The sequence below is a fragment of the Alloprevotella tannerae ATCC 51259 genome, assembly GCF_000159995.1.
Classification (GTDB): domain Bacteria; phylum Bacteroidota; class Bacteroidia; order Bacteroidales; family Bacteroidaceae; genus Alloprevotella; species Alloprevotella tannerae.
The window spans coordinates 383,041-438,031 of record NZ_GG700642.1 but is presented as its reverse complement, the minus strand read 5'-3'; the positions used below and the strand labels follow the sequence as shown (position 1 = coordinate 438,031).

Here is a 54,991-nt window from a genome sequence, read left to right as displayed (position 1 = left end):
CTATGTGGATTTCTACAGCCTCTTTAATCATCCCGAAAAAGATTGGGAAGCATGCCTGAAAGAAGCGGCCGAAAGCCCTCAAATGCCTTCGCTTTTTGATTAGGGGGGGCTTGGAATGCCAAAAAGAGAACCTCAACCGCATTGTTTCAGCGATTGAGGCGGTCTTTCCTACTCTTTTTGACGTTTATCGGACAGCAATAATAGTAAATAAGAGGTTGTAAACAAGAAGTTTGTGTTGTTAAAGTTGAAATGAAATTCTTGAAAGAAAAAGAGTAAAGCTTAAGATTGAGCCTTACTCTTTTCATCTTCCTGCTCTTGGAGCTCTACGTCTTTTACTTTACGGAAGAGATCAGAGGCAAAAATAAAACTATTTAGTTTCTCATTCTTAGCGTTGATAACTTCATCTTTAGTTCCTTCCCATTCGGGATGTCCGTGGTAGATGTATAGAATGTGTTCTCCAATACCCATAACCGAGTTCATATCATGTGTATTAATGATCGTTGTGATTTTAAATTCCTCTGTAATCCCGTGGATCAAGGCGTCAATTACGAGAGAGGTCTTTGGATCAAGTCCGGAATTTGGCTCATCACAAAACAGATATTTCGGATTCAAAGCAATTGCTCTCGCAATGGCTACGCGCTTTTGCATACCGCCGGATATCTCTCCTGGAAATTTGGCGGTAGCTTCAAGAAGTTTTACTCGGTCCAAGCATTCTTCAGCTCGTTTCTTCCTTCTTAAATACGTATCTTCAGAAAACATATCTAATGGAAACATGACATTTTCTAAAACACTCATAGAGTCGAAAAGGGCAGCATTCTGGAAAATCATGCCCATTTCTCGTCGTAATAATTTGCGCTCTTTTGTTTTCATCCCAACTAAATCTCTCCCGTCGTAGAGAATTTCTCCACTTGTCGGATCCAATAAACCGACAAGACACTTCATAAAAACAGTCTTTCCCGAGCCGCTCTGACCGATGATAAGATTCGTTTTTCCCTCCTCAAAAGTAGTTGTGATATTTTTAAGTACTTCTTTGTCTCCAAAAGCCTTAAAGAGTTGCTTTACTTCTATCATGATAGGATATTTGTCAAGAATAGGTCTGAAAAAAGAATAAGCATTGAGCAAGAAACAACAGCATTGGTCGATGCCTTGCCGACTTCAATCGATCCACCTTCAACGGTATATCCATAAAAAGATGAAACACTTGCTATAATAAAGGCGAAAAAGAGCGATTTGATTGTGCCCATCCAAAAGAACCAAGGCGCAAAATCGTGTTGCATACCTGCCGTTAGGTCTGTTGCTGTAATAATATGCCCGATATAAGCTGTTGCATATGCGCCAACAATTCCGCTGGCTGTGCTAAAAATGACAAGAAGAGGAATCATAGTGACTAAACCAAGAATCTTAGGTAAAATGAGAAAACTTGCAGAGTTTACACCCATTATTTCCAAAGCATCTATTTGCTGTGTTGTACGCATTGTTCCTAATTCTGAAGCTATGTTAGAGCCAACCTTACCAGAGAGAATTAAACACATAATAGAAGAGGAAAATTCCAATAGCATAATTTCACGAGTGACGTAACCAGAAACCCATGTAGGCATCCAAGCACTCTGTATGTTAAGCTTAATCTGAATACAGATGACTGCACCAATAAAGAATGAGATCAGCAGGACAATACCTATGGAGTCGACACCTAATTGCGCCATTTCCTTCAAGTATTGCTTGCCAAACATTCTCCAACGTTCGGGGCGCTGAAAGGTGCGCCCAAGCAATTCGATGTAGCGTCCAAATGAATTCAAAAAATTGAGTATAAACATAGTTGTCTATCCGTTATTATTTATAAAATCCCAAATGCAGACAGTGCTTTATTGTCGTCAATTGAGCTCTTGCATACAAATGTACGCAAAAACATAATGATGAAAGGGCAAAAAGTGCGTTTTTTCTAAAGGGACCTTTTGAGGAACTTCTTTTTGTATCTGCTTTTTGCTTTGAATTTGGATTATTATGAAGCATTACTGGATAAGGTTAGATTCACGGAGTTGGATTGAAACTCATAGATTTGTGTGTAATGTTCTACAATAAAAGAATGTATTGCACGTTTTTATGTGTATGAACAAGATTATCTTCTGCTTAATAGCTTTATTGGCTGTAGCTGCTTGTATGAAAGATGATGCTTATATCGTTTCCTCTACAGCAGAGCTAACTTTTTCCACAGATACGGTTGCTTTGGATACAGTAATAGCCGGGCAAGGTTCAAATACCTATACTTTTGAGGTTTATAATAAGCAGAATAAAGCGATTCGCATAACGCGCGTCTGGTTAGAAAATGGAGCTGCCTCTGATTTCAAAGTGAATGTTGATGGTTCAGCTTTAACTTCGGGGGAGACAAATGATTTGGAAATAGCCGCAAAAGATAGTATGCGTGTTTTCCTTTTCGTAAAAACAAAAGATTTAAATGCAGATACGCCACAGCGAACCTCCGATAAACTTTATTTTCAGACAGAAGGTGGCTTTATTGGTGTTGTTATATTGAATGCTTTTGGACAGAGTGTGACAACATTTAAAGGGAAAGTTATTGAAAGAGATACAATTCTTTCTTCGAGACGCCCTTATCAAATATATGATAGCTTGGTAATAGCAAAGGATGCAACGTTAAGCGTGAGTCCTGGTGTACGCTTTTACTTTCATCCTGGCGCTCAATTGATAGTACATGGCAAACTCTTGGCACGAGGTACGTTGAGTAGTCCTATCATTATGCGTGGCGACCGTTTGGGGAATATGTTTTCACAACAAGCTTATGATAATATACCAGGACAATGGGGTGGAGTAGTATTTACGCAAGAGAGTTTTAATAATGAGATGGATTATGTGGATATCCATAGCGGGAACTTCGGTATTCGTTGTGATAGTTCAGCAGTTAGTCAACTCAAGTTAAAGCTCACAAATAGCATTGTGCATAATACGAAAGGAGATGGAATATTTGCTAAGGTATGTAATTTGAAAATCAATAATTGTCAGTTGACAAATGCCGGCGGAAATTGCTTAACGCTATTAGGTGGTTCGTATGATTTCGTTCATTGTACAATCGGAAACTTTTATATGTTTGCCGGTGGACGAGGTGTAGCCCTTTCTTTCACAAATGCTGAAGGAGATGTGCGTCTTCCATTAGAGCGTTTGGACTTTATCAATTGTATTTTGACAGGCTATGGTGCGGATGAGATTCTTGGGAGTAAGGGTAAACGATATGATAATGATCCATTTAACTTCTCTTTCCGTAACTGCCTTATAGATATGCCGAAACCTGTTGAGCAAGAAGATTTAGCTCACTTCATCAATTGCTTTTGGGATAACAGTGAGGATGGTAAGGTTTCTAGAGAAGACAACTTCTCTCCCAAATTTGATTTGAAGAAGTTGACCTTTTCTTTTCAATTAGATAGTCTATCACAAGCTGTGGGCAATGCAGATATAGAACAGGCACGCTTGCTTTCACCTGTTGATAGATTAGGGCGTTCACGTCTGCATGGACGAGGAGCTGATATTGGATGTTATCAGCGACAATAACTTGTATGTTAGTTAGGATGGTGTAGTACTTCTGTATGTAGAAAGAGGCTATCTGGGTACTTTATATTTACTAAAAAGAGTGCTTCGCCTGGTACTGATTCAGCTGCTGCACATCTATTCTTCTGCTGAATAACTTTGCTGAATTCTTCTATACTCATACGCCCTCTTCCAACTTCAATTAAAGTTCCAACAATTGCACGAACCATATTTCGTAAGAATCTATCTGCAGTAATTTCAAAACGCCATAGATCTTCTTTCTCTTGTATCCATTCTGCTTTTGTGACGTGGCAAATCTTTGTTCGAGTATCTGTATGTAGTTTGCTAAAACTGGTAAAGTCTTCTACTTGTAAGAGCAGTTTAGCTGCTTGGTTCATAGCGGTATAATCTAATTCCGCTAGATATCGAGTGGCATAATGGCGTTTAAAGGGATCTTTTTTCTTATATATATAATAATGGTATGTTCTAGATAACGCGTCAAAACGAGCATGTGCATCTTTGTTGACTTGTTTTATATCTAATACTGCAATATCAGGAGGCAAAAGTCGATTTAGTCGAAAGGTAAACTTGTCAGGTAATGTGCAACAAAAATCAAAATGTGCCACCATTCGTTTTGCATTTACACTTGTATCTGTTCTGCCGGCTCCAACTAGGCTGATTGCTGATTGAAGTAGAGTAGAAATGGCCTTGTTTAGAACTTCTTGCACACTTATAGCATTAGGTTGTTGTTGCCATCCGTGATAATTTCCTCCATCGTAAGAGAAATAAAGAAAGTAACGCATATAACTAAAAACTTCTTTTTGTTAGATATATAAAAATGCCCTGCCAAAAAGGCAGGGCTGACCGTATCGTATTGGGAAATATTCGTGTTGTTATGCTTCTGCGTCAGCTGATTCTACGGTATTATCAGCTTCCTTTTCAGCTACTGGTTCTACTGCAGTCAAAGCCTTCTCTTCTTTTTCTGCAGCTACACCGCCTTCTGCAATAACAGAAAATGGAATTTCAGCAGAAACGTCTTTATGAAGTCTTACGATTGCCGTATACTCACCAACTTGCTTTACATCTTTAAGGACAATAGCTTTACGTTCAATTTCAAAGCCTTGTTCTTTAAGTGCATCTGCAATATGAATGTTGTTAACTGAACCATAGATTACACCATTACCACTTACTTTTACTTCAATAGTGATGGGCTTAATCTTACTCAATTTGTCTGCTAACTCTTGCGCTTCAGCTTTAATCTTTTCAAGCTTGTGTGCACGTTGCTTTAAATCCTCTTCAAGAGAGCGAAGGGCAGACTTGCTTGCGATGACAGCTTTGCCAGTAGGAATAAGAAAATTGCGACCGTATCCGTCACGAACGTTTACAACGTCATCCTTAAAACCAAGGCCATAGACGTTTTCTTTAAGAATAATCTTCATAATCTAATTCCTCCTATTATTTCATCAAATCGGTTACAAAAGGCAGAAGAGCCAATTGACGTGCACGCTTCACAGCTTGTGCAACACGGCGTTGGTATTTCAAAGAAGTACCAGTTAAGCGGCGCGGTAAAATCTTGCCTTGTTCGTTCAAGAACTTCTTCAAGAACTCAGGATCTTTATAATCGATGTATTTGATGCCGCTTTTCTTAAACCGGCAGTACTTTTTACGCTTAACATCAATAGTTGGAGCGGTCAAGTAGCGAATTTCTGATTGCTGTGCCATAATTAAGCCTCCTTTTGATTTTTCCGGTTACGACGCTTTTCTGCATATTGGATAGCGTATTTATCCAATTTTGTCGTAAGATCACGAATAACACGCTCATCACGGCGATAAGCAACTTCCAATTTTTTGATAACCGTTGGCTCTGCTTTAAATTCAATTAAAACATAGAAGCCGGTTGATTTCTTCTGAATGGGATAAGCTAAATGCTTCAAGCCCCATTCTTCTTCATTGATGATCTCTGCGCCTTCAGCGGTAAGAACATCTTTGAACTTTTCGACCGTCTCCTTCATCTGCTGGTCAGATAAAACGGGAGTTAGGATGAAGACGGTCTCGTACTGATTCATCATACGTTTGTCTGTTAATGATTAAATAATTTTGCTCATAAAGCGGTGCAAAATTACGATAAACTCCTTGATTGTCCAAGTAATACACCAATTTTTCAGCCTTATTTTCTGATGAAATCAGTGTATACCGATCATTTTGTGTGTTTGAAGCGAAAGTCGCCAGCGCGGATTTTCCTTTACATAGGAGATGCAAGACGCTAAAATACGATTATTTTTGATAGAATTACCCATATCACATGGTTGAATGAAGTAATGGGCCGCTTTGATTTCATCGTGAGGATTAAAAGTGTCGTCTGTAAAAACAACTTTTAGCTCATTGCAAGTCTTAAGTATTGTTTGTGCCGTTTTGGGCGACAAAGTCACCCAATCAATTCCTTCAGGTAGTGCGTGTAAGCCATTTGTTTCTATACAAACATATTTCCCCGCAGCGTGAAGGCCATCTATCAGTTCTTTTGTGACAAATAATGATGGTTCCCCACCAGTTAATACTACATGTTTAGCAGGAAAACGAGTCACCTGATCCAAAATTTGTTCTTGCGTCATAAGTTCTCCCGTTTCATGTTGGGTATCACAAAAACTACAAGATAAGTTACAACCGGAGAAGCGTATAAAAATAGAAGCTATACCACTATAAAAACCCTCTCCTTGTAACGAATAGAAGATCTCATTTATCTTAAAGCGCGTCATCGTCTTCTTTAATATATACTGCAATGTTACCTTCTGACTCTTGAAAGGATACTTTATAGCAATGAGGCACTTGATCACAGATCCATTTTGCTAAGTTCTCAGCAGTTGTATTGAAATTCACGACATCATTAGCAAAGCGGTGATCTAATTTGCCTTGCACTATATCTTTTACCTTTTTAAAATCGACGACCATTCCGTTATGGTCTAATTCTTTCGCTTTGCAATAAACGGTGACAACCGCATTATGTCCGTGCAGATGCGTGCATTTACTTTCGTAGTCTAATTTCAGTTGATGTGCGTAAGCGATTTCTATCCTTTTGGAAACGTAAAACATTTCTGATATACTTCTTTGTGAATGGTTCTAACAATAGTATGATAATTCTCTTCTAAAAAAACAGAGTTTGTAGCCATTAATTGCAGAGGTATGCTTTTACCATGTTCTTGATAAGGCGGCTGTAGGTAAGGGCGATTAGAGAGTTTGAGTCCATGGCGTATATAAAAGTCAATCCTTCTATTAGCCATAGGATTACTTCCTTTTGGCTCCACTTCAATAATAAGCGGTTTGTTTAAAACCTTAATAATGCCTTCTAGGGCCTGGCCACCAATGTTTTTTCTTCTCAATAGAGGATCTATAGCAAAGTGTTCGCCATAAACGAAATTATGAAAATCCCAGAAAGTAAAGAATCCAGCAAACGACTCCTTATATAATATTGTGTAGGTTGTCATATGAGGAAGCTTACAAACCATCTTTTGCCATAACGTTGTCTCGCGCCTTTCTTCTTCTGGGAAAGATGTTACGTAAAGCATCGTAGCCTGGTCTAAATCTTCTTGAGGCGCAAATTTTCTTATCATTTTAAGAATTTGATCGTGTAAATCGCACTTAGCTTTTTCCTTAACTCTGCTATTTTCCCTGATCGTATATTTACTTTTAATTTTACGCTTTGATCTGCGTATGTCTGTGATACGATCTTGCCCCCCAAATCACGTGCTATACGCATCGCCCGATCTATTTCTGGATAAGGCGATTCGAATACAAGCGAGTCCATAATGACTATTTCTTTGATTTGTGCCTTTGTTAGAGCATCTGCAGCTGCTGTTTTATATGCACGTCCTAAATTGGCTGCCCCTAATTCAGTGCCACCAAAATACCTAACGACAATTAAAAGGATGTTAGTCAAATTTTGGCTACGCAATTGTCCTAATATTGGACGACCTGCTGTGCCGGATGGTTCGCGATCATCACTTGAGCGACTTGTTTCACCATCATTACCCAAAATATAAGCATAACAGACGTGACGTGCATCAAAATACTTTTTCTGATAAGTCTTAAGTTCGCACTGTACATCTTCTATCGTATTTACAGGAATAGCGAAGCTAATAAATTTGCTCCGCTTTTCCGTATAAAGTCCTTCAGCAACTTTTTCTATAGTCAAAAAGGAATCTTCCAATGTTGATGTGGTTGCTTACTTTTAGTTGAAATAATAAAGGAAAGTCGCAACACCGCTCAATGCAGGTTTGCGTTCATTCTCTATTTCTATTTTAAAATCTACTTGCGCTTTGCATATTCCTCTGATATCCTCAATATCTTGAAGCTTTGCACGCAAGCGAATGCGTCGGCCTGAAAGGACTGCTTGCCCGAATCTCATTTTTTCCAGCCCGTAGTTCACCATCATCTTCAAGTTGTTCACTTCTATGATTTGTTGCCATAGATGAGGTAAAAGCGAAAGCGTCAGATAGCCGTGTGCAATCGTTTGTCCGAAAGTACTTTCTTTGGCTGCTCTCTCTTTATCAACGTGTATCCACTGATGATCTAACGTCGCATCAGCAAATAGGTCAATGCGTTCTTGTGTAACTTCCAACCAATCGCTTACGCCAATTTCTTGTCCTTTGAGCGCTGCAAAGGATTGAAAAGAATCAATAATAGTCTTATTCATGATCATTACTGTTTTTTCTCTGAGATTTGCTTCATTGTGAGCGCACTCAAGACAAAATTTGAATTGATCTCTGCATGTGCTTTGTAGGAGCCAAAAGTTTTACCTGGATTATCTCTTTCAATATATTGATCTACAGAGAAGTCAACGGAGTATATCGTACCATTATTTGAGGCTTTCTTGGTTATGTTTATTCCGCTACCGACATTGAACCGACAATCTTCTATATGTTCATTAAACATGTCTGCAATAGTGGACATAACGACAGCTTTAGTAGCATTTTTCTTACCTAAGAATACTGTCATAACAGGGGTTATGTTCGCAGCAATCTCACTTTGGTTGTTATCACTAAAAGCACTAAAGAACTGGTTGAGTACTTCTGAAACTTGACTCCGTTCATCAGGCGTAACGGCCAATGCTTCTGCAGTGTTTTGTGCAGCTTGTGCTTCAGCAGTGTAACGACCCTCTGGGTGCTTCAGCAAATAATTGGCAAAAGCTGCTGGTGTACCCGTAGTTTGTGCCTTAGAAAAATCTAAGGAGTCAATCTTATTATCTGCCAATTTCGCATAGAAATCGTCATTATATTTTGACTTGAAATTTGCAAAATCATCCGGGTTACTTGAATTGACAATAGTATTCCACGCGCCTTCTAACTCCAACAACTTAGTCATGCGTTCGCGTACATCTGCTGCAAATTTACTATTGGGAAACTGATCTAAAAAGGCCTGATAATCCTTACTGCTATGACTCTCGCTGAGTGCTGTGTATGCAGTGACTTCATCCACCTGCTTATTTTCTGAGTTTGCGATAATATAACCTCCCACAGCAATAGCTAAAATCAGGAATGCTGCTGCAATACCTATCCAAAGCGCAGTGTTCTTCTTTTTAGGCTCTATCGGTGGTTGCCCGTTATTATATGAGGACTGAACACTGTTATACTGAGGCTGACCATTACTATATTGTGGCTGCCCGTTGTTGTATTGAGGTTGACTATTGTTATATTGCGGTTGCCCGTTGTTATACTGGGGCTGTCCATTGTTGTATTGTGGTTGACCGTTGTTATACTGGGGCTGTCCATTGTTGTATTGTGGTTGCCCGTTGTTATATTGAGTCTGTCCGTTGCTGTACTGTGGTTGCCCGTTGTTATACTGTCGCTGACCATTATTGTATTGCTGTTGAGGTTGAGACTGCGGAGTCTCATTTGGCATTTGTGAAGGTTGGTTATTCGTTTCCATTTGTAATGCATTTGTAATTTATATGCAAAAGTAAACTAAACTCTATGATAAGCAAAATAGAAGCAATCTTTTTTCTTTGAAATCTTATTGCCTGTACTGTACGTTAAAGTATTACCGACTGTCTATCTCTTCTTATTTCCGGTTATAACAAGACGTAATTAGCTGCGGCAAGGACTATCATAGGAACGATTAAGACTAAAAAGTAGGAAATACCATTGTGAACGTACAACTGTCCTATCACGGGGGTAGGTTTGTTCTACCACGATGGTAAAAGTTTTTTTCAAGAAAGGATAGTCGCGACGTGAGACTTGAAGTAAAAAAACAATATCAGATGGTTGTAATACTAAGTTTTTGTTGCTGATGATTTGGCTCTTACAGTCTAGTATACAGATAGAAGTGTCTCCTTATATCAGAGGAAAGCAAACAAGAAATAGAGTCGTAAGTGAGAAATTGCGGATATGGGCGGAAAAAATGATAAAACTTTCGTACTTTTGTAGCTCAAAAATCAAAAGTTTAAACTTACGATGGAGACAATTCAAGTAAGAGACAAGAAATTTGTGGTATCTATACCCAAAGAAGAGATCAAAGCGCGCGTAGCAGAAGTGGCCGCTAAGATTAGCGAGGAGTTGAAAGGCGAAAAGCCCTTGTTCCTTTCCGTCTTAAATGGCGCGTTTATCTTTGCCGCAGACTTGCTGCGTGGTATCACTATTCCTTGTGAAATTACTTTTGTGCGTTTGGCTTCTTATAGTGGCGTCGCATCTACGGGTAAAGTCACGCAAATCTTAGGGTTGGATACATCTCTTGAAGGGCGTACTGTTGTCATCGTGGAAGATATTATTGACAGCGGTCTGACAATGCAAAAGTTGCTGGCGTCGCTTGAAACTTACAAGCCTGCAAAGGTAATCATCGCGGCATTGTTAGTTAAGCCTGAAAAATTGAAAGTGGCGCTGAATATTCACCATTGTTGTTTTAAAATCCCCAATGATTTTATTCTTGGCTATGGATTGGATTATGATGGTGAAGGACGTAACTTACCGAACATTTATACTGTAACAGAATAAAACCTATCCTTATGAAAAATATTGTAATCTTTGGTGCGCCGGGTTCAGGAAAAGGAACACAAAGCGACTTACTAGTAAAGAAGTATGGCTTCAAACATATCTCTACAGGCGACGTCTTACGTGCAGAAATTAAAAACGGGACATCGCTGGGACAGACTGCGAAGAGCTATATTGATAAAGGCCAACTTATTCCTGATGAATTGATGATAGATATTCTTGCCAATGTCTATGATTCGCTCTGTCCTTGTGATGGTGTTATCTTCGATGGTTTCCCGCGCACGATACCTCAAGCCGAAGCTCTAAAACGCATGTTAAAGGAGCGTAAGGGCGAGGTTGATGTTATGATAGAGTTGAGTGTGCCGGATGAAATGCTCATGGAGCGTTTAATCAATCGTGGCAAGACGTCCGGACGTGCAGACGATAACGAAGAAACGATTCGGAAGCGTTTAGATGTATATAAGAACCAGACAGCTCCGCTTATTGAGTGGTATAAAACTGATGGTAAGCATCGTGCCGTTAAAGGTCATGGCGCTTTAGAAGAAATCACTGACGCGTTGAGTGAAGTGATTGACAATTTATAATACTGATCTTAAACCAAATTATATTATAATTAAAGGTAAACAGCGATAACACGACAACTTTATAGCTTATGGCGGAAACAAACTTTGTCGACTATGTGAAGATTTATTGTCGTTCCGGTAAGGGAGGGCGAGGATCTATTCACCTGCATCGTGCTAAGTATATGCCTAATGGAGGTCCTGACGGTGGAGATGGCGGCAGAGGCGGCAATATCTATTTGCGTGGAAACCATAACTATTGGACGCTTCTGCATTTGCGCTATGATCGTCACGTTTTTGCAGAACATGGAGGTAATGGTGGGAAATCTCTCTCGCATGGTTCGGATGGCGCTGATAAATATATAGATGTGCCTTGCGGCACTGTGGCTTATGATGCTGAGACGGGCAAATATATCTGTGACGTCACCGAGGATGGGCAGGTTGTAATGCTACTAAAAGGTGGGCGCGGTGGAAAAGGAAACTGGCATTTTCGTTCTGCCACAAATCAAACGCCACGCTATGCACAACCTGGAGAGCCAATGCAGGAGATGATGGTTATTTTAGAGCTGAAATTGCTTGCAGACGTAGGCTTAGTGGGCTTCCCAAATGCCGGAAAATCAACGCTACTTTCTACCTTGTCGTCTGCGCGACCTAAAATTGCCAACTATCCTTTTACCACACTTGAGCCAAGTCTAGGGATCGTAGCATATCGCGACGCTAAATCGTTTGTGATGGCAGATATTCCTGGCATTATCGAGGGAGCCAGTGGTGGTAAAGGATTAGGTTTAAGATTTTTGCGCCATATTGAGCGAAATTCTCTCTTGCTCTTTATGGTTCCCGGTGACACAGACAATATAAAGCGAGAATATGAGATCCTTTTGGGAGAATTGCAGAAGTTTAATCCCGCAATGCTTGATAAACATCGCGTCTTAGCAGTCACAAAAAGTGATCTTTTGGATGATGAGCTAATTGAAATGCTGAAAGAGGAATTGCCAACCGACTTACCGGTTATCTTTATTTCATCAGTGGCTCAGATTGGTTTGCAGGAGTTGAAAGACACTTTATGGAAAGAACTCAATAGCGAATCCAACAAGCTGGAAGCTGTGGCAGAAGGCGGTACTTTAGTTCATAGAGATCGTGAAGTCAGTGTAATCAATGCAGATTTTATTGATTGGGAGCCTGATTTTGAAGATGAAGACGGCGCTGAAGGCGATGTCTATGATTTGGAAGATTTAGAAGATGTATAATATAGAAGATGTATGTTGAATATTAGGTGAGAGCAGCAAGAGGAGCTGCTTCTCACTTTTATTTTTCACCATGAAAACCTTTGTTGTATTATTGTTTACTTGGGTTTGTATATTACCGGTTTTCGCCCAGACATCTATTGCTTGGGAAGATTTTCTGCAGAATTATTTTACGACAGAGAATTTAGAGCCGGACCTTTTACAAGAATTAGAAGACTTGCACAATCATCCGATGAATTTAAACATGGTTTCATCGGAAGAGTTGCAACAATTGCCCTTTCTTTCTGAATCAAAGGCAGACTCTATCATTGCGTATCGCACGCAGAAAAAGCATTTTAGATTCTTTGGTGAATTGATGTTCATCAAGAATCTAACCTATGATGATCGACTATATATGCAGCTATTTACCTTTGTTGGGGAGGTAGACTACGCGCCTGTGATACTTATTAAACGCCTATTTTCAGGAAAGCATAAATTGATAACCCATTTTGGCGTTCCGCTTTATCGTAGGGCAGGCTTTCGAACTTATTCAGATGAAGAACTGGAAAAACATCCGAATAAGATCTATTTAGGCAATAAACTCAAATCTGTGATTAGTTATCGCTATAAATGGAGAGATAATATAAAATATGGTATAACTCTACGCAAAGATTCAGGCGAACCTTTTGGTTATTATGGTAACAACCCCTTCGATGACATATCTCTTTATTTTGATTATCGAATGAAAGAGGATCGTTTTAGGTTTGTTGTTGGAGATTATAAATTGAAGATGGGGCAGGGTCTTCTCTTGGGAAATTTGTTCTTTAAAGATAAGTCACAACTCTTAAATTATCGAGATCGTTCAGCCTTTCGCTTTGCCGCACATGCTTCCGGCGCTACATTTAACCATTTTCGTGGGGCAATTACTTCTTATCGCTATGGATCGTGGGTTAGTGCTGTTTTTCTTTCTTATAGAAAGCTAGATGCACATATCATGAAAGATACTATCGTATCTATGCCTATGGGAGGTTATCACCGGACGATTTCTGAACTAAATAATAAATCCGCCGCTACTAACTATCTTTTCGGAGGACATATCAGCTATTATAAGTCTGATTTTAACTTGGGCATTAATACCTATTATAGTATATTTGATCACGTTGTTTACCCGCCGATAAGGACAAGCAATCAATATTTTTTTCGCGGAAGAACTGCGTCTGGACTATCTTTAGATTATTACCGGGCAACGAAGCGCTTAACACTTCAGGGCGAATGTGCTTTGGACGGAAAATGGCGGATAGCAACAAGTAATCGGCTGCAATATTCGCTTAATGATGATCTCTCGCTTTATTTTCAACATCGCTACTTATCAAAATGTTTTGCGGCTCCTTTTGCAAAAACAATTCAGACTGGTGGGCGCGTAGCAAATGAGCAGGGCGTTCTATTCGGTGCCACACTAAGTAGCTTTTACAATTGTTCTTTACATTTGTACGTCGATTATTCTCACTTTTCCTTACCCAGATTGGGCGTTTCAAAATCTTCAAATACTTGGGAAGGTTATTTGAAATTGCGCTATATTTTGACCAATAATAGTTCACTGCATCTAATCTATAGATTAAAAGCCAAAGAGGCTTCAATTAAGGGCTTTGAGGATCTATTAGAATACAAAACAACGCAACGACTACGCTTGCAAGCCGCCTATTCGTCGGAAAAAATAACACTTTCGAGTGCTTTGAGCGGCGTAGGGTATAGTCAACAAACAAAAGGCAATTCATTTGGCTGGATGCTATCTTCTCGGCTTTCCTATAAAACTGAGAATAAGTGGTCTTTTTCTTCGTTTGTCAGCTTATTCTTTTCTGAAGATGCAGCAACGGCACTTTATGATTATGTGCCTCACTTGTACTACGCCTCAGAATTTCCCGCTTTTCGCCATCATGGCTTTTGTCTTGTAGGTACCTCATCGTATAAATGGGGCACTCGCTTGATACTTTCGAGCCGGTTGGGATGGATGCACTATTTTAACCAAAATACCATAGGCACAGCTAGCCAACAAATCCGAGGGCATAACAAGATAGATTTGGCTTTTGAACTTACCTACAATTGGTAAAGTACGCTATCAAATCAAAGTAAGAAAGGAGCGCTCAAGAGTGAGAAAGTAGCTTTGACGAAATGTATGTTACCCTTAACAAACTATTTCTAAGTCTTTTAGATAAATCTAGTTTATAGCCTTTATGTGCCGGCTACTGTAATGTCCTAGAATTAGTTGACAACTTTGTTTCTTAATTTCATTCTTCTTTGACAAGTTTATTTGCTAAGTTCAGCAAGGCTTGTCGTGTTCTTTTCTTAACTACATAGTTAGTTGACAGTTGTCTTCTAATTGCAAAATTACTCTTTTATTTTCTTGTTGCGGTTGTTTCTGCCTCCTTCTTTTATTGTTTGACTTAATAATGTGTGCCGAGGAAGTTATGCCGTCAACCTTCCGACTTCTTCCATTGGCGTTCTCATCTGCAGACTCTGATGCGGTCTGAACGTGTTGTACAGGTCGATGGCTTTCTTTGTAAGGCGCCTGACCTGCTGCAGACTTTTGTCTTCTGTACTGAAGAGCCATCCGTTCTTGAGCGTATTGTTCATCCTCTCGGCCAGGGCGTTGTGCAATGGGTCTCCGCTTTGCGTCATACTTATTTGTATTCCAAGAGATTTGAGTTTGTCGACGTACTCATTGCAGCAGTATTGCACGCCGCGGTCGGAGTGGTGTATGAGTTGCGAGAATTCGACATTATACTTTCTGTAGAAATCGATGGCCATAGAGAGGGCTTTCATCGGACCTTGTCTCTCAAGGGTCGGATGCAGGCACCAACCCACGATCAGACGTGAAGCGGCATCGGTTACTAAGGAGAGATAGGCCCAACCTGAAGAGGTTGCCACGTAGGTGATATCCGTAACGCACAGCTCGCCGAAGCGGGCCGGATGTAGCTTGGGCCTTGTGTTGAGAAGGTCTTCATAGATGTGGTAGTGGTGATTGGAATTGGTCGTCCTTGGGCGTTTGCGACGGCGAAGGCACAGACCATTGGAGCGGAAGAGCTCATAGCATTGGTCGCGCCCGATGGTAAACTTATCTGCATATTTGCGACGGCATAGCTCGTAAAGGATGCGTATGCCCGCCTTGGGTAAAGAGGTGCGGAGCTCCTGCGCATAGAATACGATGCTGCTGCGCAGGACTCCCAACTCCAAAGAACGATCCACATGGCGGTAATATCCTTGTCTGCTTATGCCAAGATAACCGCAGAGTAAACTGACAGGATGACTTACTAGTTTCTGTCTTTCTTTTCCCTGCGACAAGGTCTTGATTACTTGGCAGCGGAGTTTTTTCGTATACGGATGTTGTATTTCTTCTCGGCAAGGTCGATCATCGTCTTGTTGGCCAAACCATAAAGTTTTTCAACGGCCAATTCTTTTTCAAGACGTTTGATCTCTTTTTCATGAGCCTTGCGCTCGCGTAATAGCTGCGCTTGGAGTGCTTCGAGTGTATCGGGGATATCTTCTTTTTTCATAAGATATGCTACTGACGAGACGTCGGGTGAGCCATATTCGGTATAAATACGATGGAATGTACTTAAAGGGATACCGTGACGAGAAGAGAACTCATGCAAGGTTAAACCACTTGTTACATACTGATGTAATAACAGTATTTTCTCTGATTCATTGTAATGAGACATAAATTTTTACTCCTTTGTGATTGAGAAAGTGTCAACTTATTCAGTACACTACAGTATTTTGATAGCCTAAGAAATGATTGGTTGTTAAGGTGCGAACTGAAATGTAAAGACAAAAGAAGCGCTTTTAATGTGTACAAACAAGTTTTGTTTAGCGTATGGTGCGCGATGAATGGCTTAAGTTTAGTTTTCAAGTTTCTTACGCGTGTTCATTGGCTTGTTTTGAAAGACCAACCCTAAGGGGTTGTCATTTAGTTGCATTGTTGTGGCAGCGTTGACGCACAGCGTCAACACTGCCCTGCCAAAAGACTAACCTCGATGGGGTTATTTGTGGGCTGATGTGCGGTGTGTTTTGGCGCGATGAGGTTGTATGTGAATGGAGGTGGGGTGTTTTGGTATAAGGGGTTGTTTGTCGGTGGGTATGAGGCGTGTTTAGATTGGTCTGTTATGTTTCTTGTGTATGTTCATTGGTTTGTTTTGAAAGACCAACCCTAAGGGGTTGTTATTTTGTTGCGTTGTTGTGGCAGCATTGACGCTGTGCGTCAACATTGCCCTATCAAAAGACTAAGCCCAATGGGGTTATTTGCGGGTGGGTGCGCTGCGTGTTTTAGCGCAATAGGGGTATTTACGAGCTGAGGTGGTATGCTTTAAGCCCAAATCGGTCGTTTTTTTGGCGGCAAGGCTTTTGGCTATGCTACTTTTACTAAAAGGAAACCTGCCCGACTGAGGGCGAAGAGCCTTTGCGCTTTGGCGCATCAGCTCGTTATGGCAAGGCGTTTATCTCAATTAGGAAGCTTCTTAATGGTTGTGTAGAATGACATCGGTCTGTTGAACTTCTGGAAGTTTCGGCTTGCTCCACTTTCAGGATATCCTGTGAGTGGATGATGCTTATTGCCTTTATCATTAAAGAGGCCTAAGTGATGCGGCTGTATGAAAGCAATTTTCCTCGACAAAGCTCGCTTTGCCGAGGAAAAGATTGCGCCGAAAGCGCGCGTCCTTGTATCGTCGTAGATTAGTGATGGATTATAAACGCCACACTGCGCCGATACGGAACAAGAAACCCGGCTGCTCGACGTTGCCTACATCGTAATAATGTGTGGCAGTCAGGTTGGAGAGATCGGCAAAGACGTCGTAACGTTTGCCTTTCCAGCTGATTTTGCAGTCTAAGACGCCTTGCGTGCCGTAGGGCTGCAAGATGCCTGTACTCTTGGCTTGTCGGTAGACTAAGTATTGTCCGAGTCTGTTCGTCAAGCGGAAGTTCCAATCGGCGGAAAGCGGGCCGAAGATGCGATGCCGGAGCTGTACGATGAATTGATGTCGCAAATATTCCATCGCATAATTCGACTTAAAATAGGCTTGATCATCTTTCCTGTTTTGGTGAATATGGGCATAAGCGATGGAGAATTGCTGCAAGGGCTGTCGAGGACCGAATAGTTCTGCGGCATTGAAGAGCAAGCGACAATTGAAACCGAAGTTGTCCAAGCGGAAGTTGGTGGCGTGAAACTTATCCGTGGCTGAAAACATAACCCAATCGATCATATTCGAGCCGCGGTTATAAAAGGCGCGCAAATCGACTTGAAAGGCGGCCGCCGTGTAACTTCCTCCCAGCCGATAAGCATTGATTTCTTCAGCTTGTAGTCCTAAATTGCCTTCCTGCGTCGGACTTTTGTAGTACAAATCGGTGAACGTCGGCAGGCGGAGCGATTTGTTCCAAGAGGCAAACAGTTGCCAGCCTTCAGCGGGTCGGTAACTGAGATCCAAGCCCGGATAAAGTTTGAATCGTCGGCCTATTCCGCTGTTCCGCTGTGCGAGTAAGCCGGCAGAGAGAGTCCAATGTTTGAAGACCAGACTGTGTTCGGCGAAGAAAGATATGTTCGTTCGGTTGTCGTGTTTCGTATAATATATATTGTCATAGCCGGGTACGGAAAAGAAGCGCAGACTGTCCATCGGCCGCCCCAGATTCGTGCTGAAGAGTTCTTCGTGGCGAAGTTCAGCGCCAAAGGCCGTGCGCCCCAAACGCCATTGTGTCCAGGCGTTGATGCCGACCGTATAAACGTCGCTGCGGTTGAAGTTTTCGTATTTGTGTGTATGGCGGATCAATTGAAAGTGATCGTAATTGCGTAGCCAAGATACGCTTGGCGCAAGGTGCAGCTGCCCTTTCGTACTCATCGTTGCCGAGACGAAATGGCGGCGCGTGGCCTCCCACTGATTGGGAAAAGCGCCGGAATAGAAAGTGTTGGCGCCAAAATCGTTGAACGTCGTGCCGGCTTGTACGTCTGCGCGGACGGCAGCATCCTCGTATCGGCCTTGCCAAAAGAATTTTCCGCCTTTGAAGTCTCCGTTTCTCACGGCTCCGTCTGAACGTTGGAAGCTGCCGCTTAAGCTTGTCGCCCACTTTTCGCCTTGCAGCGCACTCCTCCCTTCGGCGGCCAAATAAGCATACGAGCCGCTGCTCAGCGCGAGTCGCAGTTTGTCGCCGCCTGTGCGCGTGATGATATTGATAGCGCCTGAAAAGGCCTGCGATCCAAACAAGCGCGAAGCGGCGCCCTCGAGTATTTCGATGCGCTCAATATCGGCAAGATTAAGTGGGAAGTCGGCCGCGTTGTGGCCGGTCTGAGGATTGTTAATGGAGATCCCATTAACGAGTAAGGTAATTTGATCAAAGGTGCCTCCGTCGATGCTTATGTCGGTCTGTAAGCCAAAGCCTCCGCGTTGGCGCACATCGATGCCGACGGCCAATTTTAAAACATCGTTGACAGTTGTCACACCGGCCGACTGAAGGTCTTCCTTCGTCAGCGAGATCACTTGGCGGGCTGCCACTTGAGCAGCCATCGGAGCGCGTGAAGCTGATACGAGCGCTTCTTTGAGCGATGCATCGCCGGCTATCAAGCTATCGCACACGGCTGCATCAAAGGTTGCAGGGTGGGAAAGCGCGTGAGCCAGGCAGGGAGTGGCCGTTGTCAGCGTAGCAACTGAAAGTACGCCGATGCGCACTTCTTTTTGCAACGCAGCAAACAAGGCATATCCCTTGCGTGCAAAGCTGTGGAACGTCACAACTTCTTTGCTCCTTACGGGTAAGGATTTCATTTGATTTGAATAAAACGTTTAATATTAGAACGTGCAAAAGTAAGCAAATTCGGGTCTCCCACCTACGTCTAATCATATATTTATGTCGGTTAATTTATCTCAATCTTGCTTTCTGCGCAGTGCTTGTCTCAAACTTGTTGGCTACTTTTGCCCCCGTTGGAGGCGCAAGTCTTCATATTTAGGACGCTTAAAATAAATGTATAATCACAAACTATATCACGAATGAAAAAGTTTTTGTTGTTGGCGGCTTTGATTTGCGGCCTTAGCGCCTCGGCGCAAGATTTTCGTTTCGGCTTGACAGGTGGCTTAAACGTAAGTGGTCCGACTCACCTCGATTCAAAGGTAGGCTTCAACCTCGGCGCTCGCGGAGAAGCACGCTTAAAGAAAGGCTTCAGCCTGACCGGTGCCTTGCTAATATCTGATCAGGGTTGGAAAAAGTCGCTCGAATGGGACGGACGTAATGGTTACAGCTTGGATGCTGAGGCTTTTTATCTCAAAATGCCCCTCCGCGTAATGTACAGATACGCGCTCACGCGGCGTTCAGCCCTTTTCTTTGACTTCGGCCCTTATTTTGCTTTCGGTTTTGCGGGCAAAACGAAGGTGACGCAAGTAAACAAGCGAGGCATAGTCGTAGCCAAGTATAATCGCGACACATTTTCCGACGAGGGCGCCGATAGTTTCGATTGGGGCTTAGGCTTTAATTTCGGCGCCGAGTTTGCACGCCATTACCGCATCTCTCTCGGCAGCGACTGGGGCTTGAAGAAATTTGACGGTGCCAATAAAAACAACGTCTTCGACCTCTCTTTCACTTATATGTTCTAAGAGAGCAGACGACTTAGACAACGCATTGCGCAAGGGGTAAAGCAATTTGCCCTTTGCGCTCTTTTTTTAGGCTAAATGCAGCAATACCGGCGCCGTCGAAAGTCGATTCGCACTTTTCGCCGGCGCTTCTTATTTGTAGGCCGGCCCTATGATTTCTACCGAGCGTGGTAAAAAACTCGAAAAAGTATTGATTTCTTGCGCGTTGCGATTAGTCTAATGCTTGCTGCTGTTGGGCGTTTGTTCGTTTGCTCCCACCAAACCATCGTTTGCTGCCGCCAAACTATCGTTTGCTCCTACCAAACCATCGTTTGCTCCCACCAAACGAAGTGCAAAGCGGTCCGGCATCCGCAGATATGAGCGGCGCCCGCCGGTGATCCAAGAGAGGTCAGCAGTGCGTCTGCTGAAGTAGAATTTGCAGCGAAGGGATGTCTTGGGGCGCAAACGAAAAATAGCGCCAAACCACCCTTGCGGGGAAGTTTGGCGCTATTGTCTTATTAAAAATTAAATCAGCGGGTAGCGGCAGCAGCTTCGATGCCTGCTCGATACCAATCGAAAAGGCGCTGAATGCCTTCGTCGATTTCAATACGATGGTGCCAGCCCAGCGCGTGTAGCTTCTTGACGTCGGTCAACTTGCGTGGTGTGCCATCGGGTTTAGAGTTATCCCAAACGATTTCACCTTCAAAGCCTACGGCAGCTTTGATCTTTTCAGCCAAATCCTTGATCGCAATTTCGCGGCCCGAACCGACGTTGATGTGACAGTTGCGAACCTCTTGCGCAGTTGCGTCATACGTATCTTGAAAGTCGACGTTCAACAATACGTGAACGCTTGCATCGGCCATTTCTTCGCTCCAAAGAAATTCGCGCAGCGGCTTGCCCGTGCCCCAAAGCGTGACTCGGCCGGGCGCAATGCCATATTTGCTCAAAATATTGGTGATTGCTGCCTCGTCAGCTTGCCCGTCTACGCCCTCCACGGGGCGCAGGTTGAGATCATTGCGCACGGCTGACCAGTTTTTCTCACTCAGGAGGCGTGAAAGGTAGATTTTGCGCATCATAGCCGGTAAGACGTGGCTCCGCTCCAAGTGGAAGTTGTCGTTAGGTCCATATAAATTGGTCGGCATAACGGCAATATAATTCGTTCCGTATTGCAGATTAAAACTCTCGCAAAGTTTTAATCCGGCAATTTTGGCAATGGCGTAAGGTTCATTCGTATATTCGAGTGGCGCCGTCAGGAGTTCTTCTTCACGTATAGGTTGCTGTGCGTCGCGCGGATAGATGCAGGTGGAGCCGAGAAAGAGCAGCTTTTTCACACCGTGGCGGAAACTCTCCCCAATGACGTTCTGCTGAATCTGCAGGTTGCGATAGATGAAATCAGCCCGATACGTCAAGTTGGCCATTATGCCGCCGACGTAGGCTGCTGCTAAGACGACGGCCTCGGGCTGTTCTTGGTCGAAAAAATTGCGCACCGCTACGGCGTCAAGCAAGTCCAGCTCCCGGTGTGTACGGCCGATGAGGTTGTGAAAACCGCGCTGTTGCAGGTTATTCCAAATGGCTGAGCCAACTAAGCCTTGATGGCCGGCAACGTAAATCTTAGTGTGTTTATCTAACATGTTTCTTCATCAATTAATCGCTTGCCGAGTGCGGCAGGTTCATGCGTCTTGCAAAAGTTTTTGTAACTCTTCTTGCAAAACTACGGCGTGGTTTCGGATCTTATTCTTGAAAGCGTAGAGTAGCGTTACGCGCTGTGGATTTTCTGCCTTAATCTGCTGAGCCAGCGCCTTTAAGTCGGCCGATGCTTTTAGTTCTTCGCGATAAGCCGCGGCGAAACTTGTCCAGTTGTTTTCCGGATCTTCGTGAAACATCTTGCGCAGATCGGGCGTCGGTGTTACTGCTTTAGCCCAAAGATCACAGGGCACATTTTCCTTTTTCAAACCTCGAGGCCATAGTTTGTCGACCAGGATGCGCATACCGTCGTTTTCCGATACGCCGTCGTAGACGCGCTTAATGCAGACTTCTATCATAAAGCAAAAAATCTGCAATCTTATATTGTAGACTGCAGATATAGAGATTTTTCTGTGAAGGCTTTAGTCCTCTTGGCTGCGCAATTTCTGCACGTAGATGGCATGTTCTTTTGCCAATCTCTTCAGCACTGACGGTTTGTCAAACTGCTGGCGAGCGCGGAGCTGCTTTACAACACCGGTTCTTTCAAACTTTCTTTTGAATTTCTTGAGGGCGCGTTCGATATTTTCGCCTTCCTTCACGGGTACGATGATCATGTTTGATGCTATTTTTATTGTTGTTTTGTATTTCTACTGTTTGCAGTGTGCAAAATTAGGCAATTGTTTTATTCACAACAAATATTCTTCGTTTTTTTTCGTCCTAACGCCCCGAAATTTGGATTCGTTGGCTTGCTTTAAGACATCGGGCGCAATGTTTTTTCCGTCATTTTTTACCAATAAAGAGATGAGCCGGAACCGTTATATATAATAGATGAGTGGATAGACAGTTTTAATCAGTATAAATAGCTTGGGAAGATCTACAACGCAGGCCCTAAGGCAGTGAGAAAAAACGAAAGGGCCTCGAGAGTTGAATAAAAGAAAAAAGAATTTTAACATCGCAGGGTAAAAATGCGAAACTTGACGATGCTTTTTGCGCCGGATTGCGGCTGTTTGTTTGCTTTGTGCGCCTATAAAAAAATCTTAAATGAACGTGGATTTGCTTGGATTCATCGGAATTATTGCTTATTTTTGCCACGCAAAACGTTTCAAAGAGGCGTTTCGCTCAGACAAAGCTGTAAAATCACATTTGCTTTTATCTCAAAAGAACTTACTGACGCCATAATTGGCGCGGTAGAAAATTCCCCACGAAGAAATACATCTTAATATATGGCACTCTATTCCATAGATCAACTGCAACAAAAGAACGAAGAAGACTTGCGAAAAATCGCAGACGAATTGAACACCCCGAACAAAAAGAGCGATGATAAACAGACGCTGATTTACGACATACTTGACGCTCAAGCCGAGCAAACGGCAGAGCAAAAACAAGCTGCCCCAAAACACCGCCAACGCATCCAAAAGAAAGAGGCTGTATATACAGCCAATAGTGAAGGCGAGACGCAACGACTTGAACAAACTTCGACGACGGCTACAAAACGCCGGCGCGGACGGCCGACAAAAGCTGAATCGGAGGCTATGAGGCAGGTTGCACTCAAGAATGAACAAGCGAAAGCGGAGGAACAGACCGTGCCACCGATTCCGACCACAACTCCGGAAGAACCGACTGTAGAGCAAAAGGAAACGAAAGCGGAAGAAGTGCCCGATTTTATCAGTGAGCAGCTCTTCAAGCAGGCAGATATGGCGGCTTTGGCCGATGCGGTTATAGATCTGGATGAAGTAAAGCAGCAATTAGAAGGCAAGAACGATAAGAAGGAGGAAGCAGAGTTGCTTCCGATGACGTCCGAAGCACCGACTGCAGGGCCAACGCAAACTCCGACTGCGGAAGGCGCGCAACAACCTGAGGGTAAGGGGAATATGATAAAAGTGAACGATCACTTTTATATTACGAAAGATATTCCCGTTATTTACAATGATCCGATATATGACGAGCAACCGGAAGTAGCTCCCGTACAACGGCCGAAATTTCGCCGTTTCAAAGACGATCCATTGGTTAATGCTGACGCAGAGGCTGCACAGCAGGCACCAATACAAGAACCGGAACGCCCTAAGCGCACAGCAGCTGCACCGGCACCGGTCTTGGAAGAAGAATTGCTGGATGGACGCGGCGTCTTGGAAGTGATGCCTGACGGATTTGGCTTCTTGCGTTCTTCAGATTATAATTATCTGACTTCTCCGGACGATATTTATGTTGCTGCAAATCAGATCCGTCAATATGGATTGAAGCAAGGCGACGTCATAGAAGGTAAGGTTCGGATTCCGGGGAGCGGCGATAAATTTTTTGCGCTCCATCGTCTCGAACGTATTAACGGCCTTGACCCTGCGGCAGTGCGTGATCGCGTGGCCTTTGAGCACCTTACGCCGCTTTTCCCTGAAGAGAAGTTTAAGCTTTGCACAGGTCGCCACGACTCGCTCTCGTGTCGTATCGTGGATCTCTTTACGCCTATCGGAAAAGGCCAGCGCGCTTTGATCGTAGCACAACCGAAAACGGGTAAGACATGGCTGCTGAAGGATGTGGCCAATGCGATCGCAAAGAATAATCCGGAGGCTTATATGATGATCTTGTTGATCGATGAACGGCCTGAGGAGGTTACGGATATGGCGCGCACGGTGAATGCGGAAGTTATCGCTTCAACTTTTGATGAACCTGCACAGCGACACGTGAAGATTGCAAACATCGTACTTGAAAAGGCTAAGCGTATGGTTGAATGCGGTCACGATGTGGTCATCTTCTTAGATTCTATTACGCGTCTTGCACGCGCTTATAATACGGTTAGTCCGGCAAGTGGCAAGGTTTTGACGGGTGGCGTTGATGCAAACTCGCTCCAACATCCGAAGCGCTTTTTCGGTGCTGCGCGTAATATCGAAGGTGGCGGCTCTCTGACCATCATTGCTACGGCACTTATCGATACGGGTAGCAAGATGGATGAGGTGATCTTTGAAGAGTTTAAGGGAACGGGCAATATGGAGCTTCAACTCGACCGCAACCTCTCGAATAAGCGCATCTTTCCGAGCGTTAATCTTGTGGCTTCAAGTACGCGCCGCGATGATCTGTTGCTTAATGAACAGGCGCAGCGCCGTATGTGGATTCTTCGCAAATACATAGCGGATATGAATCCCGTTGAGGCGATGCAGGAAGTTTCGAAGCGAATGGAACGGACGCAGGATAACGACGAATTTTTGATTTCAATGAATGGTTGATAGGAGGATGGGCGAAATCAGTCTCCGGAATCTGTTTGAGCGCGGCGGCTATTGCGCAAGGGCGCTACAATATTAATATGTGTGAGGGCTGATGTGGGCAAAAATGCGCTTGTCGGTCCTTTCGCTTATTCGAGAGTAGTACACGGGGCAATTCGGATGGCGGCTTTGCACTTTGGAAGTTGCTCGTGTGGGACACTCTTTTGGATCTTTAGCTTTACGCGATGGGCGTTTTTCTTTTTGTGGCGCCTAATTCTATGTTTTAATTAGATATTTTAATGACTACATATCTCGATATTCAACACTTGACAAAGTCTGTCGGCGATCGAATCCTTTTTGCCGACATTTCTTTCTCTGTTGCTGAAGGACGGCGCTTGGGACTCATTGCCAAGAATGGGACGGGCAAGACTACGCTCCTTAATATCATTGCCGGCAAGGATGATTACGACAGTGGAAGTGTGGTTTTTCATAAAGATTTGCGCGTTGGATATCTTTCGCAAGCGCCTCGCTATGCACCGGAGCTGACGGTTTTGGACGCTTGCTTTGCGGAGGCCGGCGAACTTTCGGCTTTGATTAGCCGATACGAAAGGAGTTTGGCAACACCGGGCAATCCCAATCTACACGAACTGATGGATGAGATGGAGCGGCGTGGGGCTTGGGATTTTGAACTGCGTGCCAAGCAAATCCTTACGAAGCTGAACATCATAGATTATAATCAGCCGGTAGCGCAACTCTCGGGCGGCCAACTCAAGCGCGTCGCTTTGGCTAACGTTCTTTTGACTGAGGCCGACCTTCTTATTCTCGATGAGCCTACAAACCATCTTGACTTGGAGATGATTGAATGGCTAGAAGCTTATTTGCGGCGCGAGAGCAAGGCGCTTCTGATGGTGACGCACGACCGCTACTTCCTGGATCGCGTTTGCGATGAAATTGTCGAGTTGGATGATACTACGCTCTATAGTTACAAAGGTAATTATGCCTATTTCTTGGAGAAACGCGACGAGCGTATAGCTGCAGCCAATGCCAACGTGGCGCGAGCGCAGAATCTTTACCGAAAAGAATTAGAATGGATGCGTAGGATGCCTTCAGCACGAGCAACGAAGGCGCGTTATCGCAAAGAGGCTTTCTATGAATTAGAGCAGCAGGCGCGACGACGGCAGGAAGAACAAGCTGCTCGCTTGGAAGTGAAAAGCGGATACATTGGTTCAAAAATATTTGAGGCACAGTACGTCTCAAAAGTCTTTCCCGGAACGACTGAGAAGCCCGAACCATTGACGATCTTAGACAACTTCTATTATAACTTCTCGCGTTTTGAGAAGATGGGTATAGTCGGCAATAACGGGACGGGAAAATCTACTTTTATCAAGCTCCTTTTAGGGATCGTTAAGCCCGACAGTGGACGTTTTGTTGTCGGTGAGACGGTGCGATTTGGCTATTTCTCGCAAGAAGGGATGGCTTTTGATCAGCAAATGAAGGTCATCGACGCCGTACGTCAATATGCCGAGACCATTGATCTTGGCGGCGGCCGCCGACTGACGGCGATGCAATTCCTTACGCATTTTCTCTTTCCGCCCGAACGGCAGCAAGACTATATATATAAGTTGTCCGGCGGTGAGCAGCGCCGATTATACTTATGTACGGTCTTGATGCGCAATCCTAATTTCTTGATCCTCGATGAGCCAACCAACGATTTAGACATTCAAACCTTGCAGATTTTGGAAGCCTATTTGCAGGATTTCCGCGGCTGCGTGATTGTTGTGAGCCACGATCGCTACTTTATGGATAAGGTTGTTGATCATTTGCTCGTCTTTAAGGGAGATGGACGCATCGATGACTTTCCCGGCAATTATTCGCAATACAGGTCGTGGAGCTTGCTGCAAGAAAAGGAGATACCGGCGCATATTTCGGAGAAGCCAAAGGGCGAAAAGCACTTTGAAGGCGAGCAAAAGCGCAAACTTTCTTTTAAGGAGCGTAAAGAAATGGAGGCTCTTGAGGCAGAGATTGGCTTATTAGAAGCCGAAAAAGCTCAATTGCAAGCAGCGCTTTGTAGCGGTCAACTTTCGGTGGAGGCTTTGACGGAAAAATCCAAGCGCTTGCCACAGTTGGAAGAGGAGCTCGATGAAAAGTCGATGCGTTGGCTTGAACTTTCAGAAATAGATTCTTGATAAACCCTAACGAGCAATGAAACCTTTAGCAGAGCGTTTGCGCCCGACGAGCTTAGATGATTATGTAGGCCAGCAGCATTTGGTTGGTCCCGGGGCCGTCTTGCGTAATATGATTGACGCGGGGCGGATCACGTCCTTCATTCTTTGGGGGCCGCCGGGTGTAGGAAAAACAACATTAGCGCGCATCGTTGCTACACAATTTAAAGCGCCTTTCTACACATTGTCTGCAGTTAATTCGGGCGTGAAGGATGTACGCGACGTCATTGAAAAGGCTGCAAAAAATAGATTCTTTTCCGATCAGAGTCCTATTCTTTTTATTGATGAAATTCATCGCTTTTCCAAGTCGCAACAAGACAGTTTGCTAGCCGCTGTGGAAAACGGCACGATTACTTTGATTGGTGCCACAACGGAGAATCCTTCTTTTGAGGTGATCAGGCCTTTGCTTTCGCGCTGTCAAGTGTATGTGCTGAACAGCCTGACAAAAGATGAACTGCTGCAATTGCTCCAACATGCGCTGACCACTGACGAACTATTAAAAGAGCAGCAGATAGAGCTGAAAGAAACAGATGCTTTGCTGCGTTATAGCGGCGGCGATGCGCGGAAGTTGCTAAATATCCTCGATTTGGTCACGCAGGCGGCCTCGGAAGGTCCGATTGTTATCGACAATTCCCTTGTTACGGCTCGCTTGCAGCAGCATCCGGCCCATTACGACAAAGGTGGAGAGATGCATTACGACATTATTTCAGCCTTTATCAAGAGTTTGCGCGGAAGCGATCCCGATGCTGCACTTTACTGGTTGGCGCGGATGATCGAAGGAGGTGAAGATCCGAAATTTATAGCCCGTCGTTTAGTGATTAGCGCTGCCGAAGATATAGGCTTGGCCAATCCTAATGCTCTCCTACTTGCCAATGCCGCTTTTGACGCTGTTGCAAAAATTGGCTGGCCTGAAGCTCGCATCCCCCTTGCTGAAGCTACCGTCTATTTAGCCAATAGTCCGAAGAGCAATAGTGCATATTTAGCTATCGATGCCGCTTTGGAGCGTGTTCGTGAGACGGGCGATCTGCCCGTACCCTTGCACTTGCGAAATGCACCGACAAAGTTGCTCAAAGATTTGGGCTACGCTGATGGCTACTGCTACCCTCATGATTATCCCGGCAACTTTGCCGCGCAGCAGTATCTTCCTGATGTGTTGCAGAATGAAGGCTTTTGGCATCCCTGTGACAATCCTGTCGAAGCCAAGCAGCGCGAACGCTTGAACCGTCTATGGGGTGAGCGCCAGTGGTAATGGATTGAGTGTAGTTTAGCATGAATGTTGTGCTCATATCATAAATATAAAAACGAAAGGAAGCCAACCTTGAGGGGTTGGCTTCCTTATTATATATCGCAATGTCCGAGCTATGTGTAGCTTTGTGCAGACTAAGCGTCTTAATTCTCCTCTTGTGCAGCGGCGAACTCTTCGGTGAGCTTCTTTTGGAGTTCACCCGGCATCAATTCGTAGCTGGCAAATTTCATGATGAAGCCGGCTCTACCTCCCGTCAGCGAACTTAGCGTCGTGGAGTATGTGCTTAGCTCATTCAAAGGTACTTTTGCCTGCAACTTCTCGTAGCCGTTTTCGCTACTCATTCCGACAATCATACCGCGACGGCCTTGTAAATCGCTCATTACGTCGCCCATCTTATCCGCCGGCGTGAATACTTCAACGTCGTAGATAGGTTCGAGCAGTTTGGGGTTCGCATTTTTGAAAGCCATGCTGAAAGCATTGCGTCCTGCGAGCATAAACGACAACTCGTTAGAGTCGACCGGGTGCATCTTACCATCGTAAACGATGACGCGCACGTCGCGAGCATAAGAACCCGTCAGCGGTCCTTGCTCCATACGGCTCATAATACCTTTCAAAATAGCAGGCATAAAGCGCGCATCTATCGCGCCGCCGACAACAGAATTGATAAAAACGAGTTTTCCGCCCCATTCGAGAGGAATTTCCTCCTTATTGCGCACATTAACGCGAATTTCCTGTCCGTCAAACTTGTAAACCGTAGGATCCGGCATCCCATCGCTGTACGGCTCGACAATTAAATGCACTTCGCCAAATTGACCTGCACCGCCACTCTGCTTCTTGTGGCGATAGTCAGCTCGAGCTGCTTTCGTGATCGTCTCGCGATAAGGAATCTTCGGCTCGATAAATTCTACCGCAATCTTATCATTGTTTTCCAAGCGCCATTTTAGCGTGCGCAAGTGGAACTCACCTTGTCCGTGCACCAAGGTTTGGCGCAACTCCTTGCTCTGTTCTATCACCCAAGTTGGGTCTTCCTGTCGCATACGCGTCAGCGCTGCCATCATTTTCTCCGTGTCCGCCTCGTTAACGGCCTTAATTGCCCGCGTGTACTTCGGCTCCGGATACTTAATCCAGTTGAAACGATAATCGCAATCTTTATCATTGAGCGTATTTCCCGTGCGCACATCTTTCAGTTTGACCGTACAGCCAATGTCTCCGGCCACGAGTTCTTCCACCTTTTCGCGGTTTGCGCCCGACGCCACAAAGAGTTGCGCCATACGCTCCTTAGAGCCGCGGTCAGCATTTGAAAGATCATCGCCTTCGCGCACCTTTCCGCTCATCACCTTAAAGTATTGCACCTCTCCGATATGCGGTTCGATGCCCGTTTTGAAGAAATAGAGACTCGTAGGCCCATCAGCGTCTACCGGCACTTCTTCGCCGCGCGTACAATGCACGGGAGGCATTTCATCAACAAAGGGAACGACGTTGCCAAGAAACTCCATCAAGCGGCCAACGCCCATATTCTTTGAAGCACATACGCAGAAGATGGGGAAGATAGAGCGCGTGACCATACCCTTGCGTATACCTTCGCGCATCTCGTCCTCCGTCAAATGTTCCTCCTCAAAGAATTTTTCCATCAGTGCCTCATCGTTTTCCGCCGCAGCTTCGACGAGCGCTTTGTGGAGTTCCATAGCGCGCTCCTGCTCCTCAGCAGGAATATCCTCGATCGTAGGTCGTCCGCCTTCCGGTCCCCACGTCAGTTTTTTCATCAAGATCACGTCGATCACCGAGTTGAAATCCGGACCCGTCTTGACGGGATATTGCACAGGAATGGCCTTTGCGCCGTAAATCGTTTGCAGTTGTTCGATGATATTGTTGTAATCACATTTCTCATCATCCAGTTGGTTCACGAGGAAGATCACCGGTTTGTTGAGTTTCTCCGTATAACGGAAGTGGTTTTGCGTGCCCACTTCCGGCCCGTATTGACCATTGATCAGCAACAAGGCCGTATCCGTCACGTTAAGTGCTGTTAGTGCCGCTCCGACAAAATCGTCTGAACCCGGGCAGTCGATAATGTTTAGCTTCTTTTCGTTCCATTCTACGTGAAACACGGTAGAAAAGACTGAATAGCCATAATCCTGCTCAACGGGAAAATAATCGCTGACGGTATTTTTCATTGTGATGCGACCGCGTCGCGCAATCTGGCCGCTTTCAAAGAGCAGCGCTTCAGTCAGCGTCGTTTTGCCGGAGCCATCATTGCCCAAGAGCGCAATGTTCTTAATGTTGTGTGTGCCGTAAACTTTCATGTATTAATCGGGTTTGTTATTTGTTAATGTGATTAATATGTTTTCGTGACGCTCTTACAAGCGTTCGAGGCGCAAAGTACAAATTTGTTTTGTAAACGACAAACAAATAGAGCGATATTTTACTTGTTTCATCCCACTTTTCTGCGCTGCCAAGATCTTGCAACCCGTTTCGACCTCCCCTTGTTGGCAGGCGGAGGCAGTCTTGGCTGTCTTTGTGATGCTTTATGTCGGAAAAAGGGCGAAAAGGACTGTAATCTGCCGGCGTTGTGTCGTTGCCGGACGCGTGCTTATTGTCTTTTTGTCGATGAAGGCTTTTTGCCCCTTCCCGACGGTTTTTTATCGCTCCTGTCGGATCAAGTTCCCATCTCTCTTTGATTGATGTTTGTGAAACTTCCACGGGCATACGCTTTGCTTTGCTCCGGCTGTTTCATTGTTTGCTGCCGCCAAACCATTGTTTGCTCCCACCAAACCATCGTTTGCTGCCGCCAAACTATCGTTTGCTCCCACCAAACGAAAAAAACTTTGTCGGGCGCGAGACAATTATTTGTCTTCCGGCGTAAAAGATCAGATGTGCGGCATACGATTTCCTTATCTCGCCGCTCACGCTTCCTTACGCCTTTGAGCAGTCTAAGGCATCGCGAACGGCAAAAGGGTGGGGGAGGAGTAAAAGGCCTGCATTTGTCACTTCATTGGCAAGCGGACTATAATAATGAATAGACATAGGAGACCACCGCTAAGCCGAGCGCGAGTTCAGAAAAGGATTATAGCTTGCGAAATCTTCACTTTCTTCAAAATAAACCGACATCGTGGGCCTGCTTGGCACTCTCTTTGCATACTAATATGGACAATAACAATAAACAGATAAATCATGCAAAAGGGAAATATTGGGATAACGACGGAGAACATCTTTCCCGTCATCAAAAAATTCTTGTATTCTGATCACGAAATCTTCCTTCGTGAGGTCGTATCTAATGCAGTAGATGCCACGCAAAAGTTGAAGACCCTCGCTATGCGCGGCGAATATAAGGAGGATTTAGGAGATCTTACGGTGCAAATCAAGATCGACGAGGCCGCAGGTACGCTGACGATCAGCGATCGCGGTATCGGAATGACGGCTGAAGAAGTTGACCGCTATATTAACCAAATAGCTTTCTCGGGAGCCAATGAGTTTTTAGAGAAATATAAAGACGACGCCAACGCTATTATAGGCCATTTCGGCCTCGGCTTCTATTCTACGTTTATGGTTTCCAAAGAAGTGGAAATTGTGACCAAAAGTTATAAGGCCGATAGCAAAGCTGTGCGCTGGACTTGCGACGGTACGCCCGCCTTTACGATGGAAGAGGTTGACAAAGCAGAGCGCGGAACGGACATTATTCTTCACATCGACGACGACTGTAAGGAGTTTCTACAAAAGAATACGGTGCTTGGGCTCCTGCGTAAATACTGCCGCTTCCTGCCGATACCCGTAGCGATGGGGAAAAAGACGGAATGGAAAGACGGAAAGGAAGTAGAAACCGAAGCGCCTAACATCATCAACGATACGAACCCGCTTTGGATGCGCCAACCCAGTACGTTGAAGAATGAAGACTATACGAAGTTTTACCGCGACTTGTATCCGATGATGGACGAACCGCTCTTCTGGATTCATCTTAACGTTGACTACCCCTTCCATCTGACCGGTGTACTCTATTTTCCGCGCTTGAAGAGCAATGTCGACATCCGTCAGAACAAAATCCAGCTGTATTGCAACCAAGTTTACGTCACGGATGAGGTGGAAAACATCGTTCCTGAGTTTTTAACGCTGCTTCATGGCGTAATCGACTCACCTGATATTCCGCTGAACGTAAGTAGAAGTTATCTGCAAAGCGATGCGAACGTGAAGAAGATATCCGGCTATATTATGAAGAAGGTTTCGGATCGTCTGCAAAGCATCTTCAAGGAAGATCGCAAGACTTTCGAGGAGAAATGGGACGACTTGAAACTCTTTATTAACTATGGTATGCTCAGCGAGCAGGATTTCTTTGATCGTGCCAAGACTTATGCCTTGCTGAAAGACGTCGGCGGGAAATATTATACCTTTGAAGAGTATAAGCAACTCATCGCTGCTGAGCAGACAGACAAAGATGGTAACCTCGTTTACCTCTATGCCAACAGCAAAGAGGAGCAATATGCTTACATACAAGCGGCCGAGGCAAAGGGCTACAGCGTCTTGCTGCTCGATGGCCAACTCGATACGCCGCTCGTGCAGATGCTGGAGCAGAAATTTGAGAAGTCGCGCTTCGTCCGTGTAGACAGTGACGCTGCAGATCGCCTGATTCCCAAGGCGGAAGCAGCTCAAAGCAGTTTGACGCAAGTAGAAAGCGATAACCTTTCTGAGACTTTCAAGGCCGGTTTCCCGAAGTTGAGCGGCGCAGAGTTTATGGTTGAGGTCGCTTCGATGGGCGAAAAGGCTGCGCCTGTGCTCATTACGCAGAGCGAATATATGCGGCGTATGAAAGACGTTGCACGCTTGCAGCCCGGAATGGGATTCTATGGTCAAATGCCGGATATGTATAGCGTCATTCTCAACGCTGACCACCGCTTAATCAAGACTGTGCTGGCTGATATGACGGCCGCCGTGAGCGAACGCTTGCAGCCCGTGGACAACGAAATGAACGGCCTCAACGCCCGCCGCGCTGCCCTCGAACAGCAGCAAAAAGACAAGAAGCCGGATGAGATTACGCAGGAGCAGCGCGATGAGTTGACGAAGTGTAATGCCGACATCGAAAGGCAACGCTCCGTCAGACGCGAGATCTTGGGCGAATATGCGAAGTCCGATTCCGTCATTGCGCAATTGATAGACTTGGCTTTATTGCAAAACGGCTTGCTCAAGGGAGAGGCTTTGAGTAACTTCCTGCAACGCTCGGTGGATATGATCAAAAAATAAGCAGTCACACATTATTATATATAGGCAGCCGCAGGCGGAGTTCCCGTTTGCGGCTGTCGCGTTTTGTAGGTAAGCCAACAGTCTTGCGCCGTGATCCGCTGCCGTCGCCCCTTTTGCGTTTTTTGTATCGGTTGTTGCCTTTTGTCTTATTTACCTGGTCTGTTTTAAGTGCTTTTTTGGGCTTATTGCTTTGCAAAATGAAACGCTTTACATACTTTTGCAGCAATTTTAGGTCAGAGCCGCTATACGGCAGCTCGTGTTTAAGAAACCTTTTAACCTCAATAAATAACAATGGAGTGGATTGTTGATATCCTAATGAAGCCCTTCGGCCCCGCCCATTTGGCCATCATCTTTGCGTTGGTGATTTGGCTCGGCATTAAGTTGGGTAAAATGAAAATCGGCGGCGTTTCGCTTGGCGTTACGTTCGTCTTGTTTGTCGGCATTTTGGTTGGCCATCTCTACAATGTCTTTGTCGTTGAACCCAATGCAACGACTGAAGGCTTTTCCGAAATGATGCACCAGCAAAAACTCATCATTAACTTCGTCAAAGAGTTGGGCCTTATCCTCTTTGTCTACTGCATTGGTTTGCAAGTAGGGCCTGGTTTCTTTGCAACGTTCCGCAAAGGTGGACTCGGTATGAACATATTGGCAATAGCTACGGTATTGCTTGACGTTTTGGTGATGCTCGGCCTCTTCTTTATCGTGTTTTATGAAGGCGGAGACCCGCAAAATAAGAACAATTTGGCGATGATGACCGGCGTAATGTACGGTGCCGTTACCAATACGCCGGGTTTGGGTGCTGCAACTAACGTTTTGCCCTCTTTCTTCCCGGCTGATGCTATTCCGCAAATCGGAAACGGCTATGCGTGTGCTTATCCTTTGGGCGTTGTGGGTATTATCGGTGCGACGATTCTTTTACGTTTCCTCTGCCACATCAACTTGGATGAGGAGTATCGCGAAATAGAGCAGGCGCACGAGAGCGATCCGCAGGCAAAACCCGAACACGTTACGCTGCAGATTACCAATAAGTCGATCGAAGGGCGTACCATTCAAGAATTGGCCGGCTTCCTGAAGCGCGATTTCGTATGTACGCGCTGCATTGAAGGAGATCAGATGTTTATTCCGAAAGAGGATCAAGTTTTGCACGTAGGTATGCGCCTCTATCTCGTGTGTCCGGAAGCAGATACAGCTGCTATTACGGCCTTTATCGGCGATCGGATCGATATTGATTGGACGAAAGAAATTGAGCAAACCCAGTTTGTTTCTCGCCGCTTAGTCGTTACGAAGCACGAAGTCGAAGGAAAGACTTTCCAAGATTTACACTTCCGCACGCTTTATGGCGTGAATGTGACCCGCGTAACGCGTGCCGGTATGGAATTTTTCGCAGAAAAGAACTTCCGCCTGCAAATGGGTGACCGCATTCTCGTAACCGGCGCCGAAGAAAACGTTAATCGTTTGAAAGAAGTGATTGGCGACGCCGTAAAACGCTTGGATCACCCGAACGTAGGTGCTTTGTTCTTGGGTATTCTCATTGGTTGCCTTGTCGGAATGATTCCTATTCCTATTCCGGGCGTCAGTGTTCCTGTAAAATTAGGCTTGGCCGGTGGTCCGCTCGTCGTAGCTATTCTGATTGGCGCCTTTGGTTATAAGTTTAAGATCTCGTCTTATCTGACGACCAGTGCCAACTTAATGTTGCGCGAAGTGGGGCTTGTGCTCTTCTTAGCCGGTGTCGGCGTTCAGGCGGGCGCTACTTTCTGGGAAACTGTAAAGAACGGCGGTCTCACTTATGTTTGGGCAGGTTTCTTGATTACCGTTATTCCTATTATCATTGTAGGACTCATAGGTCGCCTCAAGTTAAAGCTCAACTACTTTACGTTGATGGGTATGATCGCAGGTTCGCATACGGACCCTCCTGCTTTGGCTTTTGCAAACCAAACGGCTAACAATGATGCGCCGGCTATCGGTTATTCGTCTGTTTATCCTTTGACGATGTTCCTGCGTATCTTGATGGCCCAACTCGTCTTGTTGCTTGTCATCCCCTTAGTATAGCATAGTCTATAAACGTTCGCATCCCTTGTGATGCAGAGATTATCATAACTTTCCCTCATCCTTATATATAAGGGTGGGGGAAAGCCGTTTAATGCCTAAGCTGCTCTTAAAGAGAATAGATTTCAAAAGAAGCATTATACTTGGAAAAGAGCGAAAAGTTTCGACAGATAAGTGCCGACAGGAACCCTTTCTGCATAAAATACATAGCTCAAAATAACTTTACCCTCTAAAGAATGCTTATTTTTGCATGTTTAATCAAGGTATAAACAACGATTACGATATGAAAAAAACAGCTTTGATCACAGGTATTACGGGGCAAGATGGCTCCTTTCTTGCCGAATTTTTGATCAGCAAAGGATATGAAGTGCACGGCGTGCTGCGTCGTTCCTCTTCTTTCAACACAGGACGTATAGAACATCTTTATTTAGACGAATGGGTTAGGGATATGAAGAAGAGCAGATTGATCAATCTGCATTGGGGAGATATGACCGACTCGAGTTCAATCCTGCGTATCCTCCAGACTATACAGCCCGATGAAATCTACAACTTAGCCGCACAAAGCCACGTTAAGGTCAGCTTTGACGTGTCCGAGTATACGGCCGAGACTGACGCCGTGGGTGTTCTCCGTTTACTTGAAGCGATACGCATTTTGGGTATGGAGAAGAAGACCCGCCTTTATCAAGCCAGTACATCCGAACTGTATGGAAAGGTGCAAGAAGTGCCGCAGCGAGAGACAACGCCCTTCTATCCTCGCTCTCCCTACGGCGTGGCCAAACAATATGGTTTTTGGATTGTCAAAAACTATCGCGAGAGTTATGGCATGTATGCCGTTAATGGTATCCTCTTCAATCACGAAAGCGAGCGTCGCGGCGAAACCTTCGTTACGCGCAAGATTACGCTGGCTGTAGCACGCATTAAGCAAGGCCTGCAAGATAAGTTGTATCTCGGTAATATGAATGCGCGGCGCGACTGGGGCTATGCGAAAGATTATGTCGAATGTATGTGGCTGATGCTGCAACACAAACAGCCCGAAGACTTTGTCATCGCCACAGGCGAATACCATACCGTACGCGAGTTTGTCACCTTAGCCTTCGTAGAAGTTGGCATTACCATTGATTGGCAAGGCGAAGGTATCGAAGAGAAAGGCATCGAGCGCGGCACGGGGCGTGTTCTCATCGAAGTAGATCCTAAATATTTCCGCCCCGCAGAGGTTGAGGAGTTGCTTGGCGATCCGACGAAGGCGCGCACCGAACTGGGATGGAATCCGCAGAAGACGAGCTTCAAAGAATTGATACGCATTATGGTCGAGCACGATATGCAGTTCGTCAAAAAGATCCATCTCAAAGAACTCATCGCGCGTGGTGATGTTCGGATTGAGGAATAAAGACTAAGCCGCAGCAACGCAATATCGTTTCGCGCGCCAACTTATACAAAGAAGTCATTGCCGGCCGCTTTTCCGAGCAATGACTTCTTCGTTTTTCTGTATAAAGCCTTTTAATCAAAAGAGATGGCCACCACTTTCAGATAATCTTTCAAGCGATAAGGCCCTTCGCCGGCCGAAGCCTGACTATCGTTAATCAAGAGGAGCGTTTGCCGCCCATCTTGCAGTTTTGCGCCCAAACACATACCTTCATAATTGGCATAATCAAGTTTCCAAGGCATAATGCGCGTCTTAAAGGTCAGCAACAACCGCTTGGGTAGAAAATAAGTTTCGGGCAGCTTCTCCATATTTTGTTGCTCACTGATAGGCAATACCTGCACAGGGTTAACCAAATAAAGTTTGATGATCGCCTCCCCGCCCACGTAGGCCTTCGGAATATTCAGTTCGCGCTCCATCACAATCAGTCGACCATCATCGAGCGCACACAAAGCCGGAACGCCCATAGCATAATAACGCCCAAAGCCTTGTTGGCGTCCTGCATCCATCTTGTAAGCATATTGCGCTCCGGCTTGCAGATCATCGTTAAAGGATTGCAAGCGCAAGCGATTAACCGTGCCGGGATGATTCGGACTCGCCGTCGCCCCATCCGCACGCAGCGTATTTTCGGTAGTCGTCCAAAACTTATGCGTCTTGGGGTTATACGTCAAGGCTTCAAAGCCCCCGTTCGTTACAATCTTCGATGCAGAAAAAATCGCCGGAATGTCCAGTTGCTTACCGGTTGGCACGCCGTTCATATCATATTCCAATACTTTCTGATCCCCTTCGCCACTGATAAAGAGCGTCTTACTTGAAGGCCTGTAAGCGATGCCTTCGCAATCTCTAAGACTATTGCCATCACCATCTGTGGCGGGATGCGGATTTCCCTTAAATCCCTCCAGCGAAACGCTGCTTATCTCGCCGCTCTGCGGATCTTGGTAAATATGAAAAAGGAAAAAGCCATCGCGCGGCTCTTTATCGCTCACTACGGCATAGCGCGTATCGTCAATCTTTGTAATGCCACTGAAATTAGCCGTGCCAATGCTCCATTGCTTTAAGGCTTGCTGATCCAAACCTATCGCCGTCTGTGCAGAAGTAGCTAAACCGGCAAGGGAAAGAAGTAGAAAAAGGTATTGTTTCATAAACTATACAACTGCTGGATAGCTTGTTTATTGTATAATCTGCAGTGTAAGTGTGCTATTGTTGCTCATTTATCGTGCAGAATGCCTGGCAAACTTGCCTTCAGCATAAATGAAGATGCAAGGAAACCAAATATCGCACCACTTGAAAGTATGTCTTGGTTAATGCCCATAGATAAAACATAAGTCAGCCCCAACATCTAAGCACATTCTGTGGCTTTTCGTTCGTTTTCTCCATAGGCTTTACCTGCAAACTTATTCAGTAATTGTGCCCATCCCGTCAACTTTTTTCTCTTATCAGTACCCCCTCAAAATTAGCTTAGGAGCAAATGAAAATTGTCTTATAAGAAAAGAAAAATTGTCCTATAAGTGTGTTTTAATTCTCTCCTAAGACAATTTTCATTTTCACCTAAGAAAGTTTTTGCGCTCTTAGTAGAGTTGATTTTCAATGTGTTATTGGGCTTTAATTTTCGTGCTTAGCCGGCATGTCCCGCCTATCTCACTTTTTTCACTGTAAACATTTTTCATATCTATCCTATAAGCTGTGCAACAGATATAATGGGGAGTAAGGATAAATGTTGTAAGCCTCGCGTCAACGCTGCCCCGGATTGCAGGAATAATGCCAGGCCCTAAGGTTCGCTCTCTCAAAACAGACCCATTCATATACGCGGAGTAGTTGAAAGACCAACCCTTAGGGGTTGCCTCTTGCGGCATATTTTGGCAGGGATGTCGCTTTGCTCCAACGCCTGCCCTGCCAAAAGACCAAGCCTAAGGGCTTGCGTTGTGGGTATGAGCTGTGCTGGTTTTGATCTTTCAGTATAATCTGCCGGCTATATGCGGAGTAGTTGAAAGACCAACCCTAAGGAGTTGCCGTTTGCGGGTATGTTTTGGCAGGGTTGTCGCTTTGCTCCAACGCCTGCCCTGCCAAAAGGCCAAGCCTAAGGGCTTGTGTTGAGCGAAAGGGTTTTGCCGCTTGGGATAGAATCGCGTTTAAGTCAAGGGTTTATATGTAACTAATGTTTTCTTATATAAAAGTACATATAAAATCCGAAAAACGTAAAAATGTAGCGATAACGTTATCAATCAAAGACTTAAAAGGGCTTTTGGTAGCAGCGTAATGCCAACCGTGTACGGTCTTTATGCCAAACAGTGACAGCGTTCCGTCTCCTATTCGTAACCCCTGCAAGGGGGATGATAGAAGGTGGAAAATCAAGGAAATTCGCTCTGAAATAGGCTGTTAGGCTGAAAATTCCCATCCTTCGGTTTCTTATTCCGCGTTCCCCTCGATTTGCTTAGTGGACAACTGCTCCACAGTAAATAATTTTGCAAACGAAAGGAACAAAAGCAATGAGAAGTACATTTTCAGTCATCTTCTATTTGAAGAAAGACAAGGCAAAGAAAGACGGTACGGCACCTATCATGGGACACATCACCATGGACGGCACGCAGGCACAGTTCAGCTGCAAGGTATCCATCGAACCGAACCTCTGGGGCATCAAGGGTGGTCGTGCGATTGGTAAGAGTGTAACGGCACGGGAAGTCAACCGGATGCTCGACAAACTCCGTGCAGGTATCACGAGGCATTATCAGGAAATCATGGAGCGCGACAGCTTTGTCAAGGCCGAGAAAGTCAGGAATGCTTTCCTTGGCTTGGAATACCGCTGCCAGACGCTCATAAAGATTTATGACCACTTCATGGAAGATTATGCAAAGAAAGTCGACTGCGGCATGAAAGCAAAGAGCACATTGACGAAATACTATGCCGTATACAGTCACCTAAAGGACTTCCTGCAATCACGCTATCATGTGAGTGACATCGCATTGAAAGAAATTCAACCAACATTCATCACCGATTTTGAGACTTACCTGCTTGCAGAAAAACACCTGCATTGCAACTCTGTCTGGGTATATTCCTGTCCTGTCCGTATGCTGCTGCACAGGGCGGTAGAAAACGGCTGGCTGATGTATTATCCATTCCCTGACTGCAGTGTGCCGAAAGGGGAAACAGAAAAAGGATTCCTTACCAAAGAAGAACTCGGGCAGCTTATCAACGCCCCGAAGATGAACTTCAAGCGGACATTCATCCGCGATCTGTTCCTTTTCTGTACTTTCACGGGATTGGCTTACATAGACCTGAAGAACCTTCGGGAGGAAAATATCGTGTCCAACCCGCTCGACGGCAGTGTATGGATACACACCCATCGGCAGAAAACAAGTGTGGAAACGAATGTCCGCCTGCTTGACATTCCCCTTCAAATCATGAAGAAGTACAAAGGCCTGTGCGACGACGGACATGTCTTTCCCGTTCCGTCCTATAATTCCTGCAAAATGATACTACGTACCGTCATGAAGAAATGCTGCATCCACAAACACATTACTTGGCACATGGCAAAGCATAGAGAAATTCGTAAATATCAAATAACCAATAGATTAGTTTGATTATCAATAAGGGATGGTAACGATAAGGAAACCAGTAATCTTCTATACTTTACCTTGTTTTGCCAATTCAAAGAACCACTTTGTTTATTGCAAAGATAAGGGTATATCGTGAGAAAAAAGAATCTTCTCCAAATTATTTTCATAAAGCCGTCCATTGGGGCTGTTTTTTGTTTTCCGTGTATTCTATTCTTATGATAAAATGCAGTCCTCGAAGACTGCATTTTTTGTTTTCGCCCTGCTTCTCTCCCTGCACATCCTCCACTTATGTCTGTGTATCATGTCGGGATCGGTTGTTCGTTGTCAGTGGCAAAGGTAATTCAAGGCTTCTACGGACAAAAAAGGTCGGGGCGGCAAGCCGTTTAGACGACAATCTCCACACTTCCATTTCATTGCAGGTAGTATTCTCGCCGTAAAACCTTGTTTGTCCTAAGCCCTACCTTTTTACGCCACTGAAACGAAAACGACCGACCCGACAAAAAACATATAAAAATGCAAGATATGCAAGATGTAAAAAAGAAGAAACTATAATAAACCAACCAAGATGGTGTCAAATATGCGTTGTGGTGCAAAAACATTGACACACCTCCATTGATTTAATCCAAAGATTCTGGTTCTTCTTTATCTATACTCTCTTCTGAAGTAGCATCAAAAGCCAAAAAAACTTCCAAAAATGCAGTTTCATGGAAGAAATAGTTTGGGTCGTCGGTAAGTTTGTCCTCCATAAAATGGAACCCCCAATTGGCATATTCCTCCATTGTTTGGATAAGTATATCAACCGCCTTACGCAGTGATAAATCTCCTTTATCCAATGCGATGAAATCAATATCGGAACGAGCAATAAGAGCGGCAAACATATAATCTCTAATCTTTGGGTAAGGCGTACGCCCCAATCTTTTTTCTATGTTGCCCCAATTTTCGATAGCCCAACCAAATTCTTTTCTTTTAGTTGTGTCTTCTGTCAATGGACGGCGTTGATTAGCATACAAGCCTATGAAAAACGCCACAATGTACAGTTCATAACCAGCACCGAATAATTTTCCACGAGCCTCGCGCAATGATGTTTCACCCTTGCCATAATCGCAGTAGGTCTTTATCAAATCCTCGTATTTAGTTTCCCATTGCGGATTGCGAGCCGCCCACTTATCATATAATTTTTCTGTTGCCATAATCTATTTATTTGATGTGTTCAATTATTGTTTGAATTGTTGACAAATCTTCCTTGTCAAAACCCTCTGCTTTGCTGATTTGATAAACCGCACAAGTGAGTTGGTTGAGTTTCTCTTGGTTCAGTTTCTTTGTTTTTGTAGCATAATCGATTTCCAACAAGTCCTTAGTAACGATTATACACTGCTTGTCAAGTTTGTCGATGATGTTATAAAATACGTCTTCTTTGAACTCTCCGAATGATGATGTCGGGGCATCAAAGATGAGTGGGTAATCTTGTTCGCGTTTCCTTGTCGTAATGTTTGATATTGCAAACAAAACGGACATATACATTGTTGTTCGCTGTGCACCGCCAGGATTTGAAATAATTGTGCCATTGGAACTATACAATTGAATGCGAGCAGAGCCATCGGCTCTTTTTATAATTCGTATCTGACCACGGAAATCATTTTCATTCAATTGCTCAAAATATTTATTGGTTTCGTTTTCAAGCATTGTCAAAAATTCGTTTACATTTCTGTCTTTTGCTTTGGCAAAGGCTTCCATAATAAGTTTGAGCGTTTGATGAATCAACTGGCTTCTTTTTATCGCATTGTTTGATGGTTCGATTTCGTTGAAAGCATCAGAAATCCTCACTCGCTCTTTTTCGAGGTCGGCAAGTTGTCGGTTTAAGTCTGCCAAACGGATTTCTGCCCTGTTCTTTCTTTCGGACATTCCTTTGAAATCTTTGAAGCCTTTTTCAAGGAGAGACTCTGAAATGCCTTGCGTTTGAATTAGCAATCTTGCTTTTTCGTCTTCTGCCTCTTGCAAATCCTTAATCGCTTGTTCTAAACGTTGCTTATGCGCTTGTATCAGTTCCAATCTATCATAAACCGTTGTGGCAATTTCAGCAATTTCCTTTTCGTTCCAACCGCCCAAACGATTAGATATTTTGTCTATTTCCTCAACATAGTGATTCGGAAAATATGGCTTTTCTTCCTCCTCGCTTTTGCTTTTCGCTTGCGAATTGGCAAGAAATTCATTCAACTTATTGACCATAAATTCATATTCAGGCGTTCCTTTATGTGCGGGACGACCACAAACCTTGCAAATTTCATCGTCAATCATTTCTTGCATAGTTTCTTTATTGGGAACATACCACGGAAGTTTTGTTGCACCATTAGCAAGAGTGTTGGCCATTTCTTGCTTTCCTTTCTCTATGGCACGGCGTTCTGTTTCTGCTCTGTCAAGTTTTCTTTTCTCCCTACTGATAGCCGATGCCTTTTTCTGAAATTCTTTCAAGACACTTGGAAAAACTCTCAAAATCCAATAATCATCTAACAATTGTGCATTGTAGTCAATCAAAGTACGAGCCTTGTATGTCGCTACGTCTTTTTGCTTGGCTTCAATTCTCTTTTTTATATCCTGATATGCCTCGCAAGCCTCTTGGTTTTCTTCTAATTTTTCCAAACTTGATGTGAAATCAGATATGATTTGTTCTTGTGTGTGAATATCATCTCTCACGTTTTGAATATCATTCAAGTTTCTTATTCTGTCAGATTCCAACTGCTGAACTTTTTTTGTTTGGGCTTTGTCTTGTTTCAAAGCCTTTGTTACAACCGCATCGGAATCTCTTTCAAATTTTTCTGTAAGGTCAAAATAATCTTCAAATTGGCGAATATTGGAAAAAGTGTCAACCAATGTCTTCAACGCTGTATTGTTGTCGAAAACATCCAATTGACTTTCACCTTTGAACAAACAGTATTTGCGAATGGCAGTATCGAAACACGCCTCCAATAATTGCTTGCCATTTCTTGACAAACGTTCAGAGCCTCTATCTTCATATCCGATAAATTTGTAATCGAATGTGCGGGCAGAATTTTTGTCTTGTTTCTCAAAACTAAAGCTCTTTTCAATCTCAATAATACCATCGTGGTCGAATACCAAGGAAACAACAACCTCATCAATATCGCCAAATTCCATTTCTGATTTTCTCTTTTCAGAGATGTTTGTGGCACTCTTGTTTTCAGTAGCAGTGTCGAACAACCATTCCAATGCCTCGAAAAAGGTTGTCTTCCCATCTCCGTTGTCTCCGATAATCAGCGTGAGGCCTTGGGAAAACTCAAATGTGTTATCTCCGTAATAACTACGGAAATTTTTGATGTTCATACTTTTGAGTATCATATCTTTCCGTTTAAGTAGTTATTGATTTCATTATAAAGTTGCTTATCGGTTTTGTCTTCACTTTTGCCCTCGATGATTTTGGCAATAGTGCAAACCAAATAATTATCAGATTGAAGTGCATCACCAACCGTTTCATAATCAGAGGGATTAAACGGACATGCCTCTGCAAGTTTTTCATCTTGCAGTACGGATTGTAGCACTCTGTCGCTATTTGTCAGATATTTAGCCATAATTTATTATTTGAAGATTGATATTACATATTTGTTCAGCACATCGTCCAACTCGCGAATCGTATCGTTCAGATTTTCAGACAACAAGGCAAAATCTCTTACACGCTTCAACTCGCTTTCGACAAGACTTTTTTCCAATGTATAGCATTCTTCATCAAACACATTGTCGGGAATGACAATGAGGTCGTGAATGATTGCAAAGCGTTTGTCTTTGTGCATTCGCAAGACACGTCCACGGCGTTGAATGAATTGGCGTGGGTTTCCTGTGCTTGCACAGAAAATAGCCAATTCGCTTCGTGGCACATCAACCCCTTCGTCTAAACACTTCATTGAGGTAAGTACATCTATGCTACCATTGGCAAAGCCTTTAAGCATAGCATCGCGGTCGGTTGATTCGGAGGCGAACTGACGGACAATGATATGGGAATCCATATCACGGACAATGCGAGTGAAATCGTCAATCAGATGTTCGGTGTCGGGGTCAGATGCGATGGTGTCAAACTGGTCGAAAATATCCGCCTCGAAATTATCGGGCTTGTTACCTTCGGGAACATAGACCAAAGTGTATTTCAAACTGCCTCTTTCTTCCATTCGCTGCTGAACAATCTGTTTGAAAGCGGACAACTTGTTTGCTGCTTTGTGAATGATGCGTTTGCGTTTCAGCAAAAGCATTTTCAAACGTTCCTGGCTTTCCTCATCATGAAAGCCCATTATCTTGACGATCTTCTTTGATAGTTCAACATATTCTGCCATTTCGTTTTCAGTCAAACGAACAATGTGCGGATAGTAATAGTAACGGCACAAAGCACCATTCTGAATGGCTTCAGCCATTGAATACTCGAATGTATAACTGTCAGCACAGCCAAAAAAGTCCTTCAGTTTGCGGTTGCCCGTCTCGTCAAACTGCCTTTCGGGTGTGGCAGATAGCCCGATGCGACGCAAATATTTTATGTCTGCCAAACGTTGCGCCATCAATCCGCCCCCCATATTGTGTGCTTCATCTGCGATAAGCAAAAGTTTGTTTTTTGGAAATTGATTCAATTCCATAAAAACATTGGAGCGGACAAACGAAGCGTAAGTTGATATGATAATGTAGGACAAGTCGTTGTTGGCCTTTGTTATTTCGAGCAAGCGAAGATTGGCCACTGCCGATTTCCAATTGTTATACTTCGAGCAAACCTTTATAATAGTGCTAAAATTGAACTTCTTACATTCAATTTCCCATTGTTCGACAAGTGTAATGGTTGAAACAAGGATAATGGCTTTGTAGTAGCCTGACTTGTTGTATATCTCAAGCAGACAATTTAGAGAGGTAATGGTTTTTCCCGTACCTGTTGCCATAGCGAACAAGCCTTTCTGCTTGTTGTTCTTCCAATTCTCAAATGCTTGTTTCTGATATTCACGCGGACCAGATTCGTAAGGGAAACGAGGCCTGCCAAAATCAATTGGCTCAACAGCTTCGCCTTGCTTCTTGATTTTCTCTATCTCGATTTCAACCTTTTTCTTGGCTTTATCCAATGCCTTGATTACAGATTTTGGCAATGATTTATCAACAATATCTTGTTGAATAAACTTGTATTCCTCTTCCAGCAAATCTTTCAGTTCCTTGTTTTTGAACGATTCGGCAATATGGATTTTCACTCTGTCGGTCGAAACAAAAACAACATTCTCATCTTTACCTGTGAACACAAGTTCAAACTCTCCGTTGATTTTATTTATTGTAGCGGATGCAGGGTTGCCGTCCCAATCGCAGAAAGCCGTAAGGCTTTCGATGTTGTCAATCAATGCCGACCGTGAAAAGTTGCAAGAACCATCAAAGCCAACCTTATTCACACCATCGCTGAAAACGCCTGTTTTAGTGTGTGAAATGCCAATGCCGTCTTTGGGTGCAACGATTCTAATGTCAAGCCGATTGTTACGAATAAGCCACGCAAGGCAATCGAAGAAGTGAGCATCACGCTCCGACAGCGTGTTTTTCAGTTTCTCAATGTCTGTAATATCAAAAAATGGAATAGGTGTATCAAGTTCTCCGTTGGCAATGGCATTTTTATCCTGTTCGGCAAGAATGTCGTTTACTATCAGATTCATACGACCGCCATTGTAGAGGAAAGAAGCGAAACCGTCAGCCAAAACATTGATTGCGGAAGAGGAAAAAAAGCCCAACATCAAATCGAACTGCGTGGCATTACACAAACAATCAGAGAAGAAGCCTATCGGTTCCCACTCTGTCCGCGATTTGAAATGGCGGTGTGCTGGAAATGTCACATCTTTTAGCATAGTTACAATCTTATTGTAGCTATTCTTCGTTCTGCCTCAGGCAGTTCTATATTGAATATTGTTGCGTACTTACTTATCATATTAGTCTTTTCTCTTTCGGTTAAAATGCTATCATCCATCATTTTTATCAATAGGGAATTAACCAATGATTGGTTTCTCATAATCATCTTTCTAGTTATTGGATTCCATAATATCATATCCCACATGTCAGAATGAACATTACGATTCAAATTTACATAACCAGAGATTATCTCATCGAATGACTTATTTGTTGCTAACAATATTCTAGCAACAGCCTCAACAAATGGCAATAAACCGATTGGACGGAAAAACAGATTTCCTCCATTTTCTGTAGAACGTAGTTCTGCAGCTGGATTATCTGAATTATTATTTATGTATGCCTCTATCTCTTCAAAAGTAGAATTCATACAATCCCAGAAACTGACTAAATACCGATTAAATTCAGCAATAATATCATCAGATGGTCTATATTTTAACTGATCTTTTATTTGAGATTTTACATAACGATGCTGTTCTTTTTGACATTTGAATACCCAGTAAAGCACAAGATGACATTCATATAATGTCATCAATGAAGTAAATGCTTTTTTATCTGACTGAGGAATTGATTTATTATTACTCGCCTTTATCCTTTCTCCCATAAACAAGGGGTATGTTTCCAATAAATCTCGTGTAACAATAGCAACCGTATCATCCTCATCAAGAGCAATAATGTCTCCTAAACGAACAGGTTTAACATACCTGTTAAGCGTTGAAAAGATTCTCCTAGATTTTTTCATTCCTTCTGTTGTATTTTGATGACCTATAAGCATCACACTAATGGTCTCATTTTCCAACTCTCTATTTTCCAACAATGCAGCTCTGATTCCTTCTACTCTATGCTGACCATCAACTGGAAAAATCTTTTCACGACCAGAGAACTCCAATAATCCGATATTTGGGTACTGATTATTTTCTACCTCAAATCGAATTTCTGTCCACAAAGGATCTCCATCATAAACGGCAAGAACAAGGCTGTCAAAAAAGCGGTCTTCACGGTTTAATATATACTCTTTTATCCTTATGTAATTATTGGAGAGAGAGCGTTGTATCTGCTCTTTTAATGAATTAGCTGTATGTAATTCATCATCAACCTTTTTTACCATCCTGCTAATTTGCCCGAAGGACATAGTGGCACAATAGTAAACAGTATTTCCAATTCTTCCTTTTATTGCAGGTATTTTTGTTGGTTCCATGATTAAAATGCCTTTTCAGTTGGTTGAACATCTAATTTATCTGGTATTTCCGAATTAAATGGAGGTCTTATTGCACGAATAAGGGCAACCTCATCTTTATCTATTTGTTCATTATTTGTTTCTGGATAATAACGATAAAACAGATAATCTTTCCAGTACTTTTTCATTCTGACAATATCTGTCCTTGATTCATCAGAATCATATTCTTTTGCCCGTTTACGAATATGTTGTCTTCCTTCTGAATAATGACACCTACCGATGTAAACAACATATTTTTCAATAAATGGAAGATTGATCCCTTTAAGATAAAACATATATATACCACCTGTATTCGTTGGTAGATTCTTAATACTTTCAGAAATGACCCCTCCTTCATAATATTTTATTTCTTCTGACCACCTAGCTTCATCTGAGATTGGATTTAAATCATCAATTTTATTATCTATCCAATGAGAGGGATTATGATAGTAGATTATATCATATAACTTATCCTCGTCATACAAATTTAAAAATGCCCCTTTTCTCATATAAAACAATTTGCACATAAAACATCATTATCATCATCTGCGAATATATCTACCAATAAAGAATTGCTGTTCATCTTTGCTCTTTGTTCTTGTCGTTTGATAGCATCTAACTTAATTTGACGTATGCGTTCAGGCTTAATTAAGTCTTCCAAACTCTCGCCTTGAATCCATGTGTAACCATCCTTCTCGTATTCCATTGCCTTTTTGAATAGGTCGGGGTGTTGCTCATAGAGCCAAATCCATTCGATTTTCTGCTGGTAGAAACAGAAATAGCAGCCTGATCGGCTTCGGCAGTATGTTCCAATTTTTCCATCAACTTCAAAAGGTATCTCTTCATAATACGCGGGAACTCCAACTCCACTTTCGCGCAACAAACGGAATATATCTTCCTTTACAAGAACCTCATCATTATCTATTAATGGAAATGAATCCAATTTTCCCACAGGATACTCTGTAGTCTTTAGATACTCAAAAACTACGCGGTTGAATAATTTTACATCAATATCAAGCAAAGCATTAAGCGTTTTAGAATAGTAGAACTGTTTATTCAGAGGTCTTTTCAAGATCTCCATAATTTCTTCCAATTGGAATTCAGAACAAAATCGATTATAGATATCAATTATTTGTTCCCGCTGATCATTATGCAGAGCCTTATTGATAATATCAATACTCCAAATATTTCTCCTGAATGGAAATACAGCTTGGATATTGGGTTTTGAGGAAATATAGCCATCACGATTTTCATCACCACGTATACCGACATAGGATACAGCATAGTCATCTCCAACAAATCTTTCAAATTCAGCCAATTTCATTTTTTGCGTACACCATCGAGCCTGTGGAGATGGAAGAAATCCACCACAGGCTTTTAGAAAGTGGTCAAAAGGAGTTGCCTCTGGACTGCCTTCTGTTGCACGTAATCGCTTAATACTCCCTAAATAGGCTTCGAGTTTATCTATTAGTAACTCCGTCTCTTTCAACTCACAACCTGTGTCAGAATTGTAATACTCTATCTTCATATGAGGGTATTTATGCTTTAGATAGATGGAAAGAGCTGCACTATCTTTCCCTCCCGATATGCCGAGTATATGTCTCACCTTTATCATTTCATTTTCTTCTTCAATAGGTTCATCAATGCATAAATGTTGAGATTGACATCCTCCGACAATAACTTCTCAATTCTAGCTTCTAATTCTTTAGAACGTTTTTTTTCTTCGACACCTACTTGAAAAGACATCGCTTCTGAAACAACAGAGTGTTTTTCACACTCTCGGAAGAGATATATGATATTGTCAACGAGTTGTTCCTCTTGATCATCTCTCAAACGTTCAAGTGGTTGATCCAGCGCAGCATAAGCAATACTTTGATACCATTCTTGTCGATTGTCGAATTCTGCCATAACGTGATTATAGAAATCACGTTGCTTGTCTGAAAGGAGATGTTCTTTTATGTGTGAAAGACGTTGCCGAATCTCTGTAATGTAATCTATATATTCATACTCTTGAAGTTCAAGCCGTTCAATTATCTGTTCCTCTATTCTGTCTATCAACGAAGTATAACACGAGCGAAGTTCTCTCACTGCTTTTTGTATAAGGTGGCAATAGTTTGCAACAAAATCCGTGTTGTTTAATGAATTCTTGTCGTATCCTAATGCTTCAGGTAAATCCTCAAAGAATGTCTTCTCAGGATCTTTCGCCTTGGCAAGTACGTCTCGAAAACGCAGAGTTGTTATATGATCAAACTTGCAAGTGTGCTTAGCATAATCATTCAACTGATGATAAAATACAAAGAATGGCTTGATAGTTTCAATAAACTTATTGCTATTTATCTTTTTACTCTCCGGCGCATGGATAAACTTGCGATACTGATTGTAGAATTCAATCTTTACCCCATCCTCAGCATACGCCTTGATAGTAAAATCAGAGGGATGTTTTTTTAATAAATCAAAAAACTCCATATTGATTTCAGGGATATACACGCCATTGCTCCCAAAAAGAGAATAGTCAAGCCTTTTTATAAATAAATAGGTCGGGATCCAAAAATCCAACACTCCCATTTTTATCTTATAGGGCTGCTCCGAGAGTATTTTTATCAGCTCTGATATTTTACGTGGTTTTTCCTGAGTGCTACGAAGAAAATTCTCACATGCATTCCAAAGTGACATCATACCATCCACTTGTGGAGCGTCCGCAAACTCTCCGTATTGATGTAACCCCGTCGTTTGGAGTAGTGTGTAATAGATTGTCTTCTCCGGCGGATATTTATCTTTTTCCCAACTGAGGTCCTCTTTATCCGCATATAAAATGAGAGCTTGCAGATATTTTACACGTGCAGCAGATATACTAGCACTCAGTTTTTGACGATTAATAAGTTCATTGTTTATTACAGGAGTGAGGAAATATACATCATTACAAACATCAGAAAGCAAAGCATTAAAATCTCGTTGGCTACTAATCTTTTTCTCCATACCTTTATAAAACCACGTTACCTCGTCATGATATGAAAATAGACTGTTTTTTATCTTTTTGTTCAGCAAATTCTGTTCATACATTCTAAGGTTGCGAATTTCACTCAAGGCAACATTATCAGTTTTGTCTATCACGATTTTTTCTACGATATAGTCATAGATTTGTATTTTGTGCAGATGTTCAATGATTGCTTCCGTATGGTTGAAGACTGCAAAGACGATCGCATGCTTACAATCTTTACTGAAACTACTTACTTCATCATACGTATTTTCACGGGTTGAGAAAATTAATTCAATAAAACCATCAACCTCGTTCGCAGGAGGCTGACCGAATGGCTCATCATAAAGCCTATACTCAAAATAGCGAGGTGTCCCGCTGTGATAATAATATGCTTTGACTGGAGCTACACGATTCTTGAATTCCTTTCGAAGTAAATCAATAGGATGTATTGGAACAGGAATAACAGCAGAAGCCTTTATAATCTCATCTTCAATGTTTATATCTGTCCCTTCAAATAGAATGTATCGTGCTTTATATTTTGCGTATCGTATGATGCGGAGATTAATGAGTTGTTCTAACACAACCTCTGCCATATCTATAGCCATCGCATATTTCATATATTCAATAAGTTGCTTCCTTGGCATAGAAAAACCTGAACTGCCAAAAATATTAAGTAGTCCGATAGCCTTTACTGTTTTTAAGGCAGCTGTCATTGACAGATCGTTTTCCCAATTAGCAGTTTCGACACGCTCAATGGCAATAATAATAGCCCTCCATCCCATTGAATCTGCATTTACATCGGTTAAATACGAATGAAAGTTTGCCACAAGATAATCATAAACAACACTTAAATTGTATGTACAGGTAGGTGTAGGAGTGAAATTACTTAAAGAATCAGAACTTTTGGAATTAAGGAATGAAAATAAGGAGCGTTCATTTTGACCATATTTCTGAATAGCCTTAGTGAGTATAATCGCAGAGAATGTATCTAAAGGAAAAAGCTTTTGCATTGTTCCTTCCTTGAGAGTAGGTGCAATAAATTTACATTGCAAAGCAATTTCATAGATAGAATGGGTTTGTATACTAAGTATATCGGTATTATTACGCAATACCTCTGCCGCCATATACAACAGTTGCTCCACTGGCTCCGCAAAAACCACCTCTTGGAAACGCCCTTTTACTTTTGCCCATTCGTTTTTTTGAACAATATTCAGCTTTGAAGCGTATGCACTAAAATTCTGATGAAGAGTTGTAAGCAGAAGTATATTTCGTCCTGGAACATTAACGAACTCTGCCAACTGTTGTATAAAGTATAGTTCTTTCTCAACCTCATTTTTGGCAGCATGTTCAAGAATCTTGCCAAACTCATCTATAACTATTACGAGCATCTTATTATGCTTCTTCAGTCGGTGATAATAGTTACGCAACATCTCTATAGCTGTATCCCCATTAGTCTTCTTGCTCAATTTCTTAATGAGCAAATAATCTAGTGGATGATACTCTCCCACTATATTTAGAACATCAAAGCCACTAACTGGTGCTAGTACTCTTGAATTTTTTATCAATACATTGTATGTATCCGTTCCTATCAAATCATGCTCCAACCGGAGTAGGAAACACGATTTTCCAGTACCGTATGTACCAATAATGGTAAAAGAGTGTATGCCAGTCTGATATTGGCGGACAATTTCTCCCACCACTTTTTCTACATTAGGTGTAACAATATACCTATCGCTACCTGTGACTCCTGATTCTATGTTGGCTGACAGACTAAAATTCTTCATTTCTATAGTAGTGTTTAAGAACTTCACTTGGTTTCAATTTATGAAGAAATTGAACTTGACGTAATCCTGCTGTGTCGGAATAACGAAATACATCTGGAAATAGTTCTTGTATATCGATGAGCATATTTATGAGTTCCATATCAGTTAGGCAGAATATGCTACCTATGGTTTGCAGCATATCATAGTCTACGCTATCATTATTTCCTTTCTCTCTCACGATTGCGTAGAGCAGAATCTCAAGCGGAATTTGACGCTTCCCCTCTACATTAAAAGAATATTGCTTTTCGTCTCCTGATAAACGAATCAAGTCTAGATCTGTCATAAGGACAGAATAATCTTCCATAGATAAAGTTTTGTGTGAGAGAACATAATTCTGTAGAAGCACTCCAACGTCTTTTTTTACCGTATTCTCATTGAAACTCTTCAATTTCCCTTTTTCCGTCATCGTACGCTTCACAAATGCAACAACGTGTTCACGATCAAAGGTGAGACGTTCGCGTTGGAAGTTTGTAAAAAACAATCTATAAAGTGTAGCTTCTCCTGTGCTTATAAGTGTATAATGTAAAAGCCAAAGTGTCCCAAGATCTTCAATGAATGGGTCTGTGCCATTATTAGAGTCAAATATAAGATGAGCAATGTCTGTTAGTCCGTCATCATCAAGCATTCCAAATGCTCTCATCCAATAACGTATAGAGGCGACCATATTCTTACCAACTCCGAGTTTGACAATAGAATAAAGTTCGTTCCAGTCATTATTCTCTAGTGCAAAATCATACCCCTTCTTAAGCCACAAAGCTTTGCAAGGAAACGATTCATGTCCGGAAAATGTATATTTATTTATAAGCATAATGAATTCTATATTTATAATTCTAGGGAGTTTTCGTTAAGCAGGAAATCATAAACACTAATTGTGGTTATTCCCTGTTCATCTCTTGTAACAGGACATTCTTCACCTATTACGATTATCTTTTTGAATGAATCATCCACTTTTAATAAAGATGCTCGCTCTTGTTTCACTTTTTCATCTGTTCCCATTCTGTATGCGGATTGAATGTAGTACCTTCGGCTTCCAAGATTGCAGACAAAATCAACCTCCAAAGTGGAACGTTGTCTTTTTCCATCTTCTTTGACATTTACAATAGGAACTGCTCCAACGTCTACATTAAATCCACGAACACGCATTTCATTATAGATAAGGTTTTCCATCAAATGGCTCTTTTCATATTGTCTGAAATTGATACGAGCATTGCGTAGCCCTAAATCCATGAAATAATATTTGAAAGGAGAGTTTATATAGCGTTTGCCCTTTATATCATATCGAGTTGCCTTTTCAACAAGAAAAGAATCACATAAATAGTCGATGTAATCCTTTATTGTGTCATAGGATATAGATGATTTTTTCTCACTGCGAAATGAATTTGCAAGTTTATTGGGATTTGTCAATGCACCGATATCAGACGCCATAATGTTGATAAGTTCTTCTAAATCATCATTTTTTCTTATATCATACCTATCCTTAATGTCCTTGATATAAGTTTCCTCAAACAGAGATTTCAAAAACTTAACTTTTTGTTCCTCTGTAGTACATGACAGAATTTGTGGCAATCCTCCATATAGCAGATATTCATTTAACCCGGCTTGAATAGAGCCCTTATAGGCAGACATATATTCATGGAAACATAATGGAAAGATTTTTACTTCATATCCGCGTCCTCGAAACTCTGTTATAATATCCTTCGAAAGAAATTTTGCATTACTGCCTGTAACATATACGTCAACATTCTGTATCTTGAGAAACCCATTGAGAACATCCTCGAAATGATCAAGCATCTGAACTTCATCTAGTAGCACATAATACTTCTCTTTATCTATGATACTATTTTCAATATATGAATACAGATTGTCCGGATTTCTTAAATCTCTATTCCTGAAATCTTCAAGATCCACTTTTATGATATGATCTGATTTAATTCCATTCTGTTCAAGATATGATACAAATATCTCAAACAGGAGATACGATTTTCCACATCTACGCATTCCTGTTATTATCTTAATCATACCATTGCCTTGTAATGAAACCAACTCGGTCAAGTACTTATCACGCTTTACCATTTCTGTAATCGGAGTTTGTGTGTAAACATCTCGTAGTTTCCGATCGCAAAGGTAATATTTTCCTATCATTTCACCAAGGCTTTCTCGAAAAATATGTGTAAAGGCACAGAGTTTTAGAATAAGAGAGTAGCGTAAATCATTCTACAAAATCCTCATATTTCCGATATTTCCTGCCTTATACTTATTTTCAAGAAGCCCGTGTTATGCCTTTAATTTTGCAGGAGCGCAATCATTTACCCATTAAAAACTATTGCTGTCCGATAAACGTCAAAAAGAGTAGGAAAGACCGCCTCAATCGCTGAAACAATGCGGTTGAGGTTCTCTTTTTGGCATTCCAAGCCCCCCCCTAATCAAAAAGCGAAGGCATTTGAGGGCTTTCGGCCGCTTCTTTCAGGCATGCTTCCCAATCTTTTTCGGGATGATTAAAGAGGCTGTAGAAATCCACATAGTACATCAGTGTTATCCTGACCATTGTGGCCAACCCCGAAAAGCTCCAAGAGCGTATG

At 42.9% G+C, this 54,991-nt stretch carries 46 protein-coding genes; 14 read left to right on the top strand and 32 right to left on the bottom strand.

Annotated features, from left to right (window positions below):
- Positions 1–279: 279 nt before the first annotated feature.
- Together GCWU000325_RS01840 and GCWU000325_RS01835 are read right to left on the bottom strand one after the other, a co-directional pair.
- The gene (locus tag GCWU000325_RS01840) at positions 280–1,071 is read right to left on the bottom strand and encodes an ABC transporter ATP-binding protein (protein ID WP_006254262.1); all 792 of its coding nucleotides are present in this window, start codon (positions 1,069–1,071) and stop codon (positions 280–282) included.
- Positions 1,068–1,814, bottom strand: a complete 747-nt coding sequence (locus tag GCWU000325_RS01835) for an MlaE family ABC transporter permease (protein ID WP_006254261.1) — start codon at positions 1,812–1,814, stop codon at positions 1,068–1,070. Before GCWU000325_RS01835 ends, GCWU000325_RS01840 begins: the two co-directional genes overlap by 4 nt.
- A gap of 292 nt (positions 1,815–2,106) precedes the next feature.
- Here GCWU000325_RS01835 and GCWU000325_RS01830 point away from each other — a divergent pair, with 292 nt between their 5' ends.
- Positions 2,107–3,558: a right-handed parallel beta-helix repeat-containing protein gene (locus GCWU000325_RS01830; RefSeq protein ID WP_006254260.1), complete on the top strand. Its 1,452-nt coding sequence runs from the start codon at positions 2,107–2,109 to the stop codon at positions 3,556–3,558.
- Between the two features lie 8 nt (positions 3,559–3,566).
- On the opposite strand, the gene truA is transcribed toward GCWU000325_RS01830, so the two are convergent.
- From truA to GCWU000325_RS12235, 10 genes are all read right to left on the bottom strand, one after another.
- Positions 3,567–4,337, bottom strand: coding sequence for a tRNA pseudouridine(38-40) synthase TruA (gene truA, locus GCWU000325_RS01825; RefSeq protein ID WP_006254259.1), 771 nt, complete (start codon positions 4,335–4,337; stop codon positions 3,567–3,569).
- Positions 4,338–4,427: 90 nt separating this feature from the next.
- The gene (rplI, locus tag GCWU000325_RS01820; RefSeq protein ID WP_006254258.1) at positions 4,428–4,973 is read right to left on the bottom strand and encodes a 50S ribosomal protein L9; all 546 of its coding nucleotides are present in this window, start codon (positions 4,971–4,973) and stop codon (positions 4,428–4,430) included.
- 16 nt (positions 4,974–4,989) lie between these two features.
- Positions 4,990–5,256, bottom strand: a complete 267-nt coding sequence (gene rpsR / locus GCWU000325_RS01815) for a 30S ribosomal protein S18 (protein WP_006254257.1) — start codon at positions 5,254–5,256, stop codon at positions 4,990–4,992.
- 2 nt (positions 5,257–5,258) lie between these two features.
- Positions 5,259–5,600 (bottom strand): 30S ribosomal protein S6, encoded by a 342-nt coding sequence (rpsF, locus tag GCWU000325_RS01810; RefSeq protein WP_040599137.1) that lies wholly within the window; start codon positions 5,598–5,600, stop codon positions 5,259–5,261.
- A 117-nt stretch (positions 5,601–5,717) separates the two neighbouring features.
- A complete protein-coding gene (locus GCWU000325_RS01805; RefSeq protein ID WP_006254255.1) occupies positions 5,718–6,287 on the bottom strand; it encodes a 7-carboxy-7-deazaguanine synthase QueE in 570 nt (189 codons plus the stop codon).
- The gene (locus GCWU000325_RS01800) at positions 6,274–6,621 is read right to left on the bottom strand and encodes a 6-pyruvoyl trahydropterin synthase family protein (RefSeq protein ID WP_006254254.1); all 348 of its coding nucleotides are present in this window, start codon (positions 6,619–6,621) and stop codon (positions 6,274–6,276) included. The genes GCWU000325_RS01805 and GCWU000325_RS01800 overlap by 14 nt, the downstream gene beginning before the upstream one ends.
- Positions 6,597–7,139 (bottom strand): GNAT family N-acetyltransferase, encoded by a 543-nt coding sequence (locus GCWU000325_RS01795; protein WP_006254253.1) that lies wholly within the window; start codon positions 7,137–7,139, stop codon positions 6,597–6,599. Before GCWU000325_RS01795 ends, GCWU000325_RS01800 begins: the two co-directional genes overlap by 25 nt.
- On the bottom strand, positions 7,136–7,735 hold the full coding sequence (locus tag GCWU000325_RS01790) for an IMPACT family protein (RefSeq protein ID WP_006254252.1): 600 nt from the start codon (positions 7,733–7,735) through the stop codon (positions 7,136–7,138). Before GCWU000325_RS01790 ends, GCWU000325_RS01795 begins: the two co-directional genes overlap by 4 nt.
- Before the next feature lie 21 nt (positions 7,736–7,756).
- Positions 7,757–8,221, bottom strand: coding sequence for a MaoC family dehydratase (locus GCWU000325_RS01785; protein WP_040599135.1), 465 nt, complete (start codon positions 8,219–8,221; stop codon positions 7,757–7,759).
- A 5-nt stretch (positions 8,222–8,226) separates the two neighbouring features.
- Entirely contained in the window at positions 8,227–9,453 is a 1,227-nt protein-coding gene (locus tag GCWU000325_RS12235) for a hypothetical protein (protein WP_006254250.1), read from the bottom strand.
- A gap of 524 nt (positions 9,454–9,977) precedes the next feature.
- Here GCWU000325_RS12235 and hpt point away from each other — a divergent pair.
- From hpt to GCWU000325_RS01760, 4 genes are all read left to right on the top strand, one after another.
- Positions 9,978–10,514 (top strand): hypoxanthine phosphoribosyltransferase, encoded by a 537-nt coding sequence (gene hpt, locus GCWU000325_RS01775; RefSeq protein ID WP_006254249.1) that lies wholly within the window; start codon positions 9,978–9,980, stop codon positions 10,512–10,514.
- Between the two features lie 11 nt (positions 10,515–10,525).
- The gene (locus GCWU000325_RS01770) at positions 10,526–11,095 is read left to right on the top strand and encodes an adenylate kinase (protein ID WP_006254248.1); all 570 of its coding nucleotides are present in this window, start codon (positions 10,526–10,528) and stop codon (positions 11,093–11,095) included.
- 68 nt (positions 11,096–11,163) lie between these two features.
- Positions 11,164–12,318, top strand: a complete 1,155-nt coding sequence (obgE, locus tag GCWU000325_RS01765) for a GTPase ObgE (RefSeq protein ID WP_006254247.1) — start codon at positions 11,164–11,166, stop codon at positions 12,316–12,318.
- A 70-nt stretch (positions 12,319–12,388) separates the two neighbouring features.
- Positions 12,389–14,401, top strand: a complete 2,013-nt coding sequence (locus tag GCWU000325_RS01760) for a helix-hairpin-helix domain-containing protein (RefSeq protein WP_006254246.1) — start codon at positions 12,389–12,391, stop codon at positions 14,399–14,401.
- Between the two features lie 356 nt (positions 14,402–14,757).
- On the opposite strand, the gene GCWU000325_RS01755 is transcribed toward GCWU000325_RS01760, so the two are convergent.
- The 3 genes from GCWU000325_RS01755 to GCWU000325_RS01745 all read right to left on the bottom strand — a co-directional run bounded on the left by GCWU000325_RS01755 (position 14,758) and on the right by GCWU000325_RS01745 (position 19,094).
- Positions 14,758–15,633 carry an IS3 family transposase gene (locus GCWU000325_RS01755; RefSeq protein WP_040598765.1) on the bottom strand — a complete coding sequence of 292 codons (876 nt, stop codon included), beginning with the start codon at positions 15,631–15,633 and terminating at the stop codon, positions 14,758–14,760.
- Positions 15,634–15,641: 8 nt separating this feature from the next.
- Complete coding sequence (locus GCWU000325_RS11175) at positions 15,642–16,010, bottom strand: transposase (protein ID WP_083787946.1); 369 nt, start codon at positions 16,008–16,010, stop codon at positions 15,642–15,644.
- A 1,020-nt stretch (positions 16,011–17,030) separates the two neighbouring features.
- Positions 17,031–19,094, bottom strand: a complete 2,064-nt coding sequence (locus tag GCWU000325_RS01745) for a TonB-dependent receptor plug domain-containing protein (protein ID WP_006254240.1) — start codon at positions 19,092–19,094, stop codon at positions 17,031–17,033.
- Between the two features lie 222 nt (positions 19,095–19,316).
- Here GCWU000325_RS01745 and GCWU000325_RS01740 point away from each other — a divergent pair, with 222 nt between their 5' ends.
- Positions 19,317–19,916, top strand: coding sequence for a porin family protein (locus tag GCWU000325_RS01740; RefSeq protein WP_006254239.1), 600 nt, complete (start codon positions 19,317–19,319; stop codon positions 19,914–19,916).
- A gap of 213 nt (positions 19,917–20,129) precedes the next feature.
- On the opposite strand, the gene GCWU000325_RS01735 is transcribed toward GCWU000325_RS01740, so the two are convergent.
- The 4 genes from GCWU000325_RS01735 to rpsU all read right to left on the bottom strand — a co-directional run bounded on the left by GCWU000325_RS01735 (position 20,130) and on the right by rpsU (position 22,189).
- A complete protein-coding gene (locus GCWU000325_RS01735; RefSeq protein WP_006254238.1) occupies positions 20,130–20,357 on the bottom strand; it encodes a hypothetical protein in 228 nt (75 codons plus the stop codon).
- Positions 20,358–20,422: 65 nt separating this feature from the next.
- Positions 20,423–21,523 (bottom strand): GDP-L-fucose synthase family protein, encoded by a 1,101-nt coding sequence (locus GCWU000325_RS01730; protein ID WP_006254237.1) that lies wholly within the window; start codon positions 21,521–21,523, stop codon positions 20,423–20,425.
- Positions 21,524–21,562: 39 nt separating this feature from the next.
- Positions 21,563–21,934, bottom strand: a complete 372-nt coding sequence (locus tag GCWU000325_RS01725; protein ID WP_006254236.1) for a DUF488 domain-containing protein — start codon at positions 21,932–21,934, stop codon at positions 21,563–21,565.
- 63 nt (positions 21,935–21,997) lie between these two features.
- Entirely contained in the window at positions 21,998–22,189 is a 192-nt protein-coding gene (rpsU, locus tag GCWU000325_RS01720) for a 30S ribosomal protein S21 (protein WP_006254235.1), read from the bottom strand.
- A gap of 427 nt (positions 22,190–22,616) precedes the next feature.
- Here rpsU and GCWU000325_RS12125 point away from each other — a divergent pair, with 427 nt between their 5' ends.
- From GCWU000325_RS12125 to GCWU000325_RS01700, 4 genes are all read left to right on the top strand, one after another.
- A complete protein-coding gene (locus tag GCWU000325_RS12125) occupies positions 22,617–22,754 on the top strand; it encodes a hypothetical protein (protein WP_169303806.1) in 138 nt (45 codons plus the stop codon).
- A 44-nt stretch (positions 22,755–22,798) separates the two neighbouring features.
- The gene (gene rho, locus GCWU000325_RS01710) at positions 22,799–24,790 is read left to right on the top strand and encodes a transcription termination factor Rho (RefSeq protein WP_006254233.1); all 1,992 of its coding nucleotides are present in this window, start codon (positions 22,799–22,801) and stop codon (positions 24,788–24,790) included.
- A 275-nt stretch (positions 24,791–25,065) separates the two neighbouring features.
- Positions 25,066–26,952 (top strand): ribosomal protection-like ABC-F family protein, encoded by a 1,887-nt coding sequence (gene abc-f / locus GCWU000325_RS01705; protein ID WP_006254230.1) that lies wholly within the window; start codon positions 25,066–25,068, stop codon positions 26,950–26,952.
- A 16-nt stretch (positions 26,953–26,968) separates the two neighbouring features.
- Positions 26,969–28,237, top strand: coding sequence for a replication-associated recombination protein A (locus GCWU000325_RS01700; protein WP_006254229.1), 1,269 nt, complete (start codon positions 26,969–26,971; stop codon positions 28,235–28,237).
- A 140-nt stretch (positions 28,238–28,377) separates the two neighbouring features.
- Here GCWU000325_RS01700 and GCWU000325_RS01695 read toward each other — a convergent pair whose 3' ends face one another.
- Both GCWU000325_RS01695 and GCWU000325_RS11810 read right to left on the bottom strand, forming a co-directional pair.
- The gene (locus tag GCWU000325_RS01695; RefSeq protein ID WP_006254228.1) at positions 28,378–30,534 is read right to left on the bottom strand and encodes an elongation factor G; all 2,157 of its coding nucleotides are present in this window, start codon (positions 30,532–30,534) and stop codon (positions 28,378–28,380) included.
- A 336-nt stretch (positions 30,535–30,870) separates the two neighbouring features.
- Positions 30,871–31,044, bottom strand: a complete 174-nt coding sequence (locus GCWU000325_RS11810; RefSeq protein ID WP_154646548.1) for a hypothetical protein — start codon at positions 31,042–31,044, stop codon at positions 30,871–30,873.
- A gap of 358 nt (positions 31,045–31,402) precedes the next feature.
- On the opposite strand from GCWU000325_RS11810, the gene htpG reads away from it, so the two are divergent.
- The 3 genes from htpG to gmd all read left to right on the top strand — a co-directional run bounded on the left by htpG (position 31,403) and on the right by gmd (position 36,893).
- Complete coding sequence (htpG, locus tag GCWU000325_RS01690) at positions 31,403–33,460, top strand: molecular chaperone HtpG (RefSeq protein WP_006254225.1); 2,058 nt, start codon at positions 31,403–31,405, stop codon at positions 33,458–33,460.
- A 291-nt stretch (positions 33,461–33,751) separates the two neighbouring features.
- Positions 33,752–35,509, top strand: a complete 1,758-nt coding sequence (locus GCWU000325_RS01680; protein ID WP_006254223.1) for a putative transporter — start codon at positions 33,752–33,754, stop codon at positions 35,507–35,509.
- Positions 35,510–35,789: 280 nt separating this feature from the next.
- Positions 35,790–36,893, top strand: a complete 1,104-nt coding sequence (gene gmd / locus GCWU000325_RS01675; protein WP_040599133.1) for a GDP-mannose 4,6-dehydratase — start codon at positions 35,790–35,792, stop codon at positions 36,891–36,893.
- 110 nt (positions 36,894–37,003) lie between these two features.
- Here the strand turns inward: gmd and GCWU000325_RS01670 are convergent, their stop codons facing one another.
- Entirely contained in the window at positions 37,004–38,068 is a 1,065-nt protein-coding gene (locus GCWU000325_RS01670; RefSeq protein ID WP_006254220.1) for an esterase-like activity of phytase family protein, read from the bottom strand.
- Positions 38,069–39,412: 1,344 nt separating this feature from the next.
- Here GCWU000325_RS01670 and GCWU000325_RS01665 point away from each other — a divergent pair.
- Positions 39,413–40,504 (top strand): site-specific integrase, encoded by a 1,092-nt coding sequence (locus GCWU000325_RS01665; protein WP_006254217.1) that lies wholly within the window; start codon positions 39,413–39,415, stop codon positions 40,502–40,504.
- A gap of 593 nt (positions 40,505–41,097) precedes the next feature.
- On the opposite strand, the gene GCWU000325_RS01660 is transcribed toward GCWU000325_RS01665, so the two are convergent.
- Genes GCWU000325_RS01660 through GCWU000325_RS01615 form a run of 10 tightly spaced genes read right to left on the bottom strand, consistent with a single transcriptional unit; the run spans position 41,098 to position 54,485 of the window.
- Entirely contained in the window at positions 41,098–41,670 is a 573-nt protein-coding gene (locus GCWU000325_RS01660; protein ID WP_006254215.1) for a hypothetical protein, read from the bottom strand.
- Between the two features lie 7 nt (positions 41,671–41,677).
- A complete protein-coding gene (locus GCWU000325_RS01655; protein ID WP_244832864.1) occupies positions 41,678–43,816 on the bottom strand; it encodes an AAA family ATPase in 2,139 nt (712 codons plus the stop codon).
- 11 nt (positions 43,817–43,827) lie between these two features.
- On the bottom strand, positions 43,828–44,061 hold the full coding sequence (locus GCWU000325_RS01650; protein ID WP_006254213.1) for a hypothetical protein: 234 nt from the start codon (positions 44,059–44,061) through the stop codon (positions 43,828–43,830).
- A gap of 6 nt (positions 44,062–44,067) precedes the next feature.
- Positions 44,068–46,338 carry a DEAD/DEAH box helicase family protein gene (locus GCWU000325_RS01645; protein WP_006254212.1) on the bottom strand — a complete coding sequence of 757 codons (2,271 nt, stop codon included), beginning with the start codon at positions 46,336–46,338 and terminating at the stop codon, positions 44,068–44,070.
- A 2-nt stretch (positions 46,339–46,340) separates the two neighbouring features.
- On the bottom strand, positions 46,341–47,594 hold the full coding sequence (locus GCWU000325_RS01640) for a DNA sulfur modification protein DndB (RefSeq protein ID WP_006254211.1): 1,254 nt from the start codon (positions 47,592–47,594) through the stop codon (positions 46,341–46,343).
- A gap of 2 nt (positions 47,595–47,596) precedes the next feature.
- Entirely contained in the window at positions 47,597–48,121 is a 525-nt protein-coding gene (locus GCWU000325_RS01635) for a hypothetical protein (protein WP_006254210.1), read from the bottom strand.
- Positions 48,118–49,227, bottom strand: a complete 1,110-nt coding sequence (locus GCWU000325_RS01630) for an adenine nucleotide alpha hydrolase family protein (protein ID WP_006254209.1) — start codon at positions 49,225–49,227, stop codon at positions 48,118–48,120. The genes GCWU000325_RS01635 and GCWU000325_RS01630 overlap by 4 nt, the downstream gene beginning before the upstream one ends.
- Positions 49,224–52,373, bottom strand: a complete 3,150-nt coding sequence (locus tag GCWU000325_RS01625) for a hypothetical protein (RefSeq protein WP_006254208.1) — start codon at positions 52,371–52,373, stop codon at positions 49,224–49,226. The genes GCWU000325_RS01630 and GCWU000325_RS01625 overlap by 4 nt, the downstream gene beginning before the upstream one ends.
- A complete protein-coding gene (locus GCWU000325_RS01620) occupies positions 52,360–53,220 on the bottom strand; it encodes a DUF4007 family protein (protein ID WP_006254207.1) in 861 nt (286 codons plus the stop codon). The genes GCWU000325_RS01625 and GCWU000325_RS01620 overlap by 14 nt, the downstream gene beginning before the upstream one ends.
- Before the next feature lie 14 nt (positions 53,221–53,234).
- Positions 53,235–54,485, bottom strand: coding sequence for an ATP-binding protein (locus tag GCWU000325_RS01615; protein WP_040599128.1), 1,251 nt, complete (start codon positions 54,483–54,485; stop codon positions 53,235–53,237).
- Positions 54,486–54,991: the final 506 nt, after the last annotated feature.

Coding starts and splice junctions, on each gene's coding strand:
- GCWU000325_RS01840 (WP_006254262.1), bottom strand. CDS start 1,071: ATGATAGAAGTAAAGCAACTCTTTAAGGCTTTTGGAGACAAAGAAGTA.
- GCWU000325_RS01835 (WP_006254261.1), bottom strand. CDS start 1,814: ATGTTTATACTCAATTTTTTGAATTCATTTGGACGCTACATCGAATTG.
- GCWU000325_RS01830 (WP_006254260.1), top strand. CDS start 2,107: ATGAACAAGATTATCTTCTGCTTAATAGCTTTATTGGCTGTAGCTGCT.
- truA (WP_006254259.1), bottom strand. CDS start 4,337: ATGCGTTACTTTCTTTATTTCTCTTACGATGGAGGAAATTATCACGGA.
- rplI (WP_006254258.1), bottom strand. CDS start 4,973: ATGAAGATTATTCTTAAAGAAAACGTCTATGGCCTTGGTTTTAAGGAT.
- rpsR (WP_006254257.1), bottom strand. CDS start 5,256: ATGGCACAGCAATCAGAAATTCGCTACTTGACCGCTCCAACTATTGAT.
- rpsF (WP_040599137.1), bottom strand. CDS start 5,600: ATGAATCAGTACGAGACCGTCTTCATCCTAACTCCCGTTTTATCTGAC.
- GCWU000325_RS01805 (WP_006254255.1), bottom strand. CDS start 6,287: ATGACGCGCTTTAAGATAAATGAGATCTTCTATTCGTTACAAGGAGAG.
- GCWU000325_RS01800 (WP_006254254.1), bottom strand. CDS start 6,621: ATGTTTTACGTTTCCAAAAGGATAGAAATCGCTTACGCACATCAACTG.
- GCWU000325_RS01795 (WP_006254253.1), bottom strand. CDS start 7,139: ATGATAAGAAAATTTGCGCCTCAAGAAGATTTAGACCAGGCTACGATG.
- GCWU000325_RS01785 (WP_040599135.1), bottom strand. CDS start 8,221: ATGAATAAGACTATTATTGATTCTTTTCAATCCTTTGCAGCGCTCAAA.
- GCWU000325_RS12235 (WP_006254250.1), bottom strand. CDS start 9,453: ATGGAAACGAATAACCAACCTTCACAAATGCCAAATGAGACTCCGCAG.
- hpt (WP_006254249.1), top strand. CDS start 9,978: ATGGAGACAATTCAAGTAAGAGACAAGAAATTTGTGGTATCTATACCC.
- GCWU000325_RS01770 (WP_006254248.1), top strand. CDS start 10,526: ATGAAAAATATTGTAATCTTTGGTGCGCCGGGTTCAGGAAAAGGAACA.
- obgE (WP_006254247.1), top strand. CDS start 11,164: ATGGCGGAAACAAACTTTGTCGACTATGTGAAGATTTATTGTCGTTCC.
- GCWU000325_RS01760 (WP_006254246.1), top strand. CDS start 12,389: ATGAAAACCTTTGTTGTATTATTGTTTACTTGGGTTTGTATATTACCG.
- GCWU000325_RS11175 (WP_083787946.1), bottom strand. CDS start 16,010: ATGTCTCATTACAATGAATCAGAGAAAATACTGTTATTACATCAGTAT.
- GCWU000325_RS01745 (WP_006254240.1), bottom strand. CDS start 19,094: ATGAAATCCTTACCCGTAAGGAGCAAAGAAGTTGTGACGTTCCACAGC.
- GCWU000325_RS01740 (WP_006254239.1), top strand. CDS start 19,317: ATGAAAAAGTTTTTGTTGTTGGCGGCTTTGATTTGCGGCCTTAGCGCC.
- GCWU000325_RS01730 (WP_006254237.1), bottom strand. CDS start 21,523: ATGTTAGATAAACACACTAAGATTTACGTTGCCGGCCATCAAGGCTTA.
- GCWU000325_RS01725 (WP_006254236.1), bottom strand. CDS start 21,934: ATGATAGAAGTCTGCATTAAGCGCGTCTACGACGGCGTATCGGAAAAC.
- rpsU (WP_006254235.1), bottom strand. CDS start 22,189: ATGATCATCGTACCCGTGAAGGAAGGCGAAAATATCGAACGCGCCCTC.
- GCWU000325_RS12125 (WP_169303806.1), top strand. CDS start 22,617: ATGAACGTGGATTTGCTTGGATTCATCGGAATTATTGCTTATTTTTGC.
- rho (WP_006254233.1), top strand. CDS start 22,799: ATGGCACTCTATTCCATAGATCAACTGCAACAAAAGAACGAAGAAGAC.
- abc-f (WP_006254230.1), top strand. CDS start 25,066: ATGACTACATATCTCGATATTCAACACTTGACAAAGTCTGTCGGCGAT.
- GCWU000325_RS01700 (WP_006254229.1), top strand. CDS start 26,969: ATGAAACCTTTAGCAGAGCGTTTGCGCCCGACGAGCTTAGATGATTAT.
- GCWU000325_RS01695 (WP_006254228.1), bottom strand. CDS start 30,534: ATGAAAGTTTACGGCACACACAACATTAAGAACATTGCGCTCTTGGGC.
- htpG (WP_006254225.1), top strand. CDS start 31,403: ATGCAAAAGGGAAATATTGGGATAACGACGGAGAACATCTTTCCCGTC.
- GCWU000325_RS01680 (WP_006254223.1), top strand. CDS start 33,752: ATGGAGTGGATTGTTGATATCCTAATGAAGCCCTTCGGCCCCGCCCAT.
- gmd (WP_040599133.1), top strand. CDS start 35,790: ATGAAAAAAACAGCTTTGATCACAGGTATTACGGGGCAAGATGGCTCC.
- GCWU000325_RS01670 (WP_006254220.1), bottom strand. CDS start 38,068: ATGAAACAATACCTTTTTCTACTTCTTTCCCTTGCCGGTTTAGCTACT.
- GCWU000325_RS01665 (WP_006254217.1), top strand. CDS start 39,413: ATGAGAAGTACATTTTCAGTCATCTTCTATTTGAAGAAAGACAAGGCA.
- GCWU000325_RS01660 (WP_006254215.1), bottom strand. CDS start 41,670: ATGGCAACAGAAAAATTATATGATAAGTGGGCGGCTCGCAATCCGCAA.
- GCWU000325_RS01655 (WP_244832864.1), bottom strand. CDS start 43,816: ATGAACATCAAAAATTTCCGTAGTTATTACGGAGATAACACATTTGAG.
- GCWU000325_RS01650 (WP_006254213.1), bottom strand. CDS start 44,061: ATGGCTAAATATCTGACAAATAGCGACAGAGTGCTACAATCCGTACTG.
- GCWU000325_RS01645 (WP_006254212.1), bottom strand. CDS start 46,338: ATGCTAAAAGATGTGACATTTCCAGCACACCGCCATTTCAAATCGCGG.
- GCWU000325_RS01640 (WP_006254211.1), bottom strand. CDS start 47,594: ATGGAACCAACAAAAATACCTGCAATAAAAGGAAGAATTGGAAATACT.
- GCWU000325_RS01635 (WP_006254210.1), bottom strand. CDS start 48,121: ATGAGAAAAGGGGCATTTTTAAATTTGTATGACGAGGATAAGTTATAT.
- GCWU000325_RS01630 (WP_006254209.1), bottom strand. CDS start 49,227: ATGATAAAGGTGAGACATATACTCGGCATATCGGGAGGGAAAGATAGT.
- GCWU000325_RS01625 (WP_006254208.1), bottom strand. CDS start 52,373: ATGAAGAATTTTAGTCTGTCAGCCAACATAGAATCAGGAGTCACAGGT.
- GCWU000325_RS01620 (WP_006254207.1), bottom strand. CDS start 53,220: ATGCTTATAAATAAATATACATTTTCCGGACATGAATCGTTTCCTTGC.
- GCWU000325_RS01615 (WP_040599128.1), bottom strand. CDS start 54,485: ATGGTAAAGCGTGATAAGTACTTGACCGAGTTGGTTTCATTACAAGGC.